The organism is Nonomuraea sp. NPDC049709 (genome assembly GCF_040674815.1).
GTDB lineage: Bacteria > Actinomycetota > Actinomycetes > Streptosporangiales > Streptosporangiaceae > Nonomuraea.
This window is the reverse complement of record NZ_JBFANM010000006.1, coordinates 57,672-114,348: the sequence shown is the minus strand read 5'-3', so window position 1 is coordinate 114,348 and position 56,677 is coordinate 57,672. Positions and strand designations below refer to the sequence as shown.

Annotated in this window: 48 protein-coding genes (2 of these 48 only partly in view); 26 read left to right on the top strand and 22 right to left on the bottom strand. The window is 72.0% G+C overall.

The features are described from left to right. A protein-coding gene (locus AB0J69_RS07855; RefSeq protein WP_364114069.1) for an ABC transporter substrate-binding protein crosses the window boundary here: on the top strand, positions 1–598 show its 3' portion. It extends 434 nt beyond the left edge of the window; 598 of the gene's 1,032 nt are visible here — the last part of the coding sequence; its start codon lies beyond the left edge, outside the window; its stop codon occupies positions 596–598. Here AB0J69_RS07855 and AB0J69_RS07850 read toward each other — a convergent pair. Beyond that, a complete protein-coding gene (locus AB0J69_RS07850; protein WP_364114067.1) occupies positions 522–4,172 on the bottom strand; it encodes a BTAD domain-containing putative transcriptional regulator in 3,651 nt (1,216 codons plus the stop codon). The two genes, AB0J69_RS07855 and AB0J69_RS07850, sit on opposite strands and share 77 nt — an antisense overlap. A gap of 174 nt (positions 4,173–4,346) precedes the next feature. On the opposite strand from AB0J69_RS07850, the gene AB0J69_RS07845 reads away from it, so the two are divergent. Together AB0J69_RS07845 and AB0J69_RS07840 are read left to right on the top strand one after the other, a co-directional pair. After that, a complete protein-coding gene (locus AB0J69_RS07845) occupies positions 4,347–4,820 on the top strand; it encodes a hypothetical protein (protein ID WP_364114065.1) in 474 nt (157 codons plus the stop codon). A 52-nt stretch (positions 4,821–4,872) separates the two neighbouring features. Further along, positions 4,873–6,141, top strand: a complete 1,269-nt coding sequence (locus AB0J69_RS07840) for a helix-turn-helix domain-containing protein (protein ID WP_364114063.1) — start codon at positions 4,873–4,875, stop codon at positions 6,139–6,141. Positions 6,142–6,147: 6 nt separating this feature from the next. Here the strand turns inward: AB0J69_RS07840 and AB0J69_RS07835 are convergent, their stop codons facing one another. The 5 genes from AB0J69_RS07835 to AB0J69_RS07815 all read right to left on the bottom strand — a co-directional run bounded on the left by AB0J69_RS07835 (position 6,148) and on the right by AB0J69_RS07815 (position 11,116). Then, positions 6,148–7,005 carry an SGNH/GDSL hydrolase family protein gene (locus AB0J69_RS07835; protein WP_364114061.1) on the bottom strand — a complete coding sequence of 286 codons (858 nt, stop codon included), beginning with the start codon at positions 7,003–7,005 and terminating at the stop codon, positions 6,148–6,150. A gap of 46 nt (positions 7,006–7,051) precedes the next feature. Continuing rightward, positions 7,052–8,179: an alkaline phosphatase PhoX gene (locus tag AB0J69_RS07830; protein WP_364114059.1), complete on the bottom strand. Its 1,128-nt coding sequence runs from the start codon at positions 8,177–8,179 to the stop codon at positions 7,052–7,054. A gap of 126 nt (positions 8,180–8,305) precedes the next feature. Further along, the gene (locus tag AB0J69_RS07825; protein WP_364114057.1) at positions 8,306–8,941 is read right to left on the bottom strand and encodes a GNAT family N-acetyltransferase; all 636 of its coding nucleotides are present in this window, start codon (positions 8,939–8,941) and stop codon (positions 8,306–8,308) included. 23 nt (positions 8,942–8,964) lie between these two features. After that, a complete protein-coding gene (locus tag AB0J69_RS07820) occupies positions 8,965–10,458 on the bottom strand; it encodes an APC family permease (RefSeq protein ID WP_364114055.1) in 1,494 nt (497 codons plus the stop codon). Positions 10,459–10,483: 25 nt separating this feature from the next. Next, positions 10,484–11,116, bottom strand: coding sequence for a GPP34 family phosphoprotein (locus AB0J69_RS07815; protein ID WP_364114053.1), 633 nt, complete (start codon positions 11,114–11,116; stop codon positions 10,484–10,486). 261 nt (positions 11,117–11,377) lie between these two features. Between AB0J69_RS07815 and AB0J69_RS07810 the strand changes: the two genes are divergently transcribed. From AB0J69_RS07810 to AB0J69_RS07800, 3 genes are all read left to right on the top strand, one after another. Beyond that, positions 11,378–12,820: an alpha/beta hydrolase gene (locus AB0J69_RS07810; protein ID WP_364114051.1), complete on the top strand. Its 1,443-nt coding sequence runs from the start codon at positions 11,378–11,380 to the stop codon at positions 12,818–12,820. Between the two features lie 166 nt (positions 12,821–12,986). Continuing rightward, the gene (locus AB0J69_RS07805) at positions 12,987–14,591 is read left to right on the top strand and encodes a carbamoyltransferase C-terminal domain-containing protein (RefSeq protein ID WP_364114049.1); all 1,605 of its coding nucleotides are present in this window, start codon (positions 12,987–12,989) and stop codon (positions 14,589–14,591) included. A gap of 67 nt (positions 14,592–14,658) precedes the next feature. Then, positions 14,659–15,471 (top strand): N-acetylmuramoyl-L-alanine amidase, encoded by an 813-nt coding sequence (locus AB0J69_RS07800; protein WP_364114047.1) that lies wholly within the window; start codon positions 14,659–14,661, stop codon positions 15,469–15,471. On the opposite strand, the gene AB0J69_RS07795 is transcribed toward AB0J69_RS07800, so the two are convergent. Further along, a complete protein-coding gene (locus tag AB0J69_RS07795) occupies positions 15,452–16,090 on the bottom strand; it encodes a TetR/AcrR family transcriptional regulator (protein ID WP_364114045.1) in 639 nt (212 codons plus the stop codon). The two genes, AB0J69_RS07800 and AB0J69_RS07795, sit on opposite strands and share 20 nt — an antisense overlap. A 102-nt stretch (positions 16,091–16,192) precedes the next feature. Here AB0J69_RS07795 and AB0J69_RS07790 point away from each other — a divergent pair, with 102 nt between their 5' ends. Next, positions 16,193–17,293: a serine hydrolase domain-containing protein gene (locus tag AB0J69_RS07790; protein ID WP_364114043.1), complete on the top strand. Its 1,101-nt coding sequence runs from the start codon at positions 16,193–16,195 to the stop codon at positions 17,291–17,293. A gap of 27 nt (positions 17,294–17,320) precedes the next feature. Here AB0J69_RS07790 and AB0J69_RS07785 read toward each other — a convergent pair whose 3' ends face one another. After that, positions 17,321–17,506: a hypothetical protein gene (locus tag AB0J69_RS07785; protein ID WP_364114041.1), complete on the bottom strand. Its 186-nt coding sequence runs from the start codon at positions 17,504–17,506 to the stop codon at positions 17,321–17,323. A 334-nt stretch (positions 17,507–17,840) separates the two neighbouring features. Here AB0J69_RS07785 and AB0J69_RS07780 point away from each other — a divergent pair, with 334 nt between their 5' ends. Continuing rightward, entirely contained in the window at positions 17,841–18,659 is an 819-nt protein-coding gene (locus AB0J69_RS07780; protein ID WP_364114039.1) for an SAM-dependent methyltransferase, read from the top strand. A gap of 376 nt (positions 18,660–19,035) precedes the next feature. Here the strand turns inward: AB0J69_RS07780 and AB0J69_RS07775 are convergent, their stop codons facing one another. Next, positions 19,036–22,326, bottom strand: coding sequence for a BTAD domain-containing putative transcriptional regulator (locus tag AB0J69_RS07775; RefSeq protein WP_364114037.1), 3,291 nt, complete (start codon positions 22,324–22,326; stop codon positions 19,036–19,038). On the opposite strand from AB0J69_RS07775, the gene AB0J69_RS07770 reads away from it, so the two are divergent. After that, entirely contained in the window at positions 22,289–23,524 is a 1,236-nt protein-coding gene (locus tag AB0J69_RS07770) for an RNA polymerase sigma factor (protein ID WP_364114035.1), read from the top strand. The genes AB0J69_RS07775 and AB0J69_RS07770 overlap by 38 nt on opposite strands. A 231-nt stretch (positions 23,525–23,755) precedes the next feature. On the opposite strand, the gene AB0J69_RS07765 is transcribed toward AB0J69_RS07770, so the two are convergent. Next, positions 23,756–24,958 carry an MFS transporter gene (locus tag AB0J69_RS07765; RefSeq protein WP_364114033.1) on the bottom strand — a complete coding sequence of 401 codons (1,203 nt, stop codon included), beginning with the start codon at positions 24,956–24,958 and terminating at the stop codon, positions 23,756–23,758. A gap of 110 nt (positions 24,959–25,068) precedes the next feature. On the opposite strand from AB0J69_RS07765, the gene AB0J69_RS07760 reads away from it, so the two are divergent. Then, a complete protein-coding gene (locus AB0J69_RS07760) occupies positions 25,069–26,472 on the top strand; it encodes an AlkA N-terminal domain-containing protein (RefSeq protein ID WP_364114031.1) in 1,404 nt (467 codons plus the stop codon). On the opposite strand, the gene AB0J69_RS07755 is transcribed toward AB0J69_RS07760, so the two are convergent. Next, positions 26,429–27,205: an MFS transporter gene (locus AB0J69_RS07755; RefSeq protein ID WP_364114029.1), complete on the bottom strand. Its 777-nt coding sequence runs from the start codon at positions 27,203–27,205 to the stop codon at positions 26,429–26,431. The two genes, AB0J69_RS07760 and AB0J69_RS07755, sit on opposite strands and share 44 nt — an antisense overlap. Positions 27,206–27,208: 3 nt before the next feature. On the opposite strand from AB0J69_RS07755, the gene AB0J69_RS07750 reads away from it, so the two are divergent. Next, a complete protein-coding gene (locus AB0J69_RS07750) occupies positions 27,209–27,601 on the top strand; it encodes a MarR family transcriptional regulator (RefSeq protein WP_364114027.1) in 393 nt (130 codons plus the stop codon). Between the two features lie 45 nt (positions 27,602–27,646). Here the strand turns inward: AB0J69_RS07750 and AB0J69_RS07745 are convergent, their stop codons facing one another. The 3 genes from AB0J69_RS07745 to AB0J69_RS07735 are packed head-to-tail and all read right to left on the bottom strand — an operon-like array spanning position 27,647 to position 29,639. Beyond that, entirely contained in the window at positions 27,647–28,225 is a 579-nt protein-coding gene (locus AB0J69_RS07745) for a TetR/AcrR family transcriptional regulator (RefSeq protein ID WP_364114025.1), read from the bottom strand. Next, complete coding sequence (locus AB0J69_RS07740) at positions 28,222–29,013, bottom strand: SDR family NAD(P)-dependent oxidoreductase (protein WP_364114023.1); 792 nt, start codon at positions 29,011–29,013, stop codon at positions 28,222–28,224. The genes AB0J69_RS07745 and AB0J69_RS07740 overlap by 4 nt, the downstream gene beginning before the upstream one ends. A 32-nt stretch (positions 29,014–29,045) precedes the next feature. After that, entirely contained in the window at positions 29,046–29,639 is a 594-nt protein-coding gene (locus AB0J69_RS07735) for a TetR/AcrR family transcriptional regulator (protein ID WP_364114021.1), read from the bottom strand. A gap of 83 nt (positions 29,640–29,722) precedes the next feature. Here AB0J69_RS07735 and AB0J69_RS07730 point away from each other — a divergent pair, with 83 nt between their 5' ends. The 5 genes from AB0J69_RS07730 to AB0J69_RS07710 all read left to right on the top strand — a co-directional run bounded on the left by AB0J69_RS07730 (position 29,723) and on the right by AB0J69_RS07710 (position 36,362). Further along, positions 29,723–30,931, top strand: coding sequence for a cytochrome P450 (locus tag AB0J69_RS07730; protein ID WP_364114019.1), 1,209 nt, complete (start codon positions 29,723–29,725; stop codon positions 30,929–30,931). A 571-nt stretch (positions 30,932–31,502) separates the two neighbouring features. Continuing rightward, a complete protein-coding gene (locus tag AB0J69_RS07725; protein ID WP_364114017.1) occupies positions 31,503–34,382 on the top strand; it encodes an alpha/beta fold hydrolase in 2,880 nt (959 codons plus the stop codon). A 71-nt stretch (positions 34,383–34,453) separates the two neighbouring features. Next, positions 34,454–34,657 (top strand): hypothetical protein, encoded by a 204-nt coding sequence (locus AB0J69_RS07720; protein ID WP_364114015.1) that lies wholly within the window; start codon positions 34,454–34,456, stop codon positions 34,655–34,657. A 41-nt stretch (positions 34,658–34,698) separates the two neighbouring features. Further along, positions 34,699–35,502, top strand: a complete 804-nt coding sequence (locus AB0J69_RS07715) for a hypothetical protein (protein WP_364114013.1) — start codon at positions 34,699–34,701, stop codon at positions 35,500–35,502. After that, a complete protein-coding gene (locus tag AB0J69_RS07710) occupies positions 35,493–36,362 on the top strand; it encodes a PhzF family phenazine biosynthesis isomerase (RefSeq protein WP_364114011.1) in 870 nt (289 codons plus the stop codon). Before AB0J69_RS07715 ends, AB0J69_RS07710 begins: the two co-directional genes overlap by 10 nt. A 319-nt stretch (positions 36,363–36,681) precedes the next feature. Here AB0J69_RS07710 and AB0J69_RS07705 read toward each other — a convergent pair whose 3' ends face one another. Both AB0J69_RS07705 and AB0J69_RS07700 read right to left on the bottom strand, forming a co-directional pair. Next, positions 36,682–37,146: a RidA family protein gene (locus tag AB0J69_RS07705; RefSeq protein ID WP_364114009.1), complete on the bottom strand. Its 465-nt coding sequence runs from the start codon at positions 37,144–37,146 to the stop codon at positions 36,682–36,684. Between the two features lie 18 nt (positions 37,147–37,164). Beyond that, entirely contained in the window at positions 37,165–38,364 is a 1,200-nt protein-coding gene (locus AB0J69_RS07700) for an amidohydrolase (RefSeq protein ID WP_364114007.1), read from the bottom strand. Positions 38,365–38,816: 452 nt separating this feature from the next. Between AB0J69_RS07700 and AB0J69_RS07695 the strand changes: the two genes are divergently transcribed. Both AB0J69_RS07695 and AB0J69_RS07690 read left to right on the top strand, forming a co-directional pair. Further along, complete coding sequence (locus AB0J69_RS07695; protein WP_364114005.1) at positions 38,817–39,614, top strand: type 1 glutamine amidotransferase; 798 nt, start codon at positions 38,817–38,819, stop codon at positions 39,612–39,614. A gap of 166 nt (positions 39,615–39,780) precedes the next feature. Then, positions 39,781–42,432: an ABC transporter substrate-binding protein gene (locus AB0J69_RS07690; protein WP_364114003.1), complete on the top strand. Its 2,652-nt coding sequence runs from the start codon at positions 39,781–39,783 to the stop codon at positions 42,430–42,432. Between the two features lie 83 nt (positions 42,433–42,515). Here the strand turns inward: AB0J69_RS07690 and fdhA are convergent, their stop codons facing one another. After that, positions 42,516–43,739 carry a formaldehyde dehydrogenase, glutathione-independent gene (fdhA, locus tag AB0J69_RS07685; protein ID WP_364114001.1) on the bottom strand — a complete coding sequence of 408 codons (1,224 nt, stop codon included), beginning with the start codon at positions 43,737–43,739 and terminating at the stop codon, positions 42,516–42,518. A gap of 329 nt (positions 43,740–44,068) precedes the next feature. On the opposite strand from fdhA, the gene AB0J69_RS07680 reads away from it, so the two are divergent. Both AB0J69_RS07680 and AB0J69_RS07675 read left to right on the top strand, forming a co-directional pair. Further along, the gene (locus AB0J69_RS07680; RefSeq protein WP_364113999.1) at positions 44,069–44,449 is read left to right on the top strand and encodes a hypothetical protein; all 381 of its coding nucleotides are present in this window, start codon (positions 44,069–44,071) and stop codon (positions 44,447–44,449) included. Between the two features lie 256 nt (positions 44,450–44,705). Beyond that, positions 44,706–46,874 carry a fibronectin type III domain-containing protein gene (locus AB0J69_RS07675; RefSeq protein ID WP_364113997.1) on the top strand — a complete coding sequence of 723 codons (2,169 nt, stop codon included), beginning with the start codon at positions 44,706–44,708 and terminating at the stop codon, positions 46,872–46,874. 261 nt (positions 46,875–47,135) lie between these two features. Here AB0J69_RS07675 and AB0J69_RS07670 read toward each other — a convergent pair whose 3' ends face one another. Continuing rightward, on the bottom strand, positions 47,136–48,380 hold the full coding sequence (locus AB0J69_RS07670) for a hypothetical protein (RefSeq protein ID WP_364113995.1): 1,245 nt from the start codon (positions 48,378–48,380) through the stop codon (positions 47,136–47,138). 143 nt (positions 48,381–48,523) lie between these two features. Continuing rightward, positions 48,524–49,945 carry a BNR repeat-containing protein gene (locus AB0J69_RS07665; RefSeq protein ID WP_364113993.1) on the bottom strand — a complete coding sequence of 474 codons (1,422 nt, stop codon included), beginning with the start codon at positions 49,943–49,945 and terminating at the stop codon, positions 48,524–48,526. Positions 49,946–50,215: 270 nt separating this feature from the next. Here AB0J69_RS07665 and AB0J69_RS07660 point away from each other — a divergent pair, with 270 nt between their 5' ends. The 3 genes from AB0J69_RS07660 to AB0J69_RS07650 all read left to right on the top strand — a co-directional run bounded on the left by AB0J69_RS07660 (position 50,216) and on the right by AB0J69_RS07650 (position 51,871). Next, a complete protein-coding gene (locus AB0J69_RS07660; RefSeq protein ID WP_364113991.1) occupies positions 50,216–51,073 on the top strand; it encodes an NAD(P)H-binding protein in 858 nt (285 codons plus the stop codon). 8 nt (positions 51,074–51,081) lie between these two features. Further along, a complete protein-coding gene (locus AB0J69_RS07655; RefSeq protein ID WP_364113990.1) occupies positions 51,082–51,468 on the top strand; it encodes a DoxX family protein in 387 nt (128 codons plus the stop codon). A 73-nt stretch (positions 51,469–51,541) separates the two neighbouring features. Next, the gene (locus AB0J69_RS07650; RefSeq protein ID WP_364113989.1) at positions 51,542–51,871 is read left to right on the top strand and encodes a PPC domain-containing DNA-binding protein; all 330 of its coding nucleotides are present in this window, start codon (positions 51,542–51,544) and stop codon (positions 51,869–51,871) included. A 346-nt stretch (positions 51,872–52,217) separates the two neighbouring features. On the opposite strand, the gene AB0J69_RS07645 is transcribed toward AB0J69_RS07650, so the two are convergent. Continuing rightward, a complete protein-coding gene (locus AB0J69_RS07645; RefSeq protein ID WP_364113987.1) occupies positions 52,218–52,745 on the bottom strand; it encodes a hypothetical protein in 528 nt (175 codons plus the stop codon). A 311-nt stretch (positions 52,746–53,056) separates the two neighbouring features. Between AB0J69_RS07645 and AB0J69_RS07640 the strand changes: the two genes are divergently transcribed. The 3 genes from AB0J69_RS07640 to AB0J69_RS07630 all read left to right on the top strand — a co-directional run bounded on the left by AB0J69_RS07640 (position 53,057) and on the right by AB0J69_RS07630 (position 55,246). Then, positions 53,057–53,527, top strand: coding sequence for a hypothetical protein (locus tag AB0J69_RS07640; protein ID WP_364113985.1), 471 nt, complete (start codon positions 53,057–53,059; stop codon positions 53,525–53,527). Positions 53,528–53,580: 53 nt separating this feature from the next. Continuing rightward, positions 53,581–54,237 (top strand): pyridoxamine 5'-phosphate oxidase family protein, encoded by a 657-nt coding sequence (locus tag AB0J69_RS07635; protein ID WP_364113983.1) that lies wholly within the window; start codon positions 53,581–53,583, stop codon positions 54,235–54,237. A gap of 316 nt (positions 54,238–54,553) precedes the next feature. Then, complete coding sequence (locus AB0J69_RS07630) at positions 54,554–55,246, top strand: CBS domain-containing protein (RefSeq protein ID WP_364113981.1); 693 nt, start codon at positions 54,554–54,556, stop codon at positions 55,244–55,246. A 70-nt stretch (positions 55,247–55,316) separates the two neighbouring features. Here AB0J69_RS07630 and AB0J69_RS07625 read toward each other — a convergent pair whose 3' ends face one another. Together AB0J69_RS07625 and AB0J69_RS07620 are read right to left on the bottom strand one after the other, a co-directional pair. After that, positions 55,317–55,424 carry a universal stress protein gene (locus tag AB0J69_RS07625; protein WP_364114299.1) on the bottom strand — a complete coding sequence of 36 codons (108 nt, stop codon included), beginning with the start codon at positions 55,422–55,424 and terminating at the stop codon, positions 55,317–55,319. A gap of 327 nt (positions 55,425–55,751) precedes the next feature. Beyond that, positions 55,752–56,677, bottom strand: partial view of a GNAT family N-acetyltransferase gene (locus AB0J69_RS07620; RefSeq protein WP_364113979.1) — the 3' portion only. 511 nt of this gene lie beyond the right edge of the window; only the last 926 of its 1,437 coding nucleotides appear in the window; its start codon lies off the right edge, out of view; its stop codon occupies positions 55,752–55,754.

The window sequence follows — 56,677 nt, the reverse complement described above, 5'->3', positions numbered from 1 at the left end:
CGGGCGTCAGGTGGCCGAGGGGGCGGAGCGGCTGGCGGGCGAGGCGGGCATCCCGGTGACCCGCGCGGGTCCCGGTGAGGTGCCGGCCGGCGGGCCGTGGAATCTTCTCTGCGCGGGGTCCTTCGACGAGGACGTCGAGGTGATCAGGCGGGCCCGGGCGGGCTCGCGGGTCGTGTGCGCCGTGGCGGCCGGGGTGCGGGAGTTCGGGGAGGCTATCGACGAGCCGGGCGGGATCTACGGTGTCGGGCAGTGGTTCCCCGGCAGCGGGGGTGAGGCTTGCCTGGGGATCTCCGAGCGCGAGTTCCTGGACGCCTATCGGGCCCGGGCGGGGCGGTTGCCCGACTACCCCGCCGTGCAGGCGGTGGCCGCGGCGATCATCGCCACCCACTGCGCTCTCCGGGCGAGGGGTGCCGGGCGGGAGGAGCTGTGGGCCGTGGCCGCCGGGCTGGAGACGAGCACGTTGTTCGGTGCCTTCGCGATCGATCCGCGAACGGGCGCGCAGACCGCCCACCGGGCGGTGCTCACCCGGTGGGTCGCCCGGGAAGCACCGACCGGCCTTCCGGCACGGCCGGTCCTGGTCGCGCGGTGGGGGCGATAGGCCCCTTGGACTGAGTGTCCTGTCCGCGGTGCGCGACGGGTGGTCGGGGCTGAGCGTCCGGTCCGTGAGGTGCGATGGTCCGAGCGTCCGGTCCGTGAGGTGCGATGGTCCGAGCGTCCTGTCCGTGAGGTGCGATGGCCTGAGTGTCCTGTCCGTGAGGTGCGATGGTCCGAGTGTCCTGTCCGTGAGGTGCGCGGCCGAGGTGCCGGGCGACCTCCTCGGCCCTGCGGCGGTCGTACGGTGCCTCCAGGCGGTCGGCGGCGGCCACGGCGTGCTCGGCCGCCCTCCTCGCCGCCCTGTCCTTGCCCGCCGTGGCCAGCGCGAGGGCGCGGGCCCAGCCGATCCTGGCCGCCGCCCCCGGGTTTCGGGCCGCGTACCGGGACAGGTGGGCGGCGAGGCGGCGCGCGACGGCCCTGTCCGGCCAGGGGTCCAGCGACCAGAGCAGCTCGGCGAGGCCGGCCCAGCATTCGAGCATGCCGGGCTGGGCCGCCGGCAGCCGCTCCGCCAGCGCCAGCGCGTCCACCAGCGCCTGGCGGGGCGTGGGGCGGTCCGGGCGGGTCGAGGCGGTCAGCGCGTCGAGACGGGTGGGGGCGGTCAGCGCGTCGAGACGGGTGGGGGCGGTCAGCGGGTCAAGACGGGTAGGGGCGGTCAGCAGGTCGAGGCGGGCGGTGGTGGTCAGCAGGCGCATGTCCTGCACGATCCGCATCACCCGCCCGTCCCGGAGGCCGAGCTCCTTCTCATACGCGACGCGCCGGTCGGTCGAGGCGCGGGCCGCCGCCACCAGCTCCCGGACGTGCTCCACCGGCACCCCGTCCACCCGCAGCAGCGCCTCCGCCCTGCCCGTCAGGCACCAGTAACGGCCGATGTCGTCCCCGCCCACGCGCTTGACGGACAGCTCCTCCGTCTCCGCGAACAACTCCGCCGCCACCCCGAAGTCACCCCGCCACAGCGCGGTCTCGGCCAGCATGCCCGCGCAGTTCTCCGCCATCCGCGGGTCGAGCGTCCTGGCCCTGCCCTCGGTGAACGAGCGGTGGGCGGCGTCGAACGCGCCCGAATGGAGCTGGTCGAGGCCGCGTGCCAGCAGGGCGCGGTTGGCGGCGTCGGTGGGGTGCCCGATGCCGGCGAGGGCGCGGTCGGCGAGCCTGCCGTAGCGGTCGGCCAGGCCATGGCGTCCCGCCATGCGGCCGATCGTGGCGAAGTTCGCGTAGGCCTCGGCCCGCAGGGCGGGGTCGTCCGCCCGCTCGGCGGCGTTGAGCTGGCGCAGCGAGGCCACCAGCATGGTGGGCAGGTCATGCTGGTGGTAGGCGAGCCTGGCCAGCAGCGTCAGCGCCTGCGCGGCTTCGGGACCCGCCGGATCCGTCCGCGCGGCCGACGCGAAACGGCGCTCGCCACCGCCGGATCCGCTGAGGGACAGGAGGCGGTGTGCGGCCTGGCGGGCCGCGGCGCGCGTCATCGCGGCGACGCGGGCGGCGGGGGAGTCGGGCAGGGGCTCGCCGAGAATGGCGAGCGCCTGCTTCGCCAGCTGAGCGGCCTCGCGCTCCCTGGCCATCTGGTACGCGCTGACCCCGGCCATCCACGACCACCGCGCCCGCAGGTGCGCCGGCTGCCCCGGACGGGCGAGGTGGCGGCGCACGACGGTCCCGGACTCCTCGTACAGGCGTAATCGCAGGCACAGCGTCCAGTAGCGGTCCAGGAAGCCGGGCTCGCCGGAGACCGTCCAGGCCAGCCGGATGTTGTCCATCTCCGCGCCTAGCACGTCGGTGACCTCGGTGTCCGAGGCGTCGTGGAGGGCGGGGGCGTGCCGGTCGAGCAGGCGGGCGAAGTGGGCGGCGTGACGGGCCCGCACCGGGGAGCCCTCCGGGAGGCGGGCGGCGGCGAACTGCTGGACGAGCGGGTGGATGGTGTAGCGGCCGGCGGGCGTGAGCTCGATCATGCTCTGGTCGACCAGCAGGACCAGCACCTCGGGAGTGGTGCCGGCCACCTCCAGGGCCGAGCACAGCGTGCAGCCGCCCCTGAACACCGACAGCGCCGCCAGGGCCTCCTGCGCGGCCGGCTCCAGCAGGCGCCAGGACGTCTCGAAGACCGTGCGCATGCAGGCGTGCCGCGCGCGGGCGGCGGGCCCGGCGGCGGACAGCAGGCCGGGGTCCACGCCGAGGCGCTGGGCCAGGTCGGCGCACGGCACGGCCCGGAGCAGGCCGGCCGCGAGCTCGATGGCCAGGGGCAGGCCCCCGGTGGCGGCGCAGATCGCGGCCACGCGCGCGGCCTCGCGTTCCGGGTCGAACGCCGGCCGGGCGGCGAGCGCCCTGGCCACGAACAGGGACTCGGCGGCCGGCGCCGGCAGGCCCTGCACGGCGACCGTCACCTGGCCGGGCAGGTTCAGCCGCCGCCTGCTCGTCGCCAGGATCCGCACGGCCGGGGCGGTGCGCAGGATCTCGCCGATGACCCGGTCGAAGGCGGGAAGGTGCTCGAGGTTGTCGAGGACGAGGAGGAGGTGACGCGTGGCGAGGGCCGACAGGAGGAGCTCCGCGGCGGGGCGCGGCGGTGAGAGATCCACGCCCAGGCGGCGCGCGAGCGTGGTGACGGCCGCCTCCGGCCGCACCCCGGCGAACGACACGAATGCCGTCTCCGCTCTCGGCACGGAGACCGTCTCCGTCCTCGGCGCGCAGGCGGCTCCCGCTCTCGGCGCGATTGGGGTCTCCGCGCCGGGCCGGGTCTCGTCCGCGGCGGCGGCGGCGATGGCCAGCCGGGTCTTGCCGATGCCGCCCGGCCCCAGCAGGGTGACCAGGCGTTCGCGGGCCAGCAGCGCCCGCAGCCGGTCCACCTCGGCCGCCCGGCCGACCAGCTCCGTGCCGGGCACGGGCACGGCCGCGCGACGCGCGGGCACCGGCCGGGGCACGAGGTCCCGCCGGAGAGCCACCGTCTCCGGCGCGGGCGACACGCCCAGCTCGTCGGCCAGCCGCCGCCGCAGCTCGTCGTAGCAGGCCAGCGCCGCCGCCCGGTTGCCCGCCCGGGCCAGGGCCGACATCAGCAGCCGGTGCGCCTCCTCGTCGTACGGATCGAGCGTGGCCACGAGGCGCGCCAGCCGTACCGTCCGGTCGGGTTCGTCCCCGTCCCCGGAGCGTACGAGCAGCCCGCGCAGCAGTTGCCGCACCCGCTGCCGCTCGCACTCCAGCCACCCGGTGAAGGCGGGCGCGTCACAGAAGGAGACCCCGTCCATGAACGGCCCGCGCCACAGCCGCAGCGCCCGCGCCACGGTCACGGCCCGGGTGAGCTCCCGGTAGTCGACGTAGCAGCCGTCGCCGGCGCGGAAGCGTACGTGCTCGCGGGTGATGTCGAGCCAGCCGCCCACCTCCCTGCGCAGCTCCGACAGCGCCAGGCGCAGGCTGCCCCGGGCGTTGGCGTCGGGGCGCTCGCCCCACAGCAGTCCGGCCAGCTCGGTCCGGGAGCGGGGCCCGGGGGTGGCGGCGAGATAGCAGAGCAGGGCGCGGCTCTTGGCGGAGCGGATGCCCAGAGGTGCCCCGCCGACGGACAGGTCAGGCGTGCCCAGCAACAGCAGGGTCAGCGAGTCTCCCATAGTGCCGGAGGGTAGGCGCGAGCCGGCCTCCCGACTGTGTCAAACGGTACGTACGGCATGTGCTCTCCACTACTGACCTGGGCTCTCACGATGCGCTCACGCGGCCTGCCGCAGCCTGAGGCCGTGTTTCGCGATCGTCGCGAGACACCGGTGAAAGCCCTCGAAGGAGACAGCATGCGCTCTCACAAGCTGATCGTCTCGCTCGGACTGGTGGCGGGGCTGGCGGTGCCGGCCGCGCTGGCCGCGAGCCCGGCCGCCGCGGCCAGCCAGTGCCGCGTGGAGCTCTATGACATCGACAATCTCAACATCGCCGAAAGGGACGGGAAGGACGAGCTCCGCTTCCTGGTCGGCGGGAACCTGTTCCCCAACAACGGCTACTACAACATGTACAACGGCGGCGACGGCGACCCCGGCGACTTCGGGTACCCGTCCACCGTCGTCACCAGCACGGGGACCGTGTCCTTCAACCTGCGCGAGGTCCAGCCGCCCGCCGTCGGCATGGGCGACAGCCTCGGCTCCGTGGTCGCCCACGGCTCGGTGTGCGCCCCGCTCGCCGTCGGCGCGGTCGACTACGAGGAGGACTACATCGACGGCACCCACGAGACCTTCTACTCCTACCGGGTCAAGCTCAAGCTGACCGGCCTGTGACCGATCCGGCATGAAGCCCCGCCGCGTCCCGGCGGGGCTTCACCAATTCCGGATGTTCTGGGAGGGTTCGAGCGTGGTCCGCGCCCTCACCCTGGCCGGGTGCCCCTTGCACGAGCTGCTCGACCGCCAGGCCGCCAGGCTGGCCAGACGGCTCGTACGCGGCTTCGCCGAGCAGATCCCCCTCTACCGGCGGCTGCCGAAGGAGGCGCTCGACGGCGACATCACGGCCATCACCGAGCACAACCTGCGCCTGATCTCGCGCGTCATCCGCGACCGCCGCCCGCCCGCCAGGGCCGACCTGGCGCCGCTGCGCGAGTCGGCGGCCCGCCGCGCCCAGGAGGGGGTGCCGCTCGAAGCCCTGCTCGCGGCCTACCACCTCGGGGCCCGCATGGTGTGGGAGGAGCTGTTCGCCGGGGCGGGGCCGGGGGACGTGAGCGACGTTCTGGAGGCCGGGCGGATCATCCTGCTCTACATGGAGGCGGCGACGACCGCCGTGGGCACCGCCTACCTGGAGGAGCGCGAGAGCCTGCTCAGCCAGGAGCAGCACGCCATGCACGCCACCGTCTCCGCGCTGCTCTCCGGTGACCGGGCGGCCCTGGCGGGGGTCCGGCTGGCGCCGCGCTACCTGGTCCTGGCCGTCGCGGCCGGCCGGCATCCCGACGAGGACGGGCCCGGCGGCGCGATCGCCGCGCGCCGCAAGCTGCACCGGATCAGCACCGCGCTCCAGCGGCACGTGGCCGAGCCGGTGCTGCCCGCGCTCGACACGACCGGCGGGCTCGTGCTGGTCCCGCTCCAGGGCACGAAACCGGCCGTCGGCGAGCCGCTCCAGGAACCCGGCGAACCACACCAGGGTGCGGAGCCCGCGGTCGGCGAGCTGGCGGCGGCGGCGGGCAAGGCGGCGGGCGTGCCGGTGTGGCTGGCGGCCGAGTGCGCGCCGCCGCAGGGGGTGCCGGCGGCGGCGCGGCTGGCGGAGGAGGTGCTGGAGGTGGTACGCGTCTTCGAGCAGCCGCCGGGCGCCTACCGGCTGGCCGACGTGCTGCTCGAATACCAGCTCACCCGGTCGAGCCAGGCCACGGCGCTGCTCGCGGGGCTGCTCGACCCGCTGCTCGACAACCCCGACCTGCTCAGGACGCTCACGGTGTACCTCGACACGGGCCTCGACCGGCGGCGCACCGCCGAGCTGCTGCACGTGCACCCGAACACCGTGGACTACCGCCTGCGCCGGGCCGTCAGCCTGACCGGGCTCGACCCGGTGGACCCGGCGCACCTTCAGCGGATCGGGGCGGCCCTGGCCGCCCGCCGTCTCACCGGGCTCCGGTGAGGCACCTCATAGGACCTCGGTGACCGCGGCCGTCACCGTGGTGGCGAAGCCGCGCATGCCGAGCGCGTTCGGGTGGAACGGCGCGGCGGGCGAGGCCGGGACGTACGGCTCGATCCACCGCACGCCGGGCGCCGTGCACGGGTCGTGGCCGACGCTCGGGGTCTGCAGGTCGATGAAGCCCACCCCCGCGGCGGCGGCCTGCTCGGCCAGCATCTGGTTGAAGTACGTCAGCGTGGCCCTGATGTAGTTGGCGTCCGACCGGATGATCGGGACACGCGGGTAGCAGCCGTTGGGCGGCGCGTACGTGGCGTAGCCCACGACGAAGACCCGGGCCTGCGGGGCGCGGGCGCGGATGTCACCGACCAGGGTGGTCAGCCGGGGCCGCAGCGCGTCGGTCTCGACCCGCCACTTGTCCTGGCCGTTCACGATGTAGTCGTCGTTGCACGCGTCGCCGACCGGCGGGGGCAGCAGATTCAGGCAGTCCTCGATGAAGTCGGTCAGCCCGAGGTCGTTCGCGCCGATCTGCACCGTGACCAGCGTGGTGTCCTGGCTCAGCGCGTCGAGCTGGGGCGCCACGTCGCCGAGGTCGGTGCTCTGCGACTCGTACATGTCCCGGGTGTCCGCCCCGGAGCAGGTCACGTCGCGGAACGTGGCCGCGCCGATGGCCTGGGCGGTCAGGCGGGCGTAGTTGCGGTCGGAGCGCCAGCAGCCGTAGTCGGGGCCGATCTGGTTCGGCACGAGCGGTCCCGAGGCGGCCGAGTCGCCCAGCGCCACGTACACCTCCGCCTGTGCGGCGTGGGCGGGCGGCGCGAGGCCCAGAGCGAGCCAGACCGCGGCGAGCATGATGATCATCCGTCGGACCATGAGGACTCCTTCCGGCAGGGGTGGGGGGTGCGGAATCCGTGGTCGGTCAGCGGCGGAAGGGGCCGGTCACCTCGTACGTGATGCCTCCGGTGCCCGCGGCCTCGCCGCTGGTGCCGCGCTGGGAGGAGAAGTAGAGCCGGCTGCCGTCAGGGGAGAAGGCCGGGCCGGTGATCTCCGAGCTCGCCTGGCCGTCGAGGCGCATGATGGGGGCCACGACGCCGTCGGGCGTGATGATGTTGATCTCCATGTTGCCGCCGTCCTCGGCAACGTAGAGATCGCCCGACGGGCGGCCGGTGATGTTGTCCACGCCGTCGAGCGTGCCCGTGCCGTCGTAGACGGCGGTCACGGTCTGGCGGGCGGTGTCGTACGCCCAGACCCTGCGGTCGCCCTTCGCGGTGAAGTAGCAGATGCCCGCCGCGTAGTGGCAGCCCTCGCCGCCGTTGAAGTGCCGGGCGGCCGAGACCTGGTGCCTGGTCTGGCGCTCCAGCACGGCGGGCGACGGGTCGGGGACCGGGCGCCACTCCACGGCGTCGCCGCCGAGGCCGCACAGCACGTCGAGCCGGCCGCTGGACAGGTCACCCCAGGTCGTGGGCGTGAAGCGGTAGAAGCAGCCGTCGGACTCGTCCTCGGTCAGGTAGATCACCCGGTGGTCGGGGTCGCAGGCGGCGGCCTCGTGCTTGAAGCGGCCCATGGCGGGGCGGGACTGGGCGGAGCGGGCGCCGTACGGGTCGGTCTCGTAGACCCGGCCGCGGAAGATCTCCTCGCACGACAGCCAGGTGTTCCACGGGGTCGCGCCGCCCGCGCAGTTGAGGTTGGTGCCGCTCAGGATCCGGTACGCGCGCTCGATGGAGCCGTCCGCCCTGAACTTGATCGCCGAGGCCCCGCCGATCAGCGGCACCTCGGAGTTGGACACGTAGATCCAGCCGGTGCCGTCGGCGAAGCAGGCGCCGCCGTCGGGGGCCGGGTGCCAGAGCGTGCCTCCGACGCTCCGGCCCGACCTGGCCACGACGCGGCCGGTGAACCCGGCGGGTAACGCCATGCCGTTGGCGTCGGGCGCGCCGAGCGGCCCGTACGGGCTCGCCCCCGCCGACACCGAGGCCACCGCCTCGTGCCACACCGCCCCCGAGAAGGCCACCGACGCGGACATGGCTGTGATGAACGTACGGCGGCGCATGGCGGCTCTCCACTGGTCGCGGTTCGATTCGCAGACAAACGATGAGCCATGCTCGTCATTCTGTGAACTGGACAGCGGAGTAAATGTCGGCGGTCAAATCTGTGACGCCTCACAAACCGCCGCGAATCAGGGTGAACCAGGCCGCCACATCGGCCAGAACAGCGCCCCGTCCGGCAACGCGAACGGCTCCCGCGCCTCGTAGCCGTGCCGCACGTACAGGTCCCTGTTGCGCGGGTCGCTGGCCTCCAGGTACGCCGGCAGCCCGCCCAGCCGGGCGTGCTGGTAGCGCAGCAGCGCGGTGCCGAGCCCCTGGTTCTGCCGGTCCGGGTGCACCGCCAGGAAGGCCAGGTAGTGGTGCGGCGACGACGGATGGTTCTTCTCGAACAGGTCGTCCAGCACCCGGAAGCGCTCGACCCACTCGCCCGTGGCCTCGGCCAGCCGGCGGTCGTAGTCGAGCGGTCCGGGCAGCGGAGACGTGTGCGGGAACCACACGGCGACCGCCGCGTCGTCGATGAGATGGACCTCCCCGTGTTCGAGGGCGTGGTCGACGAAGATGCGGAAGTTGGCGGTCATGATCCGGTGTCGCGACCGGCGGTCGGGCACCAGGTACGCCATGGGCCTCAGCCCGGCGAAAGCGGTCGCGACGAGCTCGGCGGCCCGCCCGGCGTCCGCGGTCGTGGCCGCGCGCACGGCGGGCCGGATCGCGAACGCCTCGCCCGCGGTGCGGTCGAGTGGCGGCCAGGCCGCGAAGGTGTCTCCCATGAACCCAGGTCTCCTCTCCTCGGTCATGCGGTGTCCTGGGCGCCGCCGGCGGACGTGGCCGCCTTGGCGCCCATCCCAACCGCAGCGTAGACGCCGGGTTGCCGGGCGCGCAGCACCAGGGCCCACACCACGCCCAGCACGGCGGCCACGCCGTAGGCGGCGGGCAGCAGCCAGGCCAGCGGGTCGCCCTGGTCCACGCCGAGCAGCGCCCAGAAGTTGTCCAGCGCCAGCCACACCATCACGGCCAGCGCGATCGTGGCAGGCACGGGCGCGACCAGCCGCCGGGACAGGGTCTCGCCGCTCGGCTCGCGGGCGAAGAACACGATGATCGCGATGGAGGTCACGAAGATCAGCAGCAGCACGCCGAGGCCGCCGAACGAGCCGCCGTAGAAGAAGAGCTGCACCAGCGGGTCGAGGCCGAGGGCCGCGTACAGCACGATGACGGCCAGCCCGAGCACGGACTGCGCGATCGAGCCCGCCTGGGGCGCCCCGCTGCGGGGCCGCGTGCGCCCGAAGACCGCCGGCAGCACCCGCTCGCGGCCGAGCGCGAAGAAGTAGCGGGCGGTGGTGTTGTGGAAGGAGACCATCGCGGCGAAGACGCTGGTCACGAAGAGGACCCTGGCGATGTCCACCACGGTCGTGCCCAGGTGCCCCTGGGCCAGCACGAAGATGGTGTCCGCCTGGTCGCGCCGCGCGGTGGCCACGATGTTGCCCGGGCCGGTGGCGACCGTCATGGCCCACGCCGAGAGGGCGTACACGACGGCGATGATCGCCACGGACGCGTACGTGGCCAGCGGCACCGTCCGGCGCGGCTCGCGGCTCTCCTCCGAGAACACCACGGACGACTCGAACCCGACGAACCCGAGCGTCGCCAGCACCAGCAGCGCCCCCACGCCCGGCACGAACAGCGCGGACGGCGAGAGGGTCTCGACGGGGTAGCCCGCCGCCGGGTTGAGCAGGTCGGCCAGGTCGAACAGGAGGATGACCGCCACCTCGGCGGTCAGCAGCACGGCCAGCAGCCGCCCGTTGACGTCCACCCGCATCAGGCCCAGGACCGAGACCAGCGCCCAGGCGACCAGCGAGACCAGCCACCAGGCGGGCGTGATCCCCAGCCAGGCTTCGAGCAGCGGCGTCGCCGCCGCCCCGAACACGCCGTAGAGGCCCACCTGCAGCGCGTTGTACGCGATGAGCGCCACCCAGGCGGCCGCGATGCCGGCGGGCCGGCCCAGCCCTCGGGTGATGTAGGTGTAGAACGCGCCGGCGTTGGCCATGTGCCGGGCCATCGCCACGTACCCGACCGCGAACACCGCCAGCACGGCCCCCACCACCAGGAAGGCGATCGGCAGCCCGGTGATCCCGGTGACGGCGTAGCCGTTGGTGATCACCCCGGCGACGACGGTGAGCGGCGCGGCGGCCGACAGGACGAAGTAGACGACCGAGGGCGCGCCGAGGCGGTTGGCGGCGAGCGCGCCGGCGACCGGATCGGTTCCGGCACCGGGAGTTGCGGTACGCGTCATGGTCCTTCCAGGGGGGTGCGGAGGGTCAGGTGCGATAGGTCAGTACGGCGTCGCCCACGGCCGCGTTCACCTGGCGGCTCAGGTCGCTGAGCGGCTGGGGCATGGTGGCCAGCAGCGTGGTCAGGTAGTGACGGGCGGCCCGCCGGTCGTCCGGGTCGTCGAGCACGGTGTCGGTCAGGCCGCAGGCGTCCATGAGCGTGGCCAGCGCCATGTCCTGCGGCGACAGCGGCCGGCACTGCGCCAGCGCCAGCCGCAGCCGGGCCATGGGCCACATGGCCCGGCTGAAGTCGGTGGCGAAAAAGCGGCATTGTTTGCGTTTGAGGATTTTCGGGGCCTCGCGTACGAGCAGCCCGTCGTTCCGCAGCCGCCCGCTCACTTCTTCGACCGAACGTTGTGCGAGATAGGCCAGCCAGGTACGCACGTCGGTATGGTGCGGCGAATTCCCGAGATCGGCCAGCACCTTGTCGGCCACGTTCTCCTTGACCGGCCGCGCGTCGGTCACGTCGAGCCGCACGCCGCGCACGGCGACCCGCTGGTGCAGCACCAGCTCCCCGATCAGCGCGCCGGCCAGCCCCAGAGCCACCCCCTGCTCGTGCAGGCGCGATTTGCCCGAGCCGGTGGTGTCCCAGGAGAGGAGGAAGAAATCATCGGCCAGCACCTTGAATCGGTCCGCTCATTATCAGCTATATAGGACAACCAGGCGGCAGGACGCCACCAGCCGAAATATCTATCAAGAACGCCGGAACCCGGCTAGACCCATTTGCCGGCAAGCTGGAAAAGCGGTGGCATTAGCGCGCAATATGATGATTTATCCATATTTATTGGTGGCCTGGGGCGATGTCCGGTTCATGATGAGGTCATGGTCGATCGATGATCGCGTCCATGGTCCGGTACCCCCGCTGACCAGCAGTCTTTCCTCATGAAACGACTGCTCGCGATCGGCGCCACCGCCCTCGTCTCCATGACCGCCCTCGCCACCCCAGCCCGGGCGACCCAGCCGGAATGGGCGTCCTGCGGAACCTATGGCCTGGAGTGCACCACGCTCAAGGTGCCCCTCGACTACGCCTCCCCGGACAGGGGCACGATCGACCTGGCCGTCTCCAGGATCCGGACGGCCAGGCCCGGCCTGCGCCGGGGCGTGCTGCTGCTCATCCCCGGCGGCCCGGGCAGCCCGGGGCTGTCCCGCCCCAGCACGTACGCCGCCCGCCTGCCCAAGGAGGTGCTCGACCGCTACGACCTGATCGGCTTCGACCCGCGCGGCGTCGGCAGGAGCACCCCCGCCTCCTGCGGGCTGGCCAGGGAGGACACCGCCTTCACCCGGCTCAAGCCGTACCCGGCGGCCGACGGCGACATCTCCGAGAACGTCGCCTGGTCCCGCAGGATCGCCGAGGCGTGCGCGCGCAACGGCGGCCCGCTGCTGCGCCACATCAGCACCCGCAACGAGGCCAGGGACATCGACGCCATCAGGCGCGCACTCGGCGAGGAGCGCCTGTCCTACTGGGGCGTCTCCTACGGCACCTACGCCGGGGCCGTGTACGCCACGATGTTCCCCGAGCGCACCGACCGCGTCGTCCTCGACAGCAACGACGATCCCGACCCGAGGAAGGTGGCCCGCGCCTGGCTGGCCAACTACGCGATCGGCATGGAGGACCGCTTTCCGGACTTCGCGAAGTGGGTGGCCGCCCGCGACGGCGAGTACGGCCTCGGCGCCGACCCCGGGGCGGTCCGCCGTACCGTGCTGGACCTGGCCGTCCGCCTCGACCGCGACCCGCTGCCCTGGCCGGGCGCCAACCCGCCGCAGCTCACCGGCAACGCCCTGCGCGAGACCACGCTGAACGCCCTCTACTCCGACACCGGCTTCCCGGGGCTGGCCGCGCTCATGAAGGCCGCCCTGACGAAGGCCACGCTGCCCCCGGCCGCCACCCCGCCGGACGAGATCCTGCAGAACACCGCCGCCACGGCCGCCGGCACGCTCTGCAACGACGTCGAATGGCCCGGCTCGCCCGCCGTCATCCAGCGGGCGGTGGATCGGGAGCGGGCGGCCTACCCGCTCACGGCGGGCATGCCGGTCAACATCGGGCCGTGCGCGTTCTGGCCGTACCGTCCGGCCGAGCGCCCGGTCCGCGTGACCTCCCGAGGCCCGTCGAACGTGCTGCTGGTGCAGAACCTGCGCGACCCCTCCACGCCGCACAGCGGGGCGCTGAAGATGCGGGAGGCGTTCGGCGCGCGGGCGCGCATGGTGAGCGTGGACGCCGGCGGGCACGGCAGCTACCTGGCCAACGGCAACGCCTGCGGGGACGCGACGGTGACGGACTTCCTGGTCACCGGCCGCCGCCCGGGCCAGGACACGCTCTGCCGGTAAGAGCTGACGTGTCCCTTACGCGGTTGGGAGATCCACTTGTTCTGGCGTGGGGTATCGGTGCCCGTGATCACGATCAGGAGGCACGGGAATGGCGGACTTTCCCATTGTTGTCGGTATAAATCGCACCCAGGATGGTTCCATAGCCGTCGCGGTGGGCGAGTCAGGCATGTACAGCCTGCAGAAGGAGCGGATCAGCCGCCGCAAGCACCACTGGGGCCGCCTCGGCGACCTGCCCGACCGCTACCTTCCGGCCATGCCGCTGCTGAAGGAGCCGGTGGACCTGGTCGTGGAGGGATACTCCTCCGACACCGAGATCGAGCACGTGTGCGCGTACCAGCAGGAGATGCGCGAGACGCTCGGGCTCAAGGACGGCGCGCCGATCGTGCTGGTCTCGCACCACCTCTCGCACCTCTACAGCGCGTTCTACCCCTCGCCGTTCGAGGCGGCGGCCGGGCTGGTGATCGGCGCGCAGGGCAGCCGGGTCAGGGACTTCACCGAGCACGTCGACCTGCCGCCGGGCACGGGCGGCGACCTGCTGGAGGTCGCCTCGTTCTACCGGTGCGCGCGCGGCCGGATCGAATGCCTGGCCAAGCAGCTCTGGGACGGGGACTGGTCCAGGCCCGCCGGGCTCGGCTGCTTCTACGCGCTGCTGACCAAGCTGTTGTGGCCCGAGGGTGAGGGCAACGAGGCGAGGGTGATGGGGCTGGCACAGTTCGGCGACCCGGACGCGCTCGCCCTGCCCGACCTCGACGTACGCGACCACGAGGTGCACATCCCGCCCGCCTGGACCAGGACGTTCACCCGCCGCGACGCCTTCGTGTACGAGCCGGGCGGCGAGGAGTTCCGCCGGGCCGCGAACCTGGCCGCCGCCGGCCAGCGTGCCTTCGAGCGGGCGCTGGCCGAGGTGGCCGGGTGGCTGCACGCCAGGACTGGCCTGGACGCGCTGGCCTTCGCCGGCGGCGCGGCCCTGAACTGCGCGGCCAACGGCCGGCTCGTCCGCGAGTCCCCGTTCCGCGAGGTGTTCGTCCCGCCCGCCCCGCACGACGGCGGCACCGCTGTGGGCTGTGCCCTGTACGGGCTCATCACCTGCCTCGGCGTGGACAGCCGCTTCCGCTGGACGGACGACTTCCTCGGCCCCCACCCGGACGAGAGCGAGATCGAGGCGGCCGTGCGCGGCCTGCCCGCCGACCTGTACGCCGAGCGGCCCGAGAACCTGGTGGACGAGCTGGCCGGGCTGCTGGAGAGCGGCCGCGTGGTGGGCCTGCACCGGGGCCGCAGCGAGTCGGGCCCGATGGCGCTGGGCAACCGCAGCATCCTCGGCGACCCGCGCAACCCGGACCTGCAGGACTACCTCAACTTCGAGGTGAAGGGGCGCGAGTGGTTCCGGCCGCTGGCGTCGCTGGTGCTGGCCGACCACGCCGAGCGGATCTTCGAGCTGGACCGCCCGGCCCCGTTCATGCAGTACACCGCCGCCGTCCGGCCGGAACACCGGGACCGGCTGCCGGGGATCACGCACGTGGACGGCACGGCCAGGCCGCAGACGGTCGAGCGGGAGAGCACTCCGTTCCTGCACACCCTGCTGACCAGGTGGAACGAGCGCACGGGCACGCCGGTGCTGATCAACACCTCGCTCAACGGCCCGGGGCAGCCGCTGACCGAGGCGCCGGAGCACTCGATCGAGACCCTGCGGGAGACCGGCCTGCACGCGCTGGCGATGCCCCCGTACCTGATCCGCAAGCGCGACGAGCCCCCGCTGCCCGGGGACCGCTAGCCGACACGAAATACCAGGTCAAGGCGGGTCTTGGGAATCCCGGCCGGTGCCGGGTACGGTCGATGCCATGCGCGCCTACCGCACCGGAACCGTGGCACTGGTCACGCTGGCCGTGCTGTCCGCCGGATGCGGCGGCGGCGCGGTGCCCGCGGCGCAGGAGGCGGCGCTGCCCGCCTCGCCGCCCGCCACCCAGTCGCCGGGCACCCGGTCGCCCGCCCCGAGCCCGCTGGCCGGGAAGGTCGTGGTGATCGATCCGGGGCACAACGGCGGCAACGCCGCGCACCCCGAGGAGATCAACCGGCAGGTCGACATCATCACCGGCCGCAAGGCGTGCAACACCACCGGCACCCAGACCGACGCCGGCTACCCGGAGCACGCCTTCACCTGGGACGTCGCCGGCCGGCTCAAGCCGATCCTGGAGGGGATGGGCGCCAAGGTCGTGCTCACCCGGCCCGACGACAAGGGCGTGGGCCCGTGCGTCACCGAGCGGGCCGCGATCGGCAACGAGGCCAGGGCGGACGCCGTGCTGTCCATCCACGGCGACGGCGCCGCGCCGGACGGGCACGGGTTCCACGTGATCATGCCGGGGCTGCTGCCCGGGCACAACGACGACGTGATCAAGCCGTCCCGCAGGCTCGGGCACGACATCCGCGACGCCTACCGCAAGGGCACCGGCATGCCGTACGCCACCTACACCGCCAATCAGGGCTTGCAGACCCGCACCGACCTGGGCGGGCTGAACCTGTCGAAGCGGCCGGCGGTGTTCATCGAGTGCGGCAACATGCGCAACAAGGGCGACGCCGCCAAGATGTCCGACCCGGCCTTCCGCCAGCGCATGGCCACCGCCCTGGCCGGCGGGCTCAAGCGCTTTCTGGGCTAGCGTACGCGCGCAGGAACACCGCCACGGCGGACTCCGAGAGGCGGTCGAGGTCGGCCTCCGTGTAGTGGTCGGCGCCGCCCCAGAACATGGCCTTGTTGACCGGGATCCACAACAGCAGGCCCACGAAGTGCTCGGCGGCCAGCTGCGGGTCGTCCGCGCGCAGCAGCCCACGCCCGGCCAGCCGCTCGAAGGCCGTGGCCATGGTCTTGAGCGAGCGCTCGAAGCCCTGCTCGTACCAGGTGCGGCCGAGGTCGGGGAAGCGGTCGGCCTCGGCGATCACCAGCCGGCGCAGCCGCAGCAGCTCGGGCCGCATGAGCTGGTCGAGGAAGCGGCGGGCCAGCTCGCCGAGGTCCTTCGCCAGGTCATCGCTGTCGTCGAGGGTCGCCGTGATCATCTTGGCCAGCCCCTCCACCTGGCCGGTGGTGTCCATGATGATGCTGGTGAAGAGCTGCTCCTTGTCGGTGAAGTGCTTGTAGACGGTCTGTTTCGACACGGCGGCCAGTGAGGCCACCTCGTCCATGCTGGTGCCGACGTAGCCGTTGCGCAGGAACACCGGGAGCGCCGCCTCCAGGATTTGCCTGCGCTTGCGTGCCGCCCGGCCGTCCTCTTCCGCTGCCATGACCGCCCTCTCTCGTCCGACGAAAACAGAGTACTAGACAGTTCCGTACTGATGTGAGTACTGTACCGTCTAGTTCCGAAGATGAACAAGGATGGAGACGTCATGAGCGACCTTCAGCAGCAGGTGCAGGAAGCGGCCGACAGGCTGGTCGAGTCCGGCGAGGAACGCGGCCTCCAGGTGGCCGTCTACCGGGACGGCGTCCAGATCGTGGACGTGGTCGCGGGCGTGGCCGACCCGGAGACCGGGCGGCCGGTCACCCCCGACACGCCGTTCTACAACTTCTCGATCGGCAAGGGCGCCACCGCGACCGTCGCGCACGTGCTGGCCGAGCGGGGGCTGTTCGGTTACGACACCCCGGTGGCCGAGCTGTGGCCGGAGTTCGCGCGGCACGGCAAGGAGGGCGTCACCGTACGGCACGTGCTGTCGCACACGGCGGGCGTGCCCGGAGTGCCGCTCGACACCACGCCCGAGGACGTCTGCGACTGGGGCAAGATGGTCGCCGCGCTGGAGGACGCCGAGCTGTGGTGGGAGCCGGGCACCAAGGTGGGCTACCACGCCTACACGTTCGGGTTCCTGGTCGGCGAGATCGTCCGGCGGGCGACCGGCAAGCCCATCTCCCAGGTGCTGCGGGAGGACGTGGCGGGCCCGCTGGGCGTGGCCGACGAGCTCTACTTCGGGATGCCGGAGAAGGAGCACTCGCGGCTGGCGAGGCTGGAGGACGTGCCGATGGACATGTCGGCGTTCGGGGAGATGCCGGCGGACCTGCCGATGTTCAAGGCGGGGCCGATGACGCTGATGCCGAACGCGGAGCTGGGCAGCCGGCCCGACTATCTGTCGGCCGACATCCCCGCCGGGGGCAAGACCTCGGCCAGGGCCATCGCGCGGATGTACGCGGCGCTGCTCGGAGAGGTGGACGGGACGCGGCTGATCGCGTCCGAGCGGCTGCGCGAGGCGACTGCCGCGGTGTCGAGCGGCATCGACGAGGTCTTCGGCATGCCCTCCACGTGGGGCCTGGGCTTCGGCATCGGCGGCCCGGCCTCCACGGCCGAGGAGAGCCCGACCGTCTTCGGGGTGCCGGGGGCGGGCGGCAGCGCCGCCTGGGCCGACACGGCGACCGGCATCGCGTTCGCGCTGACCAAGAACCGGCTCACCAACGACTTCGCGGCGGCCGAACTGCTCGGCGGCATCGTCAACCGGGCCTAGCCCGGACCTGGCCCGGCCTGTGCGGGCTCAGCCGTCGCGGCACAGCGGCTTGCCGCCGACCACGCAGGCGATGTCGTCCAGCTGGCAGCTCAGCAGGGTGCCGTCCATGCCGAGCACCAGCACGAGGTCGCGCCGGTATGAATGGGCCAGCATGACCCTGCCGACGACACCGTTGTCCAAGATCACGGTCGGGCGGCCTGCCGCGTAGTCCATGCCCTCGTGGCTCCTCTCAGGTCCGGAACGAGCCCCGCACCGGACCCGTCCCCACCAGGATGCACAGGCTCGGGCCCTGAGCGCATCGGTCGGGCGGCTGTATTTCAGGTCCGTCCGGGGAAGGACCCACTGCTTGCGTGGACGACGCTACTAGTGTTTCCGGAGGTGCACCGGTGTCAGCAAAATCCCGGCATTCCTCCCTGCGGATACGCGGTGAAGTGAGAACGTGTTCTATTCAGCCGGTCTGACCGGCCGATGGGCACGTCGCGCGGCGGCCGGAAACCAGCTAGTAATATGTCGCCCAAGTTGTTCGCGGCGAAGGAGACGGCCACCCGTGACCGAGCTAGAACGCGTTCCGCCCGGTGTGGACCCGAGTGTCCCGAGCTCCGCCAGGGTGTACGACTACCTGCTCGGCGGCAAGGACAATGTGGCGATCGACCGCGCCGTGGCCGAGAAGCTGCTCGCGGTCGCCCCCGACACCCGCCTCGTCGCCAGGGCCAACCGCCACTTCCAGGTCGAGGCGGTCCGGCACCTGGCCGAGCAGGGGATCCGGCAGTTCCTCGACCTGGGCACCGGCATCCCGACCTCGCCCAGCATCCACGAGACCGCCCGCACGGTGAGCCCCGCCTGCCGGGTCATCTACGTCGACTACGACCCCGTGGTGCGGCTGCACGCCCAGGTGCTGCTGGCCGACGCCCCGGGCGTCGCCGGCATCCAGGCCGACCTGCGCCATCCGGCGGAGATCCTGGCCGACCCGCACGTCACGGGGCTGATCGACTTCGACCAGCCGGTGTGCGTGCTGATGGTCGGGGTGCTGCACTTCGTGATGGACGAGGAGGACCCGGCCGGCATCGTGGCCGCCTTCAGGAAGCGCATGGCGCCGGGCAGCCACCTGGTGGTCTCCCACGCCATGGCCGAGAGCTCCGCTGACGCCATCGCCCAGCTCCAGATGGCGACGGCGGGCTCGCCCGCGCAGGCCCGGTTCCGCACACGGGACGAGGTGCTGCGGCTGTTGGACGGATTCGAGCTGATCGGGCCCGGCCTGGTGCCCGTCCAGGACTGGCACCTCGGTCCCGACGAGGCCCACCTCCCCCTGCTGGACGAGATGCCGAAGCTGCGCGTGGACGGGGCGGTCGGCCGGCTCAGAGCTTGATGCCCTTGATGATCCTGGCGAGCTCTGGCACGAGGGGCCGGCCGGCCATCACGGTGACGACGACGCCCTTGCGCTCCACCCAGCCGGCGTACCGGCCGTGGCCGTCTCCTGGTCGGTGCCGCCTGTCTGCAGGCGGCGCACCTCGTCCATGAGTCCCATGCGCCGCAGCACGGTCTGGTGGGTCTCACCCTTGAAGTCGACGGCCTGGCCGCCGGGGACGCAGGGCCAGGGCCTTCTCGCTCGACGACGGTGACGGTGCAGCCGTAGCGGATGAGCCCGTGGGCCAGGGCGGGGCCCGCGATGCCGGCGCCGGAGATGAGGACGTTGCTGTTTCGCATGCCACGAAGCTTCGTGAGCAGCGCTGACGGCGGGGCGACTACCGGCTGACAACGGCCCGGAGGGCTGTCAGCGCCTCGTCCCGGCTCATGGCCGCGCCCCTGGCGTACGCCGCCGCGAACGCCTCGGGCCCGAGGATGCCGGTGGCGCCGGCGGCGGTCACGGCCACGTCGTGATCCCCGACCACGGCCATGCCCCGCACCGCCGCCCCGACACCGAGCAGCATCGCCGCCGTCTCAGCCGCCGCCTCCCGCCCCTTCCCCGCCGCCCCTCCGCTCCCCGGCCCGCTCCCCGGCCCGATCGGTGACGCGGACTCCGGTCCCGAGGCCGCAGCCTCGTGCGTCGCCTCGAAGAGGGCCTGGCCGGCCAGCCCTTCCGCGACCTCGGCGACGTCATTCGCCAGGGGCGAGCCCAGCGCGGCCGCCAGTGCCTCGGCGTGCATGCGCGCCGCCCGTTCGGCATCGCCCTGGGCGGCCGCCAGCCGTCCCAGCGCCGTGTACACGCGTGACCGCGTCCCTCCGGCGGTGAACGCGCCGGTCTCCGAGCCGGACCGCGCCACGTCGAGCCGCCGGGCGGCCTCGGGCAGGTCGCCCTGGAGCCGCGAGATGTCCCCCAGCTGCAGCTGCACCCATGCCATCAGCTCCGGCCGGCCCAGCCGCCGCTCCAGCTCGGCCGCCCGCTCGTTGTCGGCACGGGCGGCCTCGGCGTTCCCCGCCCGCCAGTGCGCGTTGCCCCTCCTGCTCAGCACGTCCGCCAGCTCGTCGAGCGCGCCGAGCTCCGTGAACAGCCCGAGCGCCCGGTCCCACAGCTCCATCGCCCGCGGCCAGTCACCGCGCCAGCTCGCGATCAGGGCCAGCCAGTCGTACGCCTGCCCCATGCCCCACCGCTCGCCCACCGCGCCGAAGTCCGCCAGCACCCGCTCCAGCTCGGATTCCGCCTCGGCGAGCAGACCGCCGTGCAGGGTCATCAGCGCGCTGCCGAGCCGATCGAGCGCCCGGCTCCACGGGTCGGCGCTGAGCATCCGCCGATCCTGCTCCGACATCATCCCGCCCTCGGGCGGCCCGGCGATCATGCCCCAGAGCGCCACGCCGAACCGGTAGCGCATCGGCCGGTCGAACGACCCGACGATCGCCCGTGCCCGCTCCCAGTGCGGTGACCCCGCCTCCGGTACGGCGTGCAGCACGGCCATCACGTATTCCTCGGCTCCGGCTTCCTGGGCTTCGTGAGCGAGGTGGTCGGGCGGCCCGGTGCCGACGGCGTCGAGCAGGCGTACGGCGTGCCGGGTGGCCTGACCGCGCCGCCCGGTCAGCCACCAGTACATGCCCAGCGCCGCCACCAGCCGCAACGCCGTGGGCCTGTCGTGCTCCACGCTCCAGCGCAGCGCAGCCTGCAGGTTGGCGTTGTCGGCCGACAACCGGGCCAGCCACTCCAGCTGCTCCTCCCGGTAGAGGTGGTCGTCGGCGCGGCCCGCGAACTCCAGGAACCAGGCGGCGTGCGCCTGCCGCAGCCTGGCCTCCTCGCCCGCCTCCGCCAGCCGCTCCAGGCAGAACAGCCGGATGGTGTCGAGCATCTGGTAGCGCTCGCCGTCGGTCTCCACCAGCGACTTGTCCACCAGCCCCGCCAGCGTCTCCGCCGGCTCCGCCACCCCCGCGTACCCGGCCGGTGCCTCCTCCGCGCCGGTCGGGTGGCAGACGCGTTCCACCGCCTCCAGGGTCGCGCCGCCGGCGAACACCGACAGGCGCCGGGCCAGTGCCTGCTCCTCGGCGTCCAGCAGGCTCCAGCTCCACTCCACCACCGCGTGCAGCGTCCGGTGGCGGGCGGCGGCGGTGCGGTCGCCGCGCGAGAGCAACCGGAACCTGCCGTGCTCGGCCAGCCGGTCGGCGATCTCCGCCACCCCGAACGTACGCACCCGGGCCGCCGCCAGCTCGATCGCCAGCGGCAGGCCGTCGAGCGCCACGCAGATCCGCAGCACCGCGTCCAGGTTGGCGGGATTGACGGTGAAGCCCTGCCGTACGGCCGCCGCCCGGTCGGCGAACAGCCTGACCGCCGGGTAGCCGAGCGGGTCGTCGGCCCCGGGCGGCGGGGTGGGCAGGGGTGCGAGCGGGACCAGGTGCTCGCCGGTGAGGCCCAGCGGCTCGCGGCTGGTGGCCAGGACGGTCAGGCCGGGGCATCGGGCCAGCAGGTGGCGGGTGAGCGTGGCGGCCTCGTCGATGACGTGCTCGCAGTTGTCCAGGACGAGGAGGAGGTCCTGCTCGGCCAGCGCGGCGACGAGCCGGCCGGCGGCCTCGTCGCCGTCGGCGGCGGGTGGCCTGAGCGCGGGCTCCCGCAGCCCCAGCGCCCCGAGCACGGCCCGAGCCACCTGCCCGGCACCCCCGTCCACAAGCGACAGATCCACGAACACCGCCACACCGGCTCCGCTCCGGCCCACCTGACCGGAGCGACCCGTCGCCCCCGCATCGGTTCGGTCCGGCGGGCGGGAGTCGTCCGGCACGTCGGCGGCGGTGCGGCCCGTGAGGCGGGGGCTGCCCGCCACCCCGGCACCGGCGGCTCGGCTCGTGAGGTGGGAGGTGCCCGCCGGGTCGGCACCGGTCCGGCCCGGCCCGCGTGAGTCGGTCGGCAAGCCGGGGTCGGTCGGCAAGCTGAGGTCGGTCGGCAAGCTGGGGTCGGTTGGTAGTTCGGGGTCGGTCGGCAGGTCGGGGTCGGTCGGTAGGCCGGGGTCGGTCTGCAGGCCGGTGGTGGGGCGGGCGGGTGGGCCGGGGCGGGTGATGGCTTCGATGGCGAGGCGGGTCTTGCCGGTGCCGCCCGGGCCGACGATCGTGACCAGGCGGGCGGTGGGGAGCAGAGCGCCCAGGCGGGCCAGCTCGTCCGCGCGTCCCACGAAGCTCGTGAGCTGCGCGGGCAGCCCCGTCACCACGGTGCGCTCCCGCTCGCCCCGCAGGATCTCCAGGTGCAGGGCCGCGAGCTCGGGTGAGGGGTCCGTGCCCAGCTCCTCGGCCAGCAGCCGCCGCCCCTCGTCGTACACCGCCAGCGCCTCCGCCGGCCGCCCCGCCGCGTGCAGGGCCCGCATCAGCAGCCCGCGCGGCCGCTCCCGCAGCGGGTGGGCGGCCAGGAGCTCGCGCAGCCCGGCCGCCGGGCTCGCCTCGGGCAGGGACAGTTCGGCCTCGAACAGGTCCTCGGTGGCCGCCAGCCGCAGCTCCTCCAGCCGCAGCGCCTGCGGCCCGGCGAACGGCGCGTCCGCCACGTCCGCCAGCGCCGGGCCGCGCCACAGCTCCAGCGCCGATTCCCACCGGGCGGTGGAGGCGGTGTGGCGGATCGAGTCCGCCAGGGTCATCGCCGGCCTGGCCCGCATGGTCCACGACATCGGCCTGGCGGAGGAACTCGCGCAGGACGCGCTCGTGGCCGCCCTCGACGAGTGGCCGCGCAACGGCATACCTGACAACCCGGGTGCCTGGCTCATGCTGACCGCCAAGCATCAGGCCATCGACCAGTTCCGCCGCCGCGACACCTACGAGCGCAAGCTGCAGGAAGTGGGACGGGACATGGAGCTCCGCCAGGAATCGGCCGAAGCCGAGCTCGACGACGCGCTCGACGACCACATCGGTGACGACCTGCTGCGGCTGATCTTCACCCTCTGCCATCCGGTGCTGCCGGCCGAGGGCCGGCTCGCCCTCGCCCTCCGCCTCCTGGGCGGCCTCACGACCGAGGAGATCGCGCGGGCGTTCCTCGTGCCCGAGCCGACCGTGGGACAGCGGATCTTCCGCGCCAAGCGTACGCTCGCCGACAAGAAGGTCCGGGTCGAGCTGCCGCCGCCCGGCGAGCTGCCCGACCGGCTGGCGTCCGTGCTGGAGATCATCTACCTGATCTTCAACGAGGGTTACGCGGCCACCGCGGGCGACGACTGGACCCGGCCGTCGCTGTGCCAGGAGGCCATGCGGCTGGGCCGCGTCCTAGCCGGGCTCATGCCGGACGAGGCCGAGGTGCACGGCCTGCTGGCGCTCATGGAGATCCAGGCGTCGCGCATCCCGGCCAGGACCGCGCCCGACGGCTCCCCCGTCCTGCTCCTCGACCAGGATCGCAGCCGCTGGGACCGGCTGCTCGTCCGCCGCGGGCTGGCCGCGCTGGGCCGTGCCGAGGCGCTGGGGAAGCTGGGCCCGTACAGCCTGCAGGCCGCCATCGCCGCCTGCCATGCCCGCGCCCTGACCCCCGAGGCGACCGACTGGGAGCGGATGGCCGCGCTCTACCGCGTGCTCGCCCACGTCACCCCCTCGCCGATCGTGGAGCTGAACCGCGCGGTCGCCGTCGGCATGGCCCACGGACCCGCCCGTGGCCTGGAGATCGCCGACGCCCTACGGGACGAGCGCGCGCTGCGCGGTTACGTCCAGCTCCCCGCCGTCCGCGGCGAGCTGCTGGCCAGGCTGGGGCGGGCCGAGGAGGCGGCGGCGGAGTTCGGCCGCGCCGCGGAGCTGACCCGCAACGAACGCGAGCGCGACCTGTTCCGCGCCCGCGCCACCGCTCTGAAAGATTCCTGATCCCCGAAAGGTTTCAGAGGCGACAATCCGAGGTCAGAACCTCCTGTCGGACACGCTGATGCAGCATGTTGCCGAAACGAGCGGGGCGGAGGACTTCGCCCCCGGGTCGCGCATCTGCGCCCAGGGCTGGGAGATCCGGGACGGCGTGCACAACAGGGGACGCACCTGCTTCACGCTGGGCGAACAGGACCGGCGCCGGGGCGGTGGCCGGCCAGGTGACGGCAGCCGCGATCAGTGCCGCAGCCTGAGCAGGGCCAGTGCGGGTGCCGCCGCGATGGCGGCCATCACGAGCGCGGCCTGGGCGAGCAGCCCGGCGGCCAGCAGCGGCGTGACGACGGCGGCGCCGATCGGGGGCGTCGCCTGCATGAGCGTCCTGAGTACGGCGAAGCCCCGGCCGCGCAGCCGCGCCGGGATGCGCGCCATGCGCAACGACTGCGCCCACACGGTCATCGGCGCGCTGAACAGGCCGATGACGAGGTAGCCCGCGGCCACCGTCATCGTGTGGGGTGCGGCCGTCAGCGCCAGGAAGCCGGTGGCGGCGACGAGCTGGACTGCGGCGACGGCTCTGATCGGCCGGGCGCGAGGAGCCCGGGCACCGGCGATCGCCGCACCGGCCAGCTCGCCCGCGGACAGGGCGGCCAGCAGCAGGCCGAGCGTCTCCGGCCCGCCGTCGAGCCGGGTCTTGGCCAGCCAGGGACCGGTGACGATCAGCATGCCCAGGGCGATGTTGAAGGCCATGAACGCGAGCGTGGTCGCGACCAGCACCCGGTCGCGGAACAACGTCAGAACGCCGCCACCCGACGGGACGACGGCCGCTCTCGCCTGCGGCCGGAGGGGCCGGCGGACGGCGAGCGCCGCCGCGGCGAACAGCGCGTACGAGACCGCGTCGAAGGCCAGCACGGCCTCACCGCCCAGTCCCGCGATCAACACCCCGCCGAGCCCCGGCCCGACGATGCCGGCGACGCCGAAGCTCAGGCTCTCCAGCGCGTTGCCCGCGTCCCGCTCCTCCTCGGGAAGGAGGTCGGAGATCGCCGCCGGGAACCCGGCGAGCGGCACCATCTTGAACAGCCCGTACACCGCCGCCACGACGAACGGCAGCGCCGCGGGCACCTCCCCCGCCAGGGACACGACCGGGATCGCCGCCATCGCCACACCACGGACCACGCTGTCGGCCGCCAGCACGTACCGCTTGTCGAACCGGTCCAGGATCGGCCCGCTCAGCAGGCCACCCGCGAACACCGGCAGCGTGTAGCAGACGGTCAGCAGCCCCAGCCGCTCGACGCCGCCCGGCTGGGCCAGCACCAGCCACGTCAGGGCGACGAAGGTCATCCCGTCCCCCACCAGCGACACGGACGAGCCCAGCCACAGCAGGCGGAAGTCACGCCGGGACCACACCCGGCGATAGGTGGCCGACCGGCCAAGGAGATGGTTCACGCGGCCAGCCTGGCCGCGGCCCGGCCTCCGGCGCTGGCGGGCATCGGCCGGGAACGTCGGCGTCCGATGCCCGCTGGTCCCGTTCGCCCAGGTAGGGCACCCTGAGAAGGGTGATTGACGAGGAGGTCGCGTTCGCGGCCATGGAGAGCCGCGACCCGCGCTTCGACGGGTGGTTCTACGTCGCCGTCACCACCACCGGCATCTACTGCCGCCCGAGCTGCCCGGCCGTCATGCCGAAGCCGGGCAACGTCCGGCTGTTCCCGACGGCGGCGGCGGCGCAGGTCAACGGGTTCCGCGCGTGCAAGCGATGCCGTCCCGACACCGCTCCGGGCTCGCCGGAGTGGAACACGCGCACGGACCTGGTGAGCCGGGCGATGCGCTTGATCGCCGACGGCGTCGTCGACCGTGAAGGCGTGGCCGGGCTGGCCGCGCGCCTCGGGTACAGCCCGCGCCAGGTGCACCGCCAGCTCGTCGCCGAGGTCGGCGCCGGGCCCCAGGCCCTGGCCAGGACGCAGCGGGCGCAGACCGCCCGGATGTTGCTGGAGGCCGGTGCGCTGCCGGTCAGCGACGTGGCGTTCGCGGCCGGGTTCGCCAGCATCAGGCAGTTCAACGACACCATCAGGCAGGTGTACGCGACCACGCCGAGCCGCCTGCGCGGGGCCACGAGCGGCGCCCGCGCGCCCGGAGCCCTCGCGCTGCGGCTCGCCTACCGGCCGCCCATGGACGTCGCCGCCGCGCTGGACCACCTCGGCGCGCGGGCGGTCCCCGGCATCGAGGCCCACGGTGACGGCGCCTACCGCAGGTCGCTGGCGTTGCCCCACGGCGCGGGGGTCGTCACGTTGCGGCCCGGGGCCGACCACGTGGCCTGCGAGCTGCGGCTGGAGGACCTCAGAGACCTGACCGCGGCCGTGCAGCGCTGCCGCCGGCTGCTCGACCTGGACGCCGACCAGCAGGCCATCGACGCCTTCCTGGGCGCGGACCCGCGGCTCGGTCCGCTGGTCGCGCGCCGCCCGGGCCTGCGGGTGCCCGGCTGCGCCGACCCCGCCGAGCTGGCGATCCGGGCCGTGCTCGGCCGCCGGCCGCGCGCCGCGGGGACGCGCGCCCGGCTCGCCACCCTGGTCAGCACGTACGGCAAGCCGCTCGCCAGGCCCTTCGGCGAGATCACGCACCTGTTCCCCGACGTGACCACGCTGGCCGAGGCCGATCCGGCCGGGCACACCCTCCTCGAACTGGCCCGAGCGCTCGCCGACGGAACCATCAGGCTGGACGACGACCCGCACCGGGTGCGCGACCGGCTGGGCGCCCTGCCGGGCATGAGCCGGTGGGCTCTGGCGTACATCCGCATGAGAGCCCTCGGCGACCCCGACGTCCTCCTGCCGGACCGCGCCGTACGCCAGGCCGTGCGGCGCCTGGGCGCCCTGCCCGACCGCTGGCGCCCCTGGCGCTCCTACGCCACGCGGCACCTGGAGCTCATGCGCCGGGCGCCGCCGGCCGGCGGGGCAGCAGGAAGCTGACCGCGACGGTGAGCGCCAGGAGGGCGAGGCTGACCCAGATCGTGACGCCGAAGGCCGCCCCGTAGCCGCGCGGCTCCAGCAAGGGGAAGAAGATCACGCCGATGACGGCGACACCGGCGGAGGCCGCGAGCTGGGCGACCGTGTTGAACAGGCCGGAGCCCGAGCCCGCCTGCCCGGCGGGGACGTCCTCCAGGGTCAGCTGGGCCAGCGGGGCGACGGTCAGGCCCATGCCGGCGCCGCCGACGAGCACGCCGGGCAGGAAGGCGAGCCAGCCCGTGTCCGGCGTCGCGGTGGCCGCCGTCATGGCCAGGAGGGCGAACCCGGCGGCCAGGACGGCGAGCCCGAGCTGCACGGTCACCCGGCCCAGCCTGGGCAGCAGCACCGCCGCACCCAGACCGGCGGCGACGGTGGTGGCGATCGGCCAGGGCAGGATCGTCACCCCCGCCTCCAGCGGCGCCATCCCCAGGCCGGACTGCAGCAGCTGCATGAACGTGAAGAAGAAGCCCATCACCGGTATGAAGAACAGGAACTGCACCAACAGCCCGCCGCCGACCGAGCGCACCCGGAAGAGGGACACCTCCACCAGCGGGGAACCGCCGCGGCCGGCCAGCCGCCGCTGGTGGCGGTGGAATCCGGCCAGTACGGCCACGCCCGCGACCAGGCAGGGGTACGTCCACACCGGCCAGGGAAGCTCCTCGCTGCCCGCGATGAGGGGGTAGAGGATCAGCAGCACGCGATGGGACGGCTGAACGACCTCGTCGCGCAGCGGGTCGGCGTCGGGCCCACGGACCTGCTGTGCCTGCACTCCCTCAACCGGGAGGGCCCCAGCACCGCAGGCGCGCTGAGCGCCCGGCTCGGCCGTACGACGGGTGCCATCACGCAGATGATCGACCGGCTACAGAAGGCGGGATATGTCCGGCGCACGCGGCATCCCGACGACCGCCGCAGCGTCGTGATCGAGGCCGTGCCCGAGGCGCTGGGCAAGGTGGCCGAGCTCTACGCCGGGCTGGACGAGCGCAGCCGCCGGCTGATGGGCGGGTACTCCGCGGAGCAGCTCGAGGTCGTCCACGACTTCCTCGTCGCCACCCACCGGAGCGCCGTCGAGGAGTCCGACCTGCTGGCCCGCTGAGCAGGCGCGGCGCTCAGCGGCCAGGAGAGCGACTGGGCCCGGGACTCATTCGCCCAGGGATCGCCAGATGCGGTCGGGCAGGATCCGCGCCGACTCCTCCAGGTCGATCTCCGGCGCCCCGGCCAGCCACCGCCTGGTCACCTCGGCGACCGGGCCGATCAGGAGCATCTCCACCTGCGCCACCGGCAGCCGCGCGACCGTGCCGGCGTCCATGTGGCCGCGGATCCAGCCGTTCAGCCGCTCCAGCCGGGGCGCCTTGGCCGCCGCGATGCGTTCCGCGTACGGCCCGAGGTCCAGCGCGTACGGCGCCGCGTGGATGAAGCGGGCCTTGTCCGGGTGGTCGGCGGTGAAGCCGAGGTAGGCCACCACCGCCCGCCGCACGCCGTCACGGGCGTCCGCGGCCTCCTCGACGGCGGCGCCCATCCGGTCGAGGAGCTCGTCCATGCAGCGGCCGTACAGCGCGGCGGCCAGCCCTTCGAGGCTGCCGAAGTGGTGGTACAGGCTGCCCATGCTCACGCCGCTGCGCGCGGTCATGGCCCTGAGGGTGAAGTCGCCGGGGTAGACCTCCAGGGCCGTGTCGAGGAGCTTGCGGATCGTCTCCTCGCTGCGCTTGTGCTGGGTCACCGCGCCGCCGTCAGCTCCGCGGCCTCGTCCCAGATGCGCCTGGCCAGGTCGCCGTCCAGCGCCGGCCCCCGCAACGGGACCTCCTCGGTCAGGTCGAAGTAGCGGCCGGTGCCCGTGGCGCCCACCAGCGCCACGACGGGCCCGGCGCCCTCCTCGGGCGTGGCCCACTTGCGTTTGACGGCCTTGAGCAGCCATCCGAGGGGCCCGCGCCGGTCGCCCAGCCCGGTGCGGACCACGCCCGGGTGCACGGCGTCGATCGTGATCCCGGCCTCCCGCCAGCGCTCGGCGAACAGCGGCACGGTCAGCAGGTTGCACAGCTTCGTGTCGGCGTACGTACGCATCGACGAGAAGTCCGCGCCCACGGCGGTCCGCCCCGCCTCAGCCCGGCCCCTGACGTAGAGCCCCGCGCTGACCTGCACCACCCGCCCGAGCCGGTCCTCCAGCAGGTGGTTGAGCAGGAACGGCGCCAGATGGTTGACCGCGAAGGACTGCTCCAGCCCGTCCTCGGTCAGGACGCGCCGGCTGGGCCAGACCCCGGCGTTGTGGACGAGCACGTCGATGCGCGGGCACCGGGCCCGGAGCGCGTCGGCCAGCCGCCTGACGGACGCGACCGTGGTGAGATCGCCGGCCACGGGCTCGACGTCCCCCCGGATCCCCGCGGCGGCCCGCTCCCCCTGCTCCGGGTCCCGCGCGACCAGCAGCACCTTGTGCCCGTCGCCGGCCAGCCGCGCGCACACCTCGTGCCCGATGCCGCGGTTCCCGCCGGTCACCACCATGATGGACGCCATGTAGAGCATTTTTCTAGAGAACTGCTCTGAATTCAATGGTCCTGGTAGAGGAGCGTGAGCAGGGGGCGGGTCAGGGCGGCCATCTCGGCCGGGGCGCGCGGGCAGTCGCGCTGGAGCCAGTCGACGGCCACGCCGAGGAGCGCGCCCGCGATGAAGGCGGCCGGCACGTCGTGCGGGGTGTCCGCGGCGCGGCCGGGCCAGCCGTCGGCGGGGCGGGAGCTGGCGTACGTGGCCGCCGTGGCGCGGCGGCGCACGTGGTCGATGAGGCGGGCGCTGCCCTGCGGCCCCAGCACGCTGCGGTAGAGGCCGGCGTGCTCGGCGAGGTGGGCGAAGAAGATCAGCAGGGTGTCGGACTTGGCCTGCGACGGGCCGGGCGACGCGAGGACGTGGCCCGGTATGGCGTCGATGAGCTCGTCGATCATCTCCGTGCAGGCGGCCTCGGCCAGCTCGTGCACGTCGCGGTAGTGGTCGTAGAAGGTGGAGCGGCCCACGCCGGCCCGCTCGGCGACGTCGGCCACGCTGACCTTCGACAGGCTCCGCTCCTGGACGAGCTCGATCAGCGTGCGCCGCAGGGCGGCCTGGGTGCGTCGTGTCCGGCGGTCACCCTCGGCTCCGCGCTCTCTCATGGCCACGCACCCATCCTCGGACACCAGTCTGTTAACGTACATATGTAGCTTATCTATGCGGTCCACACCGAATGGGGAGAGCTTTGACCACTGACCCCGCTGCGACGCTCCAGACCACCCGCGGCTGCCCGTTCGCCCCGCCCGAGCAGCACCTGCGGCTCCTGCGCGAGCAGCCGGTCGCCAAGGTCACGCTGCCGACCGGGAGCGACGCCTGGGTCGCGGCCCGCTACGAGGACATCCGGACGATCCTCAGCGATCCGCGGTTCAGCGCCGACCGCCGCCACCCCGCCATTCCCCGGCTGAGCGAGCAGGGCGGGCAGGGGATGGCCGGTTCACCGCTGCCCAAGATGCTGCTGGAGATGGACCCGCCCGAGCACGGTCCGGCCCGCCGCGCGGTCGTCGGCGAGTTCACCGTCCGGCGCATGGCGGCGCTGCGGCCGCGCATCCAGCAGATCGTGGACGAGCACATCGACGCCATGCTCGACGGGCCCCGCCCGGCCGACCTGGTGACCGCGCTGGCCCTGCCGGTGCCTTCCCTGGTGATCTGCGAGCTGCTCGGCGTGCCGTACGCCGACCACGACTTCTTCCAGACGCACTCGGCCCAGCTCCTCAACCGCCGCGCCACCGAGCAGGAGCGCCAGCACGCCGTCCTGGAGCTGGCCATCTACCTCGACAAGCTGATCAAGACCAAGGAGCAGGAGGCCCCCGACGACCTGCTCGGCCGCCAGATCGCCAAGCAGCGCGACAACGGCGGCGTGGACCACCCCGCGCTGCTCTCCCTGGCCTTCCTGCTGCTGATCGCCGGGCACGAGACCACCGCGAACATGATCTCGCTCGGCACGTACACGCTGCTGGAGCACCCCGAGGCGCTGGCCGCGCTGCGCGAGGACCCGGACCGGACGGCCGGCGCGGTGGAGGAGCTGCTGCGCTACTTCACCATCGCCGAGTTCGCCATGGCACGGGTGACCCTGGAGGACGTGGAGCTCGGCGGGACGGTGATCCCCGCCGGGTCCGGCGTGCTCATGCTGGCCAACGCCGGCAACCGCGACCCGGAGGTGTTCGAGGACCCCCAGCGGTTCGACATCGACCGCGGCGCCCGCAACCACCTGGCGTTCGGCTACGGCGCCCACCAGTGCCTGGGCCAGAGCCTGGCCCGGGTGGAGCTGGAGGTCGTCTTCGAGACCCTCTTCCGGCGCGTCCCCGGCCTGCGGCTGGCCGTCCCCGCCGACCAGCTCTCGTTCAAGGAGGAGTCGACGGTGTACGGCATGCACGAGCTGCCCGTCACCTGGTGACCCTGAAGCTCGGGGGGCGGGCCGAGGCGTAGGCGCTCGGCCCCACCGGACAAGTCGGACTCGACACGCTCCGGCCCGGCGGCGCCGTGCGCGTGCGCGAACCGGACCTCGGCCGTCGCCCGCCCCCGGGAAGCCCGCTCGGCGTGCGGCCCCGGACCCCGCCCGAAGAGGAGCTGTTCGTCGAGGACCCCGACGAGCCGGTCCGAGGCGCGTAGGTAGCCACTGTCGCGGGCAGGCTGCCGCGGGCCTTGCGGCACGGCTACGGGCGGCCTCGTCCGGCGCTCCGCCATCACGGCCGCGACGCCCTCCCGCTCTTCGAGATCGGCGATGCCGTCGGCCGCCTCGTCGCTGTCAAACGGGCCTTCGAAGGGAACCGGGCGGTCCACCGTCCGTCCTTTCCGGAGAGAAGTCAATACAGTGAGGAGCCGAGTATGGCGAGCACTATGTCACCTTCAGCATGAAATGCATTCGGAGCGAATAGCCACTAATCTGTGAATGCACCGCTCAAAGTTGGAGCACAAGGGTCACACGGTTCTCTGGCGTCCCATCAAAACCCATTCCATGACATGCCATGGAGGTCTCGATCGTGCTCGAGCGCATCCATGTGGTCTTCATCCACGGATTACTTTCGTCGGCGAGGGCATGGACACAGTTCGCGGACCTCGTCGCCCGGGATCCCGCGATTTCCGCCACCGTAGTGCTCCATCATTTCGCCTACGATTCGCCCTTTGTCCGATTCCGTCTGGACCGGCGCATTGCCGAGGTGGACGATCTCGCCGACAGGCTGGAAACCTACCTGCGACTGGAGCTCGGCGACGCCGAAAGAATCATGCTCGTCACGCACAGCCAGGGCGGGCTGGTGGTCCAGAGATTCCTCGCCCGCACCCTCGCCAAGGGACGCGGCCGTGATTTGGTCCGCATCAAACGCATCGTCATGTACGCCTGCCCGAACTCCGGCTCGGAGTTCCTGCTCTCCCTCAGGCGGCTCACGTTCTTCTGGCGCAATCCTCAGGAACGACAGCTCCGCCCCTTCACGCGTGCCGTGGTGGAGGCCCAGGAAGCCGTCCTGAGGGCGGTGGTCAACGCCCAGGGGTGCAGCGACACCGAATGCCGCATCCCCATAGCGGCCTATGGCGGCGTGTCCGACAAAATAGTTCCGCCGATTATTTCCAAGTGGGTGTTCCCGGAGACCGGCCTCGTCGACGGCGACCATTTCACCGTCATACGGCCGGCCGACCATGACTCCTCGTGTTACCGCGTGTTCAAGGCGGCCCTCATGTCCGCCGACGAGCCCCTTCCGGCGGCGGGGCCGGGCACGGTGAAGCAGCTCGGGCCGGTCTCCATCGCCCCGCCGTTCGGGCGGCGGGACGCTCCCCTGCAGGGCCGGACGAAGCTGATCTCCTCCATCAGGTCGGCCAAGGGCATGTCCAACGTGCACGTCCTGGCCGGGCTCGGCGGCCTGGGCAAGAGCCGGCTGGCGCTGGAGATCGCCTATTGGGCGCAGCAGAACGGGCGGCGGATCTGGTGGGTCTCGATGCCTCAGGTCAGCTCCAGCATGCGGGAGATCGCCAACCAGCTCGGGGCCCCGGCCAAGCAGGTGGAGAGCGCCTGGGTGGGGGTCGGCAGCGCTTCGGACCTGGTCTGGCGCTTCCTGAACGAGTGTCCGGACAGATGGCTGCTGATCTTCGACAACGCCGACCATCCGGAGCTGCTCGGCCCGCTCATCGGCCAGGTCCCCGACGGCACGGGCTGGCTCCGCCCGCCGATGACCGACAAGGGAACGGTGCTGGTCACCACGCGCGACAGGAGGGAGAGCACGTGGGGGCCGTGGAGCACGGTGCATCGCGTACCTCCCCTGGAGGCCGGCGACGGCGCCGCGATGCTGATGGACCGCGTGGGGGACATCGGGGAGAGCGTCGAGGAGGCCAGGCTGCTCTCCGAGCAGCTCGGCGGGCTCCCGCTGGCGCTGCGGGCCGCCGCCGACTACGTGAAGTCGGAGGCCAACACCAGGATCAGGTTCGGGGACGACAGCATCAGGAGCTTCCGCCAGTACCGGACGACGATCAAGCGCCGGTTCGAGTCGCCACCGGGCTCGAACGGGCATGAGCTGGACGAGTCGCTGGGGCCGGAGATCGTCCAGAACGTCATCAACCTCTCCCTGGAGCTGCTCCGCAGCCGGGGCCTGCCTCAGGCCGGGGCGCTGCTGAAGCTGTTCGCCTGCCTCAACACCGCCCCGATCCCGTACCGGATCCTGCTGGACACCACGGTGCTGGCCGACTCGCCGCTCTTCAGCGACATCACGGAGGCGGACTATCACACGGCGCTGCGCGGACTGGAGGACCTCGGCCTGGTGGAGCCGGAGTCGCTGGCCAGTGTCACCGATCCGGAGCTCCACCACGTCCTCACGCTGCATCCCGTGGTGCACGGGCTGCTCCGGGAGAGCGAGGAGGTGCGGCAGCGGCGTGCCGACTACTACGGGCTCGACGTGCGGCTGCTGCTCAACGTCACGCAGTCCCTCTCGCCCGACCTGCCGGAGAGCTGGGCGGTGTGGGGGCTGCTGGCGCCCCACGTCATCGAGGTCTCGCGCAGCGCCCTGCTCGGCTCGCCTCCGGTCAACGACGTCGGGGTGCTCGCGGCCACCTTGGAGCTGTCGCGGATCACCCTTCGCTACCTGATCGTCACGGGTCTCATCGGCCCCGCCCAGGACCTGGCCGATCTGATCGTCGGCAACTGCGCGTCCTTCGGCTTCGACCGCGACGACAGGGAGATCCTCGGGATCCGCCACGAGCAGGGCCGGATCGCCCTCGAACGCGGGAACCCGCAGGCGGCCGAGGAGGAGCTGCGGCAGGTGATCGAGGCGCGCGCCCGGATCCTCGGGGAGAACCACGCCGACACGCTGGCCAGCCGGCACAAGCTGGCCAAGGCCATCTCCGAGCAGGGCCGGTGGGACGAGGCCGAACCGCTGCTCCGGTCGATCGTGATCGCCGAGAACGAGGTCAGGGGCCCCGAGCACTCCGACACCATGGTCGTGCGGCACAGCCTGGCGCGGGCGATCCTGGCCCAGGGCCGGCAGGCCGAGGCGGAACGGATGCTGCGCGACATCCTCGAGGTGCGCGACCGCATCTGGTCACCCTTGACGCCCGAGACGCTCTACACCCGCCAGACCCTGGCCAGGGCACTCATGGAACAGGGCAAAGTTCGCGAAGCCGAGGACGAACTGCGCAATGCCTTAAATCAGGAAGTGCGCCGCAACTCCCCCCTGGTAATGTCGCTCCGCCATACGGCCAGCCTGGCCCTGATCATGAAAGGCGAGTTGCACCAGGCGATCAGCGAACTCACCCTGCTCCTGGAGGATCGCCGTAAGGTGCTCGGCCTTAACCACCCCGAAACTTTTCGGACCAGCCAGCTTCTCGAGAAGATTCAGGGCATCCTCGACCAGGTAAAGAAGTAAAAGATTTCACATGGACATGCCTCATGCGGCGTGATACAAAACCTCGTGTCGCGCGAAAGAGAAGATGTAGCATGAAGAGCCCGGTTCACGATGCAGCAGAGGGGGCTTCCATGGCCGGTCCAGGCGCCGATTCGAGCAGCAAGGAGTTACCGCGCGCCCAATTGGAGATCGCCAGACGGATCGCCCGGGAGACTCTACAAGACGATCACAAAGCGCTGGAGCGAAGCCCCTGGTCGGCTTTTTGGGACACCATCCTCCACCGCAACGCCAAGTGAAGTCAGGATCTTAGATCGCCTTATAGAAGATTGGTGGGCACATGTCCTCCAACGACTCTCATGACCCGTTCTTTCGCGTGGTGACCTCCCCGGCTTTCCACCGGGATCACATCGCGGATTTATTGGCCGGGCGGTGCACTGCGATCCGGGTGTCCGGATTCATGCCGGAAGCACAGTGCGAAGAGATACTGCAGGCGCTGTTACGGGCAGAGTTCGACAGCTACGGCACCGAACGCGTCTATCCGTCGGTGATGCGCTTCGGGGTGGGGGTCAGCGATCACCGGCATGAGGGGAAGGTCACCGGCAGCTACTGGCCGGCGATCGAGGCCAGCCGCAAGGCCTGGAGCGATCTCGCGTTACCGTTCGACCCGTGGGAGTTCTGCCGTACGGGGCTGGCCAGCCACTGGCCGGGCACCGTGGCGGTGGGCCGGCGCGAGGGCCGCGAGATGGAGCCCGGCGTCGCGCGCGAGGCCAACCAGGGCTTCCAGGTCCACTTCGACGACGTGACCCGCGAGTTCTCCGAGCGGCTGCTGGACGCCAATCTGGTGGCGCAGCTCGCCTTCAACCTGTATCTGAGCGTGCCGGAGGAGGGCGGGGAAACGATCATCTGGCGGCATCGCTGGCAACCCGCCGACGAGGCGCACCGGCTGCCCCGGTCGTACGGCTACGCCCAGACCGTCGTCGGGGACGCCGAGCAGCTGGAGATCAAATCAGTGAAGGGCGAGGCGCTGCTGTTCGACCCACGTCTTTTCCACGCGGTTCGCCCGAGCCAGGGTGAACGGCGCATAGCGCTCGGCTTCGCCGTTGGATTGACCGACACGGGCGACCTGCTCACGTGGGGCTAGTCGCATACAACACGAGGGTTTTTGTGGAAGTCCTGAAATATGTCGCGTTCAGTACCACCCCTGCTGGTGGTAATCCCGCGGGAGTGATGCTCGACGCCACGGGCGTCGACGACGCGACGATGGCCAAGATCGCCGAACACGTGGGGTTCTCGGAGACGGCCTTCGTGGTGCCGAGGCCGGACGGCGGTCTCGACGTCCGCTATTTCAGCCCGCTCATCGAGGTGCCGTTCTGCGGCCACGCGACGATCGCCGCGGCCGTGGCCCACGCCTCGCGGCGGGGTCCCGGAGAGCTGCTGATGCACACCAAGGCCGGGCCGATCAGGGTCGACACGGCGGTGAACGCCGAGGGGCTCATGTGCGCCACCCTCGTCAGCGTGCCGCCGAAGACGGCCCCGATCCCATCGTCCGAGCTGTCCGGCCTGCTCGCGGCCCTGAAGTGGTCCCCGGCGGAGCTGGATCCGGCGCTGCCGCCCCGAGCCGCGTACGCGGGCGTATGGCACCCGGTCATCGCGGCCCGCACCCGGAGCAGGCTGGCCGAGCTGGACTACGAGATGCCGGTGCTGGCAGAGGTGATGCGGCGCAACGACTGGGCCACCGTCGACCTCGTCTGGCGGGAGTCACCGGAGGTCTTTCACGCGCGCAATCCGTTCCCGCCCGGCGGTGTCGTCGAGGACCCCGCGACGGGGGCCGCCGCCGCGGCACTCGGCGGATACCTGCGTGAGCTCGGGCTCGTCGAGGTTCCCGGCACGGTCACCGTGCACCAGGGCCACGACATGGGCCGGCCGAGCACGATCACCGTGTCGATCCCGGAGTCGCCGGACAGCGGCATCAGCGTCACGGGCACCGCGGTGCCGCTCTAGCCTCGGGATCACCACTCCAGCCTTGGGATCATCGCGGCGCCGCTCCGGCTTCGCGGCGCCGCTCCGGCTTCGGGGTCACGGCGTGGCTCCAGCCTCGGGAATCATGGGGGCGCCGCTCTGGCCTCGGGGGTCGCGACGCGCTCCGGTTTCGGGCGCCGACGGTGACCGCTGCCGCCTCAGGACCCGCCGCCGCAGGGCCCGCTGGGGCCTCAGCGCCCGCGCCGCCTCAGGACCCGCTGGGGCCTCAGCGGGCGTTGCCGCCTCAAGTCGCTGGGGCGGGCCTCAGGGGCGGCTGGGGGATCCAGGAGCGGCTGAGGGCTCAGGGGCGGCACTCGACGGTGATCTCGATCTCCACCGGGGCGCCCAGCGGCAGGTCGGCGACGCCGACGGTGCTGCGGGCGTGCCGTCCAGCCTCGCCGAAGACCGCGGTGAGCAGGTTGCTGGCGCCGTCGACCACGGCGGCCTGCCCCCGGAACCCCTCGGCGGAGGCGACATAGCCGACGACCTTCACCACCTGGACCACGTTCTCCAGTCCCACCAGGTCGTCCACGGCCGACAGGGCGGCGAGGGCGCACTGCCGGCTCAGCCGGGCGCCCGCCTCCGGCGTGACGTCCTCACCGACCCGCCCCCTCGCGCTCAGCTCGCCGTCGGCCATCGGCACCTGGCCGGCGACAAAGACGAGGTTCCCGCTGCGTACCGCCGGCGTGTAGGAACCCTTCGGCGGGCTCGTGGCCGGGAGCCGGAGGCCGAGCTCCTCGAGACGGGTACGTGGATCGGCAGGCATGGGCCGGCCCTCCTTCGTTCAGCCGGTAAGGGACAGCTGGCTCAGCGCCATGAGAGCGGTGACGGCGAGCAGCCGCACTCCCACGGAGATACTTCTTTCGTCCACGTCGAAAATGCCTTGGTGGAGGTCATAATCGCTCTGCCCCGGCGCGCGGACGCCCAGGCGGGCATATGCGCCGGGCACTTCCTGCAGGTAGACCCCGAAATCGTCGCCGCCCAGGCTCTGCGGCGCGGTGAATATCTTGTTCTCGCCGAGGACGAGCTGCGCCGCGTCCCGGAAATTGCCGACGCTGTTGCTCTCGTTGACGGTGGGGGGAATGCCGTGAATGTATTCCAGTGATGCCTCGATGTCATAGGCGGACGCGACCGAGCGCACCAGCTCCTCGATTATCCCGGGTGCCTGGCGCCGCGCCGCCTCGTCGAAACATCGCACGGTCCCTTCGGCAATGCCGCTGTCGGGCAGCAGTCCCTCCGTGGGGAGCGCTTTCAACGTGCCCCATACGAGGCTCAGGCTGGAGCGCGGGTCGATACGCCGGGACAGGGCCGCCGGTAACTCGGTGATGATCTTCGCAAGGGCGAAGATGAGATCCGGATGCCGCCCCGAAGCGGACATCCCCCCGATATGGACGCGCACTCTGTCGTACGCGCCGGTTATCGCGCCTTCGCGCAGCCCGACCTGTCCGACCTCGTATTTCGGCTCGCAATGCAGCCCGAAGATCCGCTGCACACCCGCGAGGCCGCCGGAGGCCACGACGTCCAGCGCTCCGCCGAGCGTTTCCTCCGCCGGCTGGAACACCAGGCGCACGGTGCCCGGCAGGAGTCCCTCATCAGCCAGGCCGCTCAGGAACAGGCCCGCGCCGAGCACCGCCGTCGTGTGGACGTCATGGCCGCAGGCATGACAAACGCCTAGGTTCGTCGACCGATAGGGAACGGACTTTTCATCCGTCAAACGCAGCGCATCGATATCCGCCCGCAACGCGACGATCGGTCCTTTTCCCGAGCCGATATCGCATATCGCACCGGTGCCTTTGGGAAGGCGGACGGCCGCCAAGCCCACCGCCTCGAGCTGGTGCAGGATTCGTTCCGTCGTACGAAACTCCTGAAAGCTCGCCTCGGGGTGCATGTGAAGATCGCGGCGAAAGGCCACCAGGCCCGGTTGGCGCCGCGCCAGGAACCCGTCCAGACGTTCCAGCCAATCCGGGTCCTGCGTTCTTCCCATGTCAGTACCTCCGACGATACGGCAAAGATCCCTTTTCGGGAGATCAGCTGACGACACGACCGTGCACTGGAGAGGGGTCAGGCGGGGAGTCGAGCATGTAGCATAGCCAGAGTATCTGGCGGACGCCCTGAGATCTCTACTATCCTCCCCAGAGGATCTTGGGATGTGGCATCGTTTGTGACGCGAAATGCTGCGGGGCTCCCGGGAGCGTAATAAAGCTCATATTTGCTTGAGCGCCACGAGAGCCGCGAAAGGCAGCGGGGGCATGGCCTTGTATTTCGCGAACCATTCGTCTGCGGTCGGCCGGTGATCAGGGCCGGGCCCGGTCGGCGTGAACTGTCTCAAGATTTCTCACGGATGGAGTCGATGGCATGGGATTAATAGCCGCGGAGGCCGGGTTCGACACTGCCCGGCAAGCGAATCCCCGGTCCATGCTCCGTGTTAGGGAGCGGATGCGGATCCTGGTCGTCAATCCGCAGGAGGGAAAGCTCCTGACCGAGCTCGGCCTGCGCCCCTACGGTGAGTGGATCGCCTCCGTGGCCCGGCTCGCCGGGTCGCAGATAGACGTCGTCGACGTGGCCGACGGCGCGGACCTGCCCGGCACGATCGAGGCGCACGGGATCATCGGCGGCGGGTCGGTGCACGCCGCCTACGAGGATCTGCGCTGGATCTACCGGACCAAGGAGTTCTACCGGTCCGCGCTCCGGCAGGGCATTCCGCAGTTGCACATCTGCTGGTCCCACCAGGCGCAGGTCATGGCGCTCGGCGGCGACGTCGGGGCGGGCGCGAACGGCCGCAGGGTCGGCATCGAGGAGTTGCGGCTGACCGCGGCCGGCCGGCAGGATCCGCTCTTCGCCGGCCTGCCCGACACGTTCGAGTTGTTCACCTCTCATGTCGACGTGGCGACCCGGCTTCCGCAAGGGCAACATGGGCAGGCCACCGAGCTCGCGTTCAGCAGCCACTATCGGCACGAGGCGCTGGCGTTCGGCTCGCAGGTGCGGACCTTCCAGCCGCACCCCGAGGTGGCCGCAGACCATCTCATCCCCTTGGCCAGAATGCGACGTGACACCCTTGCGAGCGAAGGGATCATCGGGCCCGGCGAGGCCGACTTCGAGGATTTCCTGACCGAGCTTCGCGAGGCGGACCAGCGCATCCGGAAGAACAACATGCGGATCTTCGAGAATTGGCTGACGCGTTTCGCCGCGCCGTTCTTCCTGATGAACCCGCTGCCGTCCCTCACCGTGGGCTGACCCGCCGGGCTTACGCCGGGACTCGCCGAGTCCCGGCGTAAAAGTCAGCCTGGTCGCGGCGTAAACGTCAGCCTGGCCGCGGCCCGGATCCTGAGACATGATGAACCACTTCCGTTGGTTGTTCGTTCACCAGGCACGGGATAGATGCCGGCCGAGGAGTGTCCAGGTGGCCGATTTGCGAAGTGTCATCGAAGGGTTGATCCGCCGGCCCGCGTTCTGGCGCGCGGATCCGCCGCTCCCCACCGTGCTGGTGACCGGTGACCAGGCGGTCGCCGCGATCCAGCAGCTGGCCGAACCGTTCGAGGACTGCGTGCCGTACGCCTTCGTCAAGGACGGCGAGCACGCCTCCGTCCTCGACCTGGTGAAATCGCTGGCGGGCGAGCACGGCCAGCTGGGCAAACCGGTCGGCGGGTCGCTCCTGCCGCCGCCCCGGTTCCCGCTCGCCCAGTTCGTGCTGTGGGCGAGGGAACAGCGCGACCTGCCGCCACCGGAGACGGGCACCTGGCCACCCGAGCCGCAGTCCCACACCGGCTACCGCGAGTTCAGGAAACGCCTCAAGTCCTGGCGCAGGCGCAGCAGCGGCGGCGACCGCGGGGTCAGGACGTCGGCGGACTTCCTCACGCGGGCCGCCACGACCTGGGTGCCGGTCGGCACCCTGGCCGTGTGGTGGGTCGGCGGCGCCTCCGACCTGGTCGGCGTCATCCCCTGGCTGTTCGGCGCCCTGGTGGCCCTGGCCGGCACCGCGGCGCAGGGCATGTTGTCGATCCGGGGCTCGCTGTTCATGCGCTGGCTCCGCACGACGCCCGCCCTGCGCAGGAAACGCTTCGAACGGCTCCCCCAGTACGCCCTGCGCCTGGCGAACTCGCCGGCCGAGGAGGTCGAGGAGTTGCTGGTCCACGCGATGATGCAGGACCTGCGCGACGCGTACAAGAAGTGGATCATCCCCTGGCCGAGCTGGGGCAGGGGCCTGTACGCGCTGCTGGCCGTGCAGGTGGACGATCCCCAGGGCACCAACGCGCGGTTCCTGGGCCTGATCGAGGAGATCACCAAGAAGAGCGGGCTGCTCGCCCCGATGGTGGTGCTGGCGGCCGTGCCGGAGATCCCGTCCAGGCCGCAGGCGCGGCCCGAGAATCTGGACAACCTGGAGGAGGTCGTCAGGCGGTGGCGCGGCGCGGCCCGGTTGGGCGTCCCCGACCTGCGCGTGGCCGTCGAGGCGACGGCGCCGCCCGAGGGCACGCCCGCGTACCGGCCGCCGCAGCCGCACCGCGCGCGGGCCCGGACCTACTGGGCGGTGATGGCGCTGCTGCTCGTCGTGCCGCTCGCGCTGGTCGGCTGGATCCAGCGCGACCGGGACGAGCACTGCGGCGGCCTGCTCTGGGCCGAGCGGATCGCGGGCGAGTGCGTCGGCATCGTCAACGCGACCCGGGCCACGCCCGACGGCCTGTTCGAGGGCGAGGTGAAGGACCTGATCAAGAAGATCGACGCGAACAACGTCTACGCGACGAGCTCGGGACGATACGTCAGCATGGTCCTGTTCGGCGAGTTCTCGATCCGGAAGACCGCGCCGGACGACACCCGCCTTCCCGCCGCCGTCTCCGAGCTCGCGGCGGTCGAGGAATACCAGCGGACGGTCACCAGCACCCCCCGGTTACGCATCCTGATCGCGAACGCGGGCGACAACTTCGTGCACGGGCAGCGGACGGCGCGGCTCATCACCGAGATGGCCGCCCAGGACCCGCACGTGATGGCGGTCGTGGGCCTGCCGCGCAGCGTGAGCGGCGTCAGCCAGGCGATCAAGGAGCTGCACCTCGCGAAGATCCCGATGGTGGCGAGCACGGCGACCGCCGACAGGCTCGGTTACGTCAAGAAGGACGACACGTCCCCCGATCCGGACAATCCCTCCCCCTACTTCTTCCACGTGGCGCCGACGAACTACCGCCAGGCGACGCTGGGCGCCCGGTTCGTCCAGAAAACTCTCTTCCCGAAGCTTGACGAACCCGCCGCGGCCATCGTGGAGGACCGGTCGCCGAGCGACGAGTACACCAACAACCTGGCCGACGACTTCGAGCAGGCGCTCAAGGCCGAGCGGGTCCGGGTCAAGGAGCGGATCCCGTACACGGTGGACGAGGGCGGCATCTCGGCGGCGGCGCAGAAGGCGTGCCGGCTGCGGCCGGACGTGCTCGTCTACGCGGGGCGCGCGTCGGAGTTCCGCGCCTTCCTCACCGCGATCGAGGGGCAGGCCTGCGGCAAGGTGAAGGTCGTCGCGGGCGACGACGTCGTCAAGGTGGTGAGCGACCACGGCGACGAGATCGCGGACATGAAGCGGGTCGAGGTCTATCACCTGACGCTGGCGAGCCGGTTGTTGTGGGAGCGCGACTCGGCCACCGCCTTCGTCAGCAAGCTGCTGAACGGCGCCCACGCGACGCGTTCCGACGACAACCTCATCCTCACGTACGACGCCGTCAACGTGGTCTACCGGGCGGCGAACGACGCCTACCGCGCGGCCAGCACGGCGGGCGGGCTGGAGGACCAGCGGCTGCCCAGCCGGGGCGACATCCTGTACCGGCTGGCCCGCACGTCAGGGGAGGCCGCGTGGGCGGGGTCCAGCGGCGTGGTGGACTTCAACGCCACGGAACGGCACACGCCCACGGACAAGGCGATCGCCATCATGAGGGTGGCGAGGGCGCCGTGGGGTCATGCGCGTCCCGTCGTACGCTGCGGCCGGCTGGACACCAACGAGCCGCCCGCAGCGAAGGACGCGCTGTGCGCGAACCTGCCGGACACCCCGCCGACGGCGGCCGGGCAGGGCTTTCGATGAGCCGGACCACCCGCCGGCCGCTCCCGATGAGCCGAACCTGCGCCGGAGGCCGCCGATGACGGCGCGGCCTCCGGCGACGTGGGTCAGGCCGCTGTGCCGAGCATGCCGTGCGGGTCGAGCACGTACTTGCGGGCGGCCCCCTCGTCGAACTCGTGGTAGCCCCGCGGCGCCTGGTCGAGCGGGATCGGCGTGGCGTTGACCGCCTTCGCGATCTGCACCCGGTCGTGCAGGATCGCCTGCATGAGCTGCCGGTTGTAGCGCATGACCGGGCACTGGCCGGTGGCGAAGCTGTGCGACTTCGCCCAGCCGAGGCCGATCCGGATGGACAGCGCGCCGTGCTGGGCGGCCTCGTCCGCCGCGCCGGGGTCTCCCGTCACGTACAGGCCGGGAATGCCGAGCGCGCCGCCGGCCCTGGTGACGTCCATCAGCGTGTTGAGCACGGTGGCGGGATGCTCCGCCCCCGACTCGTGGCCGTGTCCGCGGGCCTCGAAACCGACCGCGTCGACGCCGCAGTCGACCTCCGGCGCACCGAGGATCTGCAGGATCTGGTCCTTCGGCTCGCCCATGGCGACGTTGATGGTCTCGCAGCCGAAGCTGTGCGCCTGGTCCAGCCGCTCCTTGTTCAGGTCGGCGACGATCACCACGGCGGCCCCCAGCAGGTACGCCGAGGCGGCCGCGGCCAGCCCGACCGGGCCGGCGCCGGCGACGTAGACGGTGGACCCCGGCTTCACCCCCGCGGTCACGCAGCCGTGGAACCCCGTCGGGAAGATGTCCGCGAGCATGGCCAGGTCGAGGATCTTCTCCATCGCCCGGTCCTTGTCGGGGAACTTCAGCAGGTTCCAGTCGGCGTAGGGAACGAGGGCGTAGTCGGCCTGGCCGCCGACCCAGCCGCCCATGTCGACGTAGCCGTACGCCGAGCCGGGCCGGTCCGGGTTGACGTTCTCGCAGATTCCGGTCTTGCCCTCCTTGCAGTTGCGGCAGCGGCCGCAGGCGATGTTGAACGGCACGGACACGAGGTCGCCGGTCTTGATGAACTCCACGTCAGAACCGGTCTCGACGACCTCGCCGGTGATCTCATGACCGAGGACGAGCCCCTGTGGCGCCGTGGTGCGGCCGCGGACCATGTGCTGGTCGCTGCCGCAGATGTTGGTGGCGACCGTCTTGATGATCGCGGCGTGCGGCAACTTGCGGCCGACGTTCGCCGGATTGACCCCGGGGCCGTCCTTGAGCTCGAATCCGGGGTAGTCGATCTCGTTTACTTCGACCTTGCCTGGGCCTTCGTACATGACTCCTCTGTTACCAGGCATGGCGTTCGTCTCCCTCGTTCGGAAGTGACGGGCATACGGTCGTTCACGGCCTCATGGATCACCTCCTCGCGCCGCATCGGCGGCGACGGCGACCACGGGCGGACGACGCCCGGCCGGCGCCGGAGCGGCAGGTCTCCCACCATCGCAACCCCCCGATGACGATGGTTCGCTCCCCCAATATTCGAATATATCCCAGGGTCTCCCGGCGGCTGGCCGGGTGCCCGGTTCGCTCGTCATCCAGGGGCCCCGCGGCGGCGAAGCAAATGATGAGACGGCTCACCCGTCGAACGCGACATCCGATTCCGTCATCACTCCAAAAGGAGACAGGAATGCGCAAGTCGTACAAGATCGCTTCGCTCGCCGCTGCCGGGATGCTGATGTTCCCGGCCGCGCTCACCTCGCCGGCCTCGGCCGCGACGACCACGTCGGCCGGCTCGGCGAGCATGATGGCGCTGACCCTGACCGGCGGTGGCTGCGAGGCGCTCGCGCGGCGGTTCCTCTGCCAGGTGGCCTTCAGCGGTGCGGTCGCGCCGGTCTCGATCCGCTGGTTCCTCGACGGCAACCGCGTGCCGTCGTTCGACGACAGGACCTTCGTGGGGATCGGCTGCCAGCCCCCCTTCCGGTACGACATCCGATCGGTGATCTCTGACGCCACCGGGGCGTCCGTCGAGTTCCGCACCCTGGCGACCTGCCGGTCCGGCAACCCGTGACGGGTCCGAGGTGAGGTGAGGTGACGCGCGGCCATGGCCGCGCGTCACCGAAATTTTCGGAGAGGTTGGCCATCCGTGGCCCACCTCTCGCTATTTCAGCTAATTTCCGAAACTATCGGATTAGTACATTTGCGTTTTCCCATGTCAATTGCACACCACCAAGCTGATGTCCGAAATATTTCGACCCATGCGTTGACATGTTTCGGATCGATTCCCAGACTGATCGCCAACACCCCACCCGGAAGGGAGAGCCCTGGTGATCATCAGCTTGGCCCGCTCCAAGACCCGTTCCAGGGTCGTCGCGCTGGCGGTGGCGGCGGCGCTCTCGGTCGCCGGCACGGTGACGGTGACCCCCACCGAGGCCGCCGCGGCCGCCGGAGTCGAGAACGAGGGTGCCGACTGCGCGGTGACCGGCCTGCCCGACGCGGGATCCCTGCCCACCGACTCCAGGCTGCCCGACCCCTTCAGGAAGCTGGACGGTACGCGTATCGCCGCCAAGGCCGACTGGCGGTGCCGGCGGGAAGAGATCAAGAGGCTGGCCGAGAAGTTCGTCTACGGCGAGAAGCCCGTGAAGCCGTCCAGCGTCACGGGTACGGTCTCGCGAACCGGCATCACCGTGAACGTGAGCCACAACGGCAGGAGCTCCAGCTTCTCGGCGAGCGTGGAGTTGCCGAGCGGCACCGGGCCCTTCCCGGCCGTCGTCGTCCTGGGCGGCTTCGGCGCGGACACGGCCGCCATCAGAGCGGCCGGCGCCGCCGTCATCAGCTACGACCCCTACGCGGTCGGGCGGGAGGGCACGCCGCGCAACAACAAGCAAGGCGCGTTCTACAGCATCTACGGCTCCTCGAGCAGCACCGGGCTCCTGCTGGCCTGGGCCTGGGGTGTGAGCCGGATCATCGACGTTCTCGAGCAGTCGGGCGGCGGCATCCTCAAGGCCGACGCGACCGGCGTCACGGGCTGCTCCCGGTTCGGGAAGGGCGCCTTCGTGACGGGTGCGTTCGATCAGCGCATCGCCCTGACCATGCCGATCGAGTCGGGCAGCGCCGGCGTGCCCATCTTCCGCGGGATCCCCGGGGAAGGCGCCCAGAGCCTGAGCAGCGCGTACGGCGAGCAGCCGTGGCTGGGTGACGCGTTCGGCTCCTTCACCGGCAGTCCGGCCAGGCTGCCGGTGGACACGCACGAGATCGTGGCCATGGTCGCGCCGCGCGGGCTGTTCGTCATGGACAACCCCCACATCGCCAACCTGGGGCCCAGATCGGCGAGCGTGGCGGCCCTGGGCGGAGCGGAGGTCTACAAGGCGCTCGGCGCGGGCGAGAACATCACGTACTGGTCCGACGTCCAGGACGGCAGCCACTGCGCCAGCAGGGCCGAATGGCGGACCCCGCTGCAGCAGAACATCCAGAAGTTCCTCCTGAAGACCGGCAGCGCGCCCGGCGCGATGAGGATCTCGTCCAGGGCGAGCGGCAACCTGGCCGAGTGGCGCGACTGGACGACCCCGGCCCTCGGCGACTCCGGCGACACCACCGCGCCGAGCACGCCGGGCACCCCGGCCGCGTCCGGCGTCACCGCCACCAGTGCCACGCTGACCTGGGCGGCCTCCACGGACCAGGGCGGTTCCGGGCTGGCCGGCTACAACGTCTACCGCGAGCAGGGCGCCACCGACCCGCAACTCGGCCAGTCCACCACCAGCTCGATCACCCTCACCGGGCTGACCGCGAACACCCGGTACCAGGTGTACGTACGGGCGCGTGACGGCGCGGGCAACCTGTCCGGCAACTCCCAGCCCGTCACGTTCACCACGCCCACCACCGGCGGCGACACCTCGCCGCCGACCGCCCCGGCCGGCCTGGCGGCCTCGGGCACCACGTCCACGGGCACGAGCCTGAGCTGGACGGCCTCGACGGACGACAACGGCGTCGCCCGCTACGACGTCCTGCGTGCCTCGGGCGCGGGCGCGTTCAGCCAGGTCGGCACCTCGGCCACGACCACGTACGCGGACACGGGCCTGACCCCGAGCACCGCCTACCGCTACCAGGTCAGGGCCCGGGACGCGGCGGGCAACCTCTCGCCCGTCTCGAGCACCGCCGAGGTCACCACCCAGCCCGGCTCGTCCACCGGAGGCTGCACGGCCGTCCCGACCGTACAGACCCAGTGGGCCACCGGGTACGTCATCCAGCCGCTGACCGTCACCAACACCGGCACCTCGGCGATCACCGGATGGACCGTCACCTTCACGCTGCCGGCCGGGCACACGCTGACCGGCTCGTGGAACGGCACCACCACGGTCAGCGGGCAGACCGTGACCATCAGGAACACCGGGCACAACGGCACCCTCGCGCCCGGGGCGGCCACCGCCAGCGTCGGCTTCCAGGCGACCCGCCCGAACGGCAGCACCGCACTGCCGTCCGGATACACCTGCGCCTGACGGCCGGCACTCCCCCGGACGGCGACTCCGGCCCATCCCTCCGGGCTGGGGTCGCCGTCGGGCTCTGTTATCCGGCGTCTCGCTGGCTGCCCCGTATCCGGTGCGGGCGTCAGCCGGTGCGGGCGTCAGCCGGTGCGGGCGTCAGCCGGTGCGGGCGTCAGCCGGTGCGGGCGTCAGCCGGTGCGGGCGTCATCGGTGCGGGCGTCAGCCGGTGCGGGCGGCCCGCCCACCGATCGATCGCACGCCGGGCGGGTGGCGCGGTCAGCTGGTGATGGTGAGGTCGCGCAGCAGGAAATAGCTGACGGCGTCGGCCTGCATGTAGAGGTGGAACTTGTCGGCCTTGGAACGGGCCGTCTTGTCCGCGGTGACGATCGTGACGACCACGTACTTCTTCGACACGTTGGTGCGGATCTTCCCGTACGAGAAGTTGGCGAGGGCCATGTCCCTGCGGATGTTCACCGAGTCCGCGGGGACCTTGGCCAGGCGCGTGGCGGCGGTCCTGGCGGCCTTGTCCGTCGGGAACGCCATCATCACCTGCACCGCCTTGAGGTGCCCCCGGTAGGCGGAGTAGGCGACCTGGACGGCGCGCTCGCACTTGTTCTTGGCCAGCACGCCTTGGGCGTCCACCGGGTCGCAGGTGTCGTAGGTCCAGCCGGCGACCTTGTTGGCGTCGAACTTGACGCCGCTCAGGGCGAACTTCCAGTCGTCGAACTCGGTGTGGGCTATCGGCGATCCCGGCTGGGCCCGTGACGAGGTGGGCGGGCTGCCCGTGGGCTCGGTGCCCGGCTCGGCCGGATCGGCGGTCGGGTCACCCGGATCAGTGGTCGGGTCGCTTGGATCGGTGGTCGGGTCGGCCGCCGGGGAGTCGGACTGCCAGGGGGCCGTGGTGGGTAACGAGGTCGCGCCGCTGGGCAGGGCGGTGCCGCGCTCGGAGGCGGAGGACTTGACGTAGGTCACCGCGCCGATCGTGCCGCCGCCGAGCAGGAGGACTCCCAGGCCGACGGACAACGCGATGATCAGAGCGCTGTTGCGTTTGGGCGGCCGGCCGTAGTCGTAGAGGTCCTGGGGGAGGCCGTAGGGGTCCTGCGGGATGCCGTGACGGTCGGAGGGGACACCGTAGGAGTCCTGCGGGAGGCCGTGATGATCAGGGGGAAGGCCGTAGGAGTCCTGCGGGAGGCCGTGGCGGCCAGAGGGGACACCGTAGGAGTCCTGCGGGAGGCCGTGGCGGTCGGTGGGGAGGCCGTAGGGGTCGCCCTTGCCGTACTGGGTCGGCCAGTCCAAGGGGTTGGGGGGTGGTGGCGGGCCTCCCTGCCGCGGTTGTGGGCCGGGTCCCGGGCGGCCGGGGTTCTGGGGGCGGCCGGTGCCCGGCGGTCCGTAGCCGGGTGGCGGGCTTGCCTGGCCGGACGACGGCCGGCCGTATCCGGACCGGCCGTGCTCCTGGGGCGGTTCCTGCGCCTGCTGGCCCCACGGGTCCTGCGGGTGGTGGGGCTGTGGAGGGTATGCCATTGCCCCATTGTGGGATGGCTTATCGCGGTTACCTCGGATACCCCGTTACCTGGCATAAGAGTGAACCGGGGGGTCGTGGTGGTACGTACTAGACAGGGTCTTCGGGGGGTTGATGTTCGATCCTGCCTGGTGGGGGTGTTGGGCTATGGGCCCAGGCGGAGGTCGAGGACGCGTAGGGGCGAGGGGGTCGGGGTGGTGGAGGTCTGTTGGTACATGATCGAGAGGATGCGTTCGGCGGTCGCGCGCGGGTAGTCGATGGTGACTTCACCGAAGGCGTTCAGGCCGGCCGCGTCGAAGATCAGGCTCCAGTCCGTCCAGCCGGAAGCGGCGCTCGCTGCCGCCACCCGGCCGAACGGCAGCACCACGTACGCGTTGTCGGCGGTGTCGAAGACCAGGCGGGAGCGGCCCGTGGAGTTCGGGGGAACCGGGAGCTCGCGCTTGTGCCAGGCGCCGGCGGAGTCCCGCCGTACGTGGAAGACCCGGCCGTACGTGCGGCGTTGAGCCGCGTACGACGACACGCACTGGGTGAAGCGGCCCGGGACGTAGCTGATGATCACGTGCGGGCGGCCGGTGGAGTCGACGGCCTGGCTCTCCTGGTTCATCAGGCCGTGGTCGACGGTGAGCGGGTCGGCGATCAGGCCCGGTGAGGTGATCGACACGAGGGTCCCGCCGGTCGTGCCCACCTGGGTGCCCGCGCCGTTGCGCCAGGTGCGGCCCTGGTCGTCGCTGTAGACGTAACCCGTGTCGTGGTTGGCGAGCCCGCCCGGGTTGCACAGGACGGCGGTGTTGCCCTCGCGCCAGGTGAAGGCCACGTGCAGGCGGTTGCCGTGGTAGGTCAGGCCGTGCACGTACATGTTGCGGGTCGTGCTGGTGGCGCCGTTGTGGGTGTAGGAGCCGGTGGCCGACGACCACTTGCCCAGTTTCGTCCAGCCGCTCGGCGTGTACTCGGCCAGCTCGTTCGTGCCGTTGCCGGAGCCGCCCGTACGGTAGAACAGCTGCAGCCGGCCCGATGGCGCCACGACGAACTGCGGATACGTGACGGCGCCCAGGGAGACTCCGTCGAGGCTGCGTTGCACCGGGCCGAAACGGGCGGCCGACCAGGTGCCGCCCGCCGCGAGGCCCGCGTCCGACTTCGTGTAGTAGATCGTGCTGTTGTGGGTGTCCATGGCCACGTGCAGCCGGCCGTCGGCGGGTGAGATGCCCAGGCAGATGACGTTGTGCGAGTCGTTCACGCTGAGCCGGTGCGGCAGCGTGATCGCCTGCCATGCCCCGCCCGACAGGGTGCGGCGGGCGATCCGGACGTCGCGGGTGGCGGTGTACCAGGCGGCGTACTGCTGCCCGGCGTGCGTCATGATGCCGTTGAGCTGGAACGACTCGACGTTGACCAGTCCGTCGTAGGAGACGAGGTACAGGGCTGCCGGGTCGAGCACGGTGTCGCCCAGCCGGGTCAGCGTGGGCCCGGCCGCGACCGGGGCGGCCTCCGGGGCCACCGGGACGAGGGCTCCTGCGGCGGCTCCGCCGCTCGCCGTCAGCAGGCGCCTCCTGCTCAACTCGGAATCGGTCATGCCCGCCTCCGCGTAGTTTTGCGTGACTTGGTGTGTCTTTCCCGGCTCACTGCCATTCGCCTCTTCTGTTCCCAGTGCGAGTGATCCGGGCGAGGGCTCGGCGCCGCCCTTTCCGGGTCGTTCCGGCTGCCAGCAGGGCAGTGACGGGTTCTCGGCCGGTTCGGCTGGCCGGCGCCGCTGGTGAAAGTTTCAGGGGCGGTGTCACACTCCGGCCGCCGGTGGCCTCTCAGGTTCCGTCCGAACAAAGCTCACTGAACCAAGGGGAACACGATGATTCTGATCACCGGGGCCACCGGCGCCGTCGGGCGTCTGATCGTGGAACGGCTCGCCGGCCAGGGCGCGAAGGTGCGTGCCGTCAGCCGTACGCCCGGGGCCGCCGGCCTCCCGGCGGGTGTGGAGGTCGTCCAGGGTGACCCGGCGCGGCCCGGAAGCCTCGCCGGCCATCTCGACGGCGTCCGGGCCGTCTTCCTGCACCCGCGTACCTTCGGCGAGTCGCCGGACGCCCTGCTCGCCCTGGCCCGGGAGCGGGGCGCGGAGCGGGTGGTCGCCCTGTCGGCGATGAACATCGACGACCCGTACGAGCTGCAGCCCTCCCGTCTGCGGGGCGACCGGAACAAGGAGGCCGAGGAGGCGGCCGTGGCCAGCGGCCTGTCCTGGACGAGCCTGCGGGCCAGCTCCTTCTGCGGCAACCTGCTCCAGGCGTGGGGCCACCAGATCCGGACCGGCGACGTGGTCCGGTACGTCCACGCGGGGTTCCAGGAGGCGCTGCTCGACGAGCGGGACCTGGCCGAGGTCGCGGCCCGCGCGCTGCTCACCGACGAGCAGGCGGGCCGCAGGCTGGAGGTCACCGGGCCGCACACGCTCACTCACCGGGAGGCGGTGACCGTCCTCGGCGAGGTCCTCGGCCGGCCGCTGCGCTTCGAGGAGGTCTCGCCGGATCATCACATCGCGCACCTGGTCGGGATCGGGCTGCCCGAGCCGTTCGTACGAGCCCTGATGGCCAGGTACGCCGCCTACGCCGAACGGCCGCAGCACCTCGCGACGGGTGACGTGGAGAAGGTCCTCGGCCGCCCCGCGCGTACCTTCGCCGACTGGGCGGCCGACCACGCCCGCGCGTTCCGGGACTGATCACGTCCATGTCAGCCGCCTATGCCGTCACCGCCCTGGTGACCATCGCCGCGAACACGTTCTCGGGGTTCGCGGCCATGACCCGGCTCGAGCCCGTCATGCGGGTGCTCGGGCCCGCGCTCGCCAACGCCGGCGTGCCCGAACGCTGGCTGGTGTGGCCGATCGGCGCCCTCAAGGCGCTCGCCGCGCTGGGCCTGGCCCTTGGCCTGCTCGGCGTGCCGGTCATCGGCACGGCGGCGGCCGCGGGCCTCGTGCTCTACTTCACCTGCGCCCTCTACACCCACGCGCGCGTCAGCGACTACTCGCCGATGTTCGGGCTGGCGAACGTGTTCCTCGGCCTGGCGGTGGCCACGCTGGCGCTCGACCCGGCCCTGTCGCTGGACCTGACCCGGTGAGCGCGTCCGGCCGCGAGCGTCACGTGCGGCCGGCGGTCAGGTTCGGGCCGGGCCGTCGGGGCAGGGGGGCGGCATGCGTGCGAAGCAGCTTGCGTTCGATGTGGAACAGACGTACGTGGTCGTGTTCGACCAGGGCGAGCAGGTGGTGGACGGTCTCACCGAGTGGGCGGCGCGAACCGGCATCCGGGCCGCCCGCCTGACCGGCATCGGCGGGTTCCGCAGGGTCACGCTGGGCTTCTTCGACCCGGAGGTCCAGGACTACCGTCACATCCCGCTCGATCAGCAGACCGAGGTGCTCGCCCTGATAGGCGATTTCGCGATGGCCGAGAACGGCCGGGCCCCTCAGCTGCACGCCACGTGGTGGTCGGGCTGCCGGACGGGGCGGCGCGCGGCGGGCACCTGATCAGCGGCGAGGTGTTCCCCACCCTGGAGGTGATCGTCACCCAGTCGCCCAGGTACCTGCGCCGCCGCCACGACCCCCGCACCGGCCTGGCCCTCATCGACCTGGACGCGGGCGCCTGACCGTCGCCGGCCGGCTCTCGGATCGGGGCCGGCTCGAAACCGGTCACGATCTCCGGGCGGATGTCGATCACCTGTTCCATCTCACCCGCCGACCCACGGGTGCAGGACTCCTTCCGACGAGAATCACGTCTCCTCCTCCACCTTTCTCCAGCGCAGCACTGGGGATCGCCCGCGCGGACGACGAGCGCCCACCCCCGTGGCGGGGGTGGGCGGGGTCGCCGGGCCGGTTACTTGAGCCAGTTGTTGCGGCGGACGACGGGCAGGTTGCCGAGGCCGAGGGTGCCTCCCGCGCCGGCGAGGGCGAGGCCGATGAGGACGATCGCGTAGATGATGTGCTCGTCCATGAAGGGGTTGTTGGCCAGGGGCAGCTCGGCGGCCCACATGAGGGCCAGCATCAGCGTGCCGGCGATCGCGGCGATCCGGGTGCCGATGCCCAGGACCAGCGCCAGGCCGATGCCGAGCAGGCCGGCCATGAACAGCCAGTCCACCCACGCCAGCCCCGCCAGGCCAGAGAAGAAGCCGCCGAGCGCGTTCTCGCCGGTGCCCTTGAGGAAGCCGGTGGTCGGGCTGCCGCCCTCGATCCAGGCGCGGGCGGCCGGCGTCGCGAGCCCCCAGCCGAAGGTCTTGTCCAGGAACGCCCACAGGAAGACCCAGCCGATCGAGATCCGGGCCGCCGCCCAGACGTAGTCGACGGGGGCGTGTGCCGCCTTGGCGACGCGGGCGTCCATCACGGGCCTGCTGATGGTGGTGGCCATGGCGGGCCTCCCTCTCTTGTCTGTCGTGTCTTCCTTGTCGCACCCTCATCACACCGCTTCCGGCTGCCGCTGATCAGTGCCGTACGGCCTGCGGCGGAAGGACCTTGGTCCTCTCCGCCCGCTCCCGCCGATTCCGGCGAAGGGGGCGGGACCGTCCGGCACTCACCACGGGCCGGCCGGTGCGGAAGCGTCGGGCTCAGGAGTTGTGCGATGTCCTCTTCACTCGCTACCGAACTCGGTGTCCGCCGGCTGGTGGTGGCGGCCGGGCAGGCGCCGTCGGTGCTCAACACACCCAGCCGTGGCGCTTCCGCGTGGTCCGCCGCGAGTTCGTCGAGCTGCTCGCCGACCCGGACCGGCGGTTGCGGATCCTCGATCCGCGCGGCCGCAACCAGTACGTGAGCTGCGGCGCGGCGCTGTTCAACCTGCGCCTGGCGGTGCGTACGGCCGGGCAGCGGCCGATGGTGTGGCTGCTGCCGTCGCCGGAGGAGGAGCCCGGCCTGCTGGCGGCCGTGCGCATGACCGGGATGCTGCGCGTACCGGAGGAGCAGCGGCAGCTGTACGACCTCATCCCGGTGCGCCGCACCAGCCGCCGGCCCTTCGACGACCGCCGCCCGCCCCGCGCGGTGCTGACCGAGCTGCGGACGGCGGCCTCCCGGGAGGGCGCGGGCCTCGTCCCGCTCGACCGGCACGCCTCGATCGACATGCTCGACCACGCAGCCCGCGCCGGCCCGCGGCCGTCTGATCCGCGCGTAGATCGGGCCGAAGGACCCTGTCCGGCATGAGGGTGGCTGGGTAGCGTCCCACGAGTCGGACCATCACCACGGAGGGCACGCTCATGACAGGCAACGGCGACTTCGGGCGTCGCATCACCTTTCACCGCACCAAGCTTGACCTCACGCTGGAGGAGGTCGCCGACCGCGCGGACATGTCGGCCGGGTACGTACAGTATCTGGAGACCCACCTGGGCACCCCCGACATGGGCACGGTGACCCGGCTGGCCAAGGCGCTGGAGACCACGGTCGAGGACCTGCTGGGCGGGGGGCGGGACCGCCCGCCGGGCACCGGTCCCGGGCCGGCCGGCTCCGTCCTGGAGGGGCTGGAGCCGGAGGAGTGCCTGCGCCTGATCGGGCCGGGAGGCATCGGCCGGGTCGCCTTCACGGGCTCGCACGGGCCGACGGTGCTGCCGGTCAACTACCGGCTGCACGACGGCGCCATCGTGTTCCGCACCGCGCACGGGGGCCCCATGGACCGGGATCTGCGGACCGGGCTCGAGGGCGTGGACATCATGATCGGATTCCAGGTGGACCGGATAGACGAGGCGCGGCACGAGGGCTGGAGCGTCCTCGTCCAGGGCGCCGCCCACCACGTGCCGGAGTCCGAGGCGGCCGGGATGAGCGAGGCCGACGTCACCCCTTGGGCGGGCGGCCGGCGGCGCCTGTACATCCGCGTCGTGCCGCACCACATCACCGGCCGCCGCATCCACGCCCTCTGAGCGACCGAAGACCGCGACCACCCGCCCGCGCGGCCAGCCCACCGGCACCAGACCCGCACGCCCACCTGTCTGCCCCACGGTTTCGCCGAAGAAGGGCCGCACTCCTGCACGCGGCCGGTTGCCCAGCGACGGGACGGCGCCACGCGCCCAGCGGCCGGCCGTCCTGATCGACGGCCGCTGCCCCGTCGCCTGCGCTGACCGCCGACCGCTGACCAACGACCGCCACGGTCGGGACTTCCGGCCCTACATCGCGATCCGGCTCCGAGTTGTCATGAAAGAAGACAAGTCCAGAGGAATACCGAAGGAGCTGACCGCCATGCGTATGACCGTCACGGACGTGATGACCACCGACGTCGCCGCCGTCAACCGCAACGCCTCCTTCCACACCGTGGCCGAGTTGCTCATCACCAGGGGCGTCAGCGGTGTGCCGGTGCTCGATGACGACAGCCGCGTGCTGGGTGTCGTCTCCGAGGCCGACCTGCTGGCCAAGGAGGAGTTCAAGGAGCGCTACCACGGCGACGGCTACCGCCCGCCGCTGCGCGCCCGCATCCGTCACACCAGCGGCAGCGAGGGCAGCGGCTACCGCAAGTCGCTCGGCGAGACCGCCGGCGAGCTGATGACCGCGCCCGCCCACGTCACCACGCCCGACACGCCGATCGTGTCGGCCGCGCGGCTGATGGACCGCCACGGCGTCAAGCGCCTGCCCGTGGTCGACGCCGACGGCCGCCTGACCGGCATCGTCAGCCGTCGCGACCTGATCAAGGTCTTCCTGCGCCTCGACAAGGACATCGAGACGTCCGTGCGCGACACCGTACGGGCCGACGGCCAGGGCCTCGTGGTCACCGTCGCCGACGGCGTGGTCACCCTGTCCGGGACCCTGCCCGAGCACAGCCAGGCCGTCACCGCCGTCCGCCTGGCCGAGAACATCGACGGCGTCGTCGCCGTCCACGACGACCTCGCGTGGAAGCACGACGACATCGCCGACCTGCCCATGTGGGGCGGAGCGTGACATGAGCGGGTCGACCCCGACGCGCCGGACCCGCTGATCGGCGGGGCCGACGTTCCCGATCCGCGCGGGCTCAGGTCCCGCGGACCACCGCCACCGGGCACCGCGCGTGGTGCGGCACGCCCCTGCTGACGGAGCCGAGCACCGCCGAACCCACGGCGCCGCGCCCGTGCGAGCCCACCACGAGATCGGCGTCGGCCGGCGATCGTGCGCCAGCGCCTGCTTCAGCGCCTCCTGGCCCGCGCGCGGCAACGTGCCGGGCTGGCCGGCGTCCGGGAACTCCGCGATCTGGTACGGCCCCCCGGTCCACCGCGGGCACGGGCCGCAGCGGCCGACGCAGGCGTACGGCATCAGCGGCGGCCCAGCCGACGGCGGCCCGCGAAGGAACGGACCCCGTCGACCCCTACGACGATCATGGCTACCTCCTCTGTCGCACACCATCGGACCGCGGCCGGAAGTCCCGGTGGCCGGGGCCCAAGGCCCTTCGGCGGGAGCCCCGGCCCCGCCGCTACGCCCGCGAGCGGTAGTGGTAGCTGTGCGACGCGGTGAAGCCCAGGCCCTCGTAGAGCGCGCGGGCCGCGCCGTTGTCCGCCTCGACCTGGAGGTAGAGACGGTCCGCGCCCCGCTCCTCCGACCAGCGGGCGAGCGCCGCCAGGAGGGCCTTCGCCACCCCCTTGCGCCGGTGGTCGGGATGGGTGGCCATGCAGAAGACCCCCGTCCAGCCGTCCTCCGTGACCGCCAGGACCACACCGCTCGTGTCCTTGGCGAGCAGCACCGCCTCGGGCCGGATGCGCTCGATGACCGCCATGTCGCCGGCATCACCGTTCACCGCCTGGAACAGCCCGGGCCAGCGGGCCCGGTCGTGCACCGGCCCGGCCCCGGCGGGCTCGCCCGCCGCGGCCAGGACGGTCGCGGTGCCGGCGGTCATGACCAGTGTCCTGCCCGCCATCGTGTAGCCGCGGGCCGCCAGGAGCGCGTCGAGCTCCCCGTGGTGTTCCGCGGGGCTCACCTGGACGGTCGCGGGGACCCCCCGTGCCGCGCAGAAGTCCTCCACCACCTGGACGGACGGGACGGCCACGCCGGGCAGCGGGAGCGCCGAGTTGGAGCGCCTGCGGTGCACGCCCGGCGTGTGGCGCAGGAGCCAGCCGTCGCGTTCCTCGACGTGCAGGGCGGGCCAGGCGCCGGCCGCGCGCCGTTCGACCTGCCACGGACGCGACGCGGCGCACAGCCGGACGAGCTCGGGGACCAGGCCCCTGAGCATCTCCTCGTCCCGGGGGTCGGAGGGCGCGTACTCGGTGATGCCCAGGCCGGCGATCTCGTGCCGGGCCGCCAGGGCGGCGACCGCCTCGGTCAGGGCCCGCGCCGACAGGCCGTCGGGCTCCGGGTAGCCGACCGACCTGATGCCGTCCAGGACGTCGAGGTCCACGTGGATGT

Bases quoted from the DNA above. Each gene is read 5' to 3' on its own strand.
- AB0J69_RS07850 (WP_364114067.1), bottom strand. From the start codon at position 4,172: ATGGGAGACTCGCTGACCCTGCTGTTGCTGGGCACGCCTGACCTGTCC.
- AB0J69_RS07845 (WP_364114065.1), top strand. From the start codon at position 4,347: ATGCGCTCTCACAAGCTGATCGTCTCGCTCGGACTGGTGGCGGGGCTG.
- AB0J69_RS07840 (WP_364114063.1), top strand. From the start codon at position 4,873: ATGTTCTGGGAGGGTTCGAGCGTGGTCCGCGCCCTCACCCTGGCCGGG.
- AB0J69_RS07835 (WP_364114061.1), bottom strand. From the start codon at position 7,005: ATGGTCCGACGGATGATCATCATGCTCGCCGCGGTCTGGCTCGCTCTG.
- AB0J69_RS07830 (WP_364114059.1), bottom strand. From the start codon at position 8,179: ATGCGCCGCCGTACGTTCATCACAGCCATGTCCGCGTCGGTGGCCTTC.
- AB0J69_RS07825 (WP_364114057.1), bottom strand. From the start codon at position 8,941: ATGGGAGACACCTTCGCGGCCTGGCCGCCACTCGACCGCACCGCGGGC.
- AB0J69_RS07820 (WP_364114055.1), bottom strand. From the start codon at position 10,458: ATGACGCGTACCGCAACTCCCGGTGCCGGAACCGATCCGGTCGCCGGC.
- AB0J69_RS07810 (WP_364114051.1), top strand. From the start codon at position 11,378: ATGAAACGACTGCTCGCGATCGGCGCCACCGCCCTCGTCTCCATGACC.
- AB0J69_RS07805 (WP_364114049.1), top strand. From the start codon at position 12,987: ATGTACAGCCTGCAGAAGGAGCGGATCAGCCGCCGCAAGCACCACTGG.
- AB0J69_RS07800 (WP_364114047.1), top strand. From the start codon at position 14,659: ATGCGCGCCTACCGCACCGGAACCGTGGCACTGGTCACGCTGGCCGTG.
- AB0J69_RS07795 (WP_364114045.1), bottom strand. From the start codon at position 16,090: ATGGCAGCGGAAGAGGACGGCCGGGCGGCACGCAAGCGCAGGCAAATC.
- AB0J69_RS07790 (WP_364114043.1), top strand. From the start codon at position 16,193: ATGAGCGACCTTCAGCAGCAGGTGCAGGAAGCGGCCGACAGGCTGGTC.
- AB0J69_RS07785 (WP_364114041.1), bottom strand. From the start codon at position 17,506: ATGGACTACGCGGCAGGCCGCCCGACCGTGATCTTGGACAACGGTGTC.
- AB0J69_RS07775 (WP_364114037.1), bottom strand. From the start codon at position 22,326: ATGACCCTGGCGGACTCGATCCGCCACACCGCCTCCACCGCCCGGTGG.
- AB0J69_RS07750 (WP_364114027.1), top strand. From the start codon at position 27,209: ATGGGACGGCTGAACGACCTCGTCGCGCAGCGGGTCGGCGTCGGGCCC.
- AB0J69_RS07740 (WP_364114023.1), bottom strand. From the start codon at position 29,013: ATGGCGTCCATCATGGTGGTGACCGGCGGGAACCGCGGCATCGGGCAC.
- AB0J69_RS07735 (WP_364114021.1), bottom strand. From the start codon at position 29,639: ATGAGAGAGCGCGGAGCCGAGGGTGACCGCCGGACACGACGCACCCAG.
- AB0J69_RS07725 (WP_364114017.1), top strand. From the start codon at position 31,503: ATGGAGGTCTCGATCGTGCTCGAGCGCATCCATGTGGTCTTCATCCAC.
- AB0J69_RS07720 (WP_364114015.1), top strand. From the start codon at position 34,454: ATGAAGAGCCCGGTTCACGATGCAGCAGAGGGGGCTTCCATGGCCGGT.
- AB0J69_RS07715 (WP_364114013.1), top strand. From the start codon at position 34,699: ATGTCCTCCAACGACTCTCATGACCCGTTCTTTCGCGTGGTGACCTCC.
- AB0J69_RS07705 (WP_364114009.1), bottom strand. From the start codon at position 37,146: ATGCCTGCCGATCCACGTACCCGTCTCGAGGAGCTCGGCCTCCGGCTC.
- AB0J69_RS07700 (WP_364114007.1), bottom strand. From the start codon at position 38,364: ATGGGAAGAACGCAGGACCCGGATTGGCTGGAACGTCTGGACGGGTTC.
- AB0J69_RS07695 (WP_364114005.1), top strand. From the start codon at position 38,817: ATGCGGATCCTGGTCGTCAATCCGCAGGAGGGAAAGCTCCTGACCGAG.
- fdhA (WP_364114001.1), bottom strand. From the start codon at position 43,739: ATGCCTGGTAACAGAGGAGTCATGTACGAAGGCCCAGGCAAGGTCGAA.
- AB0J69_RS07680 (WP_364113999.1), top strand. From the start codon at position 44,069: ATGCGCAAGTCGTACAAGATCGCTTCGCTCGCCGCTGCCGGGATGCTG.
- AB0J69_RS07670 (WP_364113995.1), bottom strand. From the start codon at position 48,380: ATGGCATACCCTCCACAGCCCCACCACCCGCAGGACCCGTGGGGCCAG.
- AB0J69_RS07665 (WP_364113993.1), bottom strand. From the start codon at position 49,945: ATGACCGATTCCGAGTTGAGCAGGAGGCGCCTGCTGACGGCGAGCGGC.
- AB0J69_RS07660 (WP_364113991.1), top strand. From the start codon at position 50,216: ATGATTCTGATCACCGGGGCCACCGGCGCCGTCGGGCGTCTGATCGTG.
- AB0J69_RS07655 (WP_364113990.1), top strand. From the start codon at position 51,082: ATGTCAGCCGCCTATGCCGTCACCGCCCTGGTGACCATCGCCGCGAAC.
- AB0J69_RS07650 (WP_364113989.1), top strand. From the start codon at position 51,542: ATGCGTGCGAAGCAGCTTGCGTTCGATGTGGAACAGACGTACGTGGTC.
- AB0J69_RS07645 (WP_364113987.1), bottom strand. From the start codon at position 52,745: ATGGCCACCACCATCAGCAGGCCCGTGATGGACGCCCGCGTCGCCAAG.
- AB0J69_RS07635 (WP_364113983.1), top strand. From the start codon at position 53,581: ATGACAGGCAACGGCGACTTCGGGCGTCGCATCACCTTTCACCGCACC.
- AB0J69_RS07630 (WP_364113981.1), top strand. From the start codon at position 54,554: ATGCGTATGACCGTCACGGACGTGATGACCACCGACGTCGCCGCCGTC.